The organism is Frankia sp. AgPm24 (assembly GCF_023243055.1).
GTDB classification, from domain to species: Bacteria; Actinomycetota; Actinomycetes; order Frankiales; family Frankiaceae; genus Frankia; species Frankia umida.
In genome coordinates this window covers 1-41,237 of the sequence record NZ_JALKFW010000193.1, presented here as the reverse complement: position 1 = coordinate 41,237, position 41,237 = coordinate 1, and the positions used below count along the sequence as shown (strand labels likewise).

Below are 41,237 nucleotides of genomic sequence, written 5' to 3'. Positions count from 1 at the left end.
GCTGGGTGGGGCCGGGGTCAGGGGTGCGGGGCGGGGCGGCAGTGGGGGCGGGGCGGGGCCGGGCGTTGCGGCGGGTGACCATCGCGTCCCGGGGGGACTGGGTGTCGGTCAGGCGCAGCCCGAGCAGGGAGATCGGGCGGGCGTCGCCGCCCTGGCCGCCGGAGCCGGCGGCGGGGCGCCTGGTGGTCGGCTCGGCCTGCGCGTCGTCGTCATTCTGGTCGCCGCCATGACCCGCCATCCGTGCCACCTCGCCCTCACCACCGGATCGACCCAGCCGGACGATGCCGAAGCGCGCGCAGGGCGCCGCGACGTGCCATCACCGTCTCGCGGTCGGATCGTCCCGACAGGGATTCCGCAATGAGCGGAACCGTCGAGAACCAGACCACGAGGGGTGAACCCACCGTCAGCACACCTGATCCACTCGGAATCGCCACGTGATGGCAACACCATACCGAGGCCATGTCACCAGGACGGATCGGGCTCACACCGTCCGTGTGAATGCGCCCTGCATCCGCGTTCAGCGTGGCGTCAGCGTGGCGCCGACATCGCAGCCGGCAGGGAAGCTCAGCTGGCGGGAGTGAGGTCGCGCAGGAGGGCGGCGGTCTCGAGGGCGGCCAGGGCCGCCTCACGGCCCTTGTCCTCGCTGGAGCCGGCCAGGCCCGCACGGTCACGGGCCTGTTCGACGGTGTCGCAGGTCAGGACGCCGAAACCGACAGGTACCCGCGCGTCCACGGTGATCCGGGCGAGCGCGGCGGTGACGAACTGACAGACATAGTCGAAGTGCGGTGTCCCGCCGCGGATGACGACCCCGAGGGCGACCACCGCGTCATGGCTCTGCGCCAGGGCGGCGACGACCACGGGCAGTTCGATGGCACCCGCGACCCGCACGACGGTCGGTTCGCCGGCGACCCCGGCGTCCTTGGCGGCCCGCAGCGCGCCGGCGAGCAGGGCGTCGGTGATCTCGGCGTGCCAGCGGGTGGCGACGATCGCGAGGCTCAGGCCGTCCGCCGCGGGGAGCACCTCCGCCGGTGCGCCGTGGCCGCTCACAGCCCCTCCCCCTCGACGGACAGCTCACCGGCGGGGACGGCGGCCGACACCAGGGCGGGTCCACCGCTGCCGGGACCACGCCGGGCGACCGCGGTCGGCGCGTCATCCCCGACGGCCAGTGGCAGGTCGGCCAGCGGCCGCGCGGGCAGGTCGGGCAGGACCGGCAGGCCGGGGAGCAGGTGGCCCATCCGGTCGCGCTTGGTGGTCAGGTAGCGCAGGTTCTCCGGGGTGTGGTTGACCGGCATCGCGATCAGCTCGACGATGCGCAGCCCGTAGCCCTCGAGGCCCGCGCGCTTGGTCGGGTTGTTCGACAGCAGCCGGATGCCCCGCACGCCGAGGTCGACGAGGATCTGCGCGCCGGTGCCGTAGTCGCGGGCGTCGGCGGGCAGGCCGAGGGCCAGGTTGGCGTCGACGGTGTCGTGGCCGGCGTCCTGGAGCTGGTAGGCACGCAGCTTGTGCATGAGGCCGATGCCTCGACCCTCGTGTCCGCGCATGTAGAGGACCACGCCACGGCCTTCGGTGGCGACCAGCCGCAGGGCGGCGTCCAGCTGGGTGCCGCAGTCGCAGCGCCGCGAGCCGAACACGTCACCGGTGAGGCACTCGCTGTGCACGCGGGTCAGGACGTTCTCACCGTCGCCGAGATCACCGCGGATCAGCGCGATGTGCTCGACGCCGTCGAGGATGCTGCGGAAACCCACCGCGCGGAACGGGCCATAGCGGGTGGGGATGGACGCCTCGGCGACCCGGACGATCTGCTTCTCGGTGCGGCGCCGGTAGGCGATCAGGTCGGCGATGGTGATCAGCAGCAGGCCGTGTTCGCGGGCGAACGCGACGAGTTCGGGCAGGCGGGCCATCGTCCCGTCGTCGTTGACGATCTCGCAGATGGCGCCGGCCGGGTGCAGGCCGGACAGCCGGGCGAGGTCGACGGCGGCCTCGGTGTGGCCGGGGCGGCGCAGCACCCCGCCGTCCTTGGCGCGCAGCGGGAAGATGTGGCCGGGGCGGCTGAGGTCACCGGGGGTGGTGTCGGCGTCGGCGAGCAGGCGGATGGTGCGGGCCCGGTCGGCCGCGGAGATGCCGGTGGTCACGCCTTCGCGGGCGTCGACGCTGATGGTGAACGCGGTGCCCATGCGCTCGGTGTTGTGCGGCACCATCTGGTCGAGTTCGAGTCGGTCGGTGTCCGCCGGGTCCATCGGCACGCAGATGACCCCGGAGGTGTAGCGGGTCATGAAGGCGACCAGCTCGGGGGTGGCGGCCTCGGCGGCGAAGATCAGGTCGCCCTCGTTCTCCCGGTCGGCGTCGTCGACGACGACCAGGGGCCGTCCGGCGGCGAACTCGGCGAGCGCGGACTCGATGTCGGCGAAGACCACGTCCTCGCCCTGGCTGCCTGTGGTCATCGCGGAAGTCCGTTCGGTTCGGGGGTGCCGGCCACGCCGGCGTGCAGTTTCTCCACGTACTTCGCCAGGACGTCGACCTCGAGGTTGACCCGCGAACCGGGCACTCGGTGGCCGAGGGTGGTGTCCTCGAGCGTGGTGGGGATGAGGCTCACGGTGAACGACGCCGGGGCGTCGCCGACGGCCGGGACGACCTCGACGACGGTGAGGCTCACACCGTCGACCGTCACCGACCCCTTCTCGACCAGGTAACGGTCCAGCCCGGACGGCAGGGCGAAGCGGACCAGCTCCCAGTGCTCGGCGATCTGACGGTCGAGCACCTCGGCGACGCCGTCGACATGGCCCTGGACCAGATGCCCGCCGAGCCGGTCGGTCAGGCGCACCGGACGTTCCAGGTTGACCCGGTCACCGACGGTGAGGACGCCCAGGGCGGAGCGCACGAGCGTTTCGCGCATCACGTCCGCGGTGAACGCCGTGGCGCCCGTGGATATGCCGGTGGGGCCGGCCCGGCTCGCGGTCTCGTCGAGGGCCACGCCGTCCCGCAGCAGGCTGGTGACGGTCAGACAGACGCCGTTGACGGCGATGGACGCGCCGTGGGAGGCGTCCGCCAGGACGGTGTGGCAGGAAATGGTGAGCGAGGCCGCCTCCGACCGCGCTTCTACCGCGGTGACGACGCCGAGCTCCTCGACGATGCCGGTGAACATCCGACCCGTGCCCTTCGGTCCCGGGCACCGCTCCCCGGACACGGGCGAACCACGCGGGACCTGCCGGCGGGCTCAGGCCGGCGCGCGCCCGCGGCACGGCGGCAGGAAACACCGCGCATGCGGGCACAAGGGGCCCGCGCGCGTCCTCCCATCCGGACTTTGACCGTCGGTTCCGGAATTTCACCGGATCAGCCACACCCCGAACTGTGCGGGTGTGGGTCGCGGACTATCACCGCCGGCTCGGAATTTCACCGACCCCGGAGCGCGCGTGCAACTGTTTGTGCTGCCCCATTTTGGCATACGAAGCCGGACCGCGCCCGCCCCGAACATGTGACCGGAGTCATCCAGATCAGGGGTGGCCACCTGTCCCGCAGCATGAATTGCCTGGTGGACGACCTAGTTTGGCTCGTTGGACGGTGGGGTGAGGCGGGGGGCGACTCGCAGCGCCTGCGCGCGCAGCTTCTCGACGGCCTCGCCAGGGTCACTGGCACCGAAGACGGCCGTGCCGGCGACAAAGACGTCCACACCGGCGGCGGCGGCGGCCTCGATGGTGCGCTCGTTGACCCCGCCGTCGATCTGCAACCACAGGTCGAGGCCACGGTCGTCGAGCAGGCGGCGGGCCGCGGCGATCTTGGGCAGGACCTCGGTCATGAACGTCTGGCCGCCGAAACCCGGCTCGATCGTCATGAGCAGCAACAGGTCGAACCGGTGCAGATCGTCGAGGTAGCGCTCCACCGGGGTGTTCGGCTTCACCGCGAGCCCGGTGCGCGCCCCGGCCGCGCGGATGGACGCGGTGGTCCGGGGCAGGTCGTCGACGGCTTCCGCGTGGATGGTGACGTTCGCCGCGCCCCGCTCGGCGTAGCCGGCCGCCCAACGGTCCGGATCGGCGATCATGAGGTGGCAGTCGAGCGGGGTCGGGGTGGTCGCCCGCAGCGCGGTCACCGTGTCCGGGGAGAACGCCAGGTTCGGGACGAAGTGGTAGTCCATCACGTCGACGTGCAACCAGTCCGCCCGTCCCTCGACGGCGTGCGCCGCCTCGGCGATCCGACCGAAATCAGCGGCGAGCATGCTGGGATATATCTGTGCGGTGGCCACCGGCCGAGACTATCGGGGGCCCACCCGCAGCAGCGCGACGAACATCGCGTCCGTGCCGTGCCGGTGCGGCCACAGCTGCCCGAACGGGCCGTCACCAAGCCCAAGCCCGGTCCCGACCCCAACCCCGGTCTCGGCCCCGGTCTCGGCCCTGGAGTCGGTGCCGTTGCCGGCCCCGGTGACGCCGCTGCCAGGCGCGTCACCGCCCGAAACGTCGCTGCCCGAAACGTCGGTGAGGACGCGGGTCGCGTCCAGCAGGGACAGTTCCGGGCGTTGCCCGGCGACCTGACGGACCACCTCACTGGTCTCGGCCGGATGCGGCGAACAGGTGGCGTAGGCGACCACCCCGCCGGGGCGCACCAGGTCGGCGGCGGCGACGAGCAGCGCGCGTTGCAGCGGCACGAGGGCGGCGACATCCTCGGGGGTGCGTCGCCAGCGGGCCTCGGGCCGGCGACGCAGCGCCCCGAGCCCGGTGCAGGGCACGTCCACCAGTACCCGGTCGACGCTCGCGGGTGCCAGCGGCGCGGCCCGGCCGTCGGCGCGGGCGACCCACGCGCCCGCCATACCTTCCAGGGAGCGGGCGACCAGCGCCGCCCGGGTCATCCGCGGTTCGAGGGCGAGCAGTCCGGCGCCGTCCGGCCCACCGGCGAGCAGGCCCGCGAGCAGCGCCGCCTTCCCGCCGGGTCCCGCGCACAGGTCGACGGTCAGCCCCCGGTCGGGCCCGACGGTCGGGGTGGCGGCCAGGGCCAGCGCGACCAGCTGGCTGCCTTCGTCCTGCACCGCGGCCGCCCCGCTGGCGACCGACGGCAGCCGACCCGGATCGCCGCCGTCGAGCCGGACGGCGTAGGGCGACCACGGCCCGGGGTGCGCGTCGAGGCCCGCCTCGACGCATTCGGCGAGCAGGTCGTCCCGGGTGATCCGGCCGGGCCGGGCGACCAGATGCGTGCTGGGCCGGATGTCGTTGGCGACCAGGGCCGCCCGGGTCTCGTCCAGGTCTCCGTCCAACGCCTCGGCGACCGCTTCGACGATCCAGCGCGGATGGGTGCACACCGCCGTGAGATGGCCGATCGGGTCGGTGGCGAACGGTGGCGCGTCCAGCAGTTGGGCGAGGTCACCGCCGGTCTCGCTGACCCGGGCGGCGACGCGGCGCAGCACGGCGTTGGCGAACCGGACGGGACGTTCCCCGCTGGTCGCGCGCACCAGGTCCACCGTGGTGGCCACGGCGGCCCGCGCCGGCACCCGTGTCCGAAGCAGCTGGTAGGCGCCGAGACGCAGGGCGTCCCGCAGCGGCGGGTCGATACCCGCCACGGGACGGCTGGTGGCGGTGTCGAGCATCCCGTCCAGGGTGCCCTGGGCGCGCAGCGCACCGTAGGCGAGTTCGGTGACGAACCCGCGGTCACGCGTGGACAGTCCGCTGCCGGCCAGCATCGAGGGCAGCAGCAGGTTCGCGTACGCCCCGCGTTCGTCGACGGCGCGCAGCACCTCCCAGGCCATTCGGCGCGGCCGGTCAGGCGACCTGCTCGGCGGCGAACTCGAGGGACGGGCCGGGGGGCGACTCGGTGGACGGTTCACGCGCCCCGCCCGCCGTCCACCGCGGCTACCGGCCCCGCGGCCGCGGCCGCGGGTGGCGCGGGTTCCGCCTCCGGGGGCGGGGTGATCAGCTGGTCGTCGGCGTTCGGCCGGGAGCCACGGGCCCAGTCGGCGGCGGCCATCGGCGCCCGTCCTTCGGGACGGACCTCGCCGAGCAGCACCGGGTCGGTGCCCGTGCCCACGGCGACGGACCCGTCGACGAGCACCGCCAGCTGGCCTGGGCGCAGCCCACGGGTCGCGGCGTCGGCGGGCAGCGGGCCCATCCGGACCGGTCCGAGTTTGAGCCGCCGACCCCGAAACGTCGTCCAGGCACCGGGAGCCGGGGTGGCCGCGCGGATCAGCCGGTCGACGGCGAGAGCTGGGCGCGCCCAGTCGACTCCGACCTGCGCGACGGTGAGTTTCGGTGCGAACGACACGCCTTCGGCGGGCTGCGGGACCGCCTGCACGCTGCCGTCGGCCAGACCGTCCAGCACTGTGACGAGCAGGCGCGCACCCGAATCGGCGAGCCGCCCCAGCAGGTCACCGGACGTGTCGGACGGGCGGACGAGTTCGGTGACGACACCGAAGACGGGGCCGGAGTCCATCGCCGCCTCGATCTGGAAGACGGTGGCGCCGGTCAGGTCGTCGCCGGCGAGCAGGGTGCGCTGCACCGGGGCCGCCCCCCGAAACGCCGGTAGCAGCGAGAAGTGCAGGTTGACCCAGCCCAGGCGCGGGACCTCCAGTGCCGCCGGCGGCAGCAGCGCGCCGTAGGCGACGACCGGGCAGCAGTCGGGTGCGAGCTCGGTGAGGGCGGCGAGGAACTCGGGGTCGCCCGGACGACGTGGGCTGAGCACCGGGATGCCGGCCTCGTCGGCCAGCAGATGCACCGGCGGCGGGGTCACCTTGCGACCCCGGCCGGCCGGCCGGTCCGGCCGGGTGACCACCGCGACCACGTCATGCTGCGGGCTGTCGATCAGCGCGCGCAGACTGGGCAGAGCAACCGCCGGCGTGCCGGCGAAGACAAGACGCATACCCGAACACCGTTCAGCGTAATGATCCAGAAAGGCCGGCCGGGTCGCACGACCGCGAACCACGGCCGACGAACCCACGGCCGGGAACCGACCGACCCTATCGCGATCGCGCTGCGCCAGCGTGCACGGCCGGGCGCGCAGTGCCCACCCGCCGCCCGCGCTGCTCACCCGATCACCAGCGGATCGAGCTGGATACGCAGGCCGCTGGTGCTGCGACGGGCCCCGAGCACACCGCGGGCCGCGTGCAGGGCGGCGGCCAGCTCACCACCTCGCTCCCGGGGGACGCGGATGAGCAGCCGGTGCGGCTCCGGTTCGTCGCCGGCCCGGGCGGCCGTCCGCGGCGCGGGCGACGGCACCGGGCCGAGGACGTCGGCGGGTTCGGGCAACCGCAGGACGTCGAGCAGTTCGGCGACGGCCGCGGCGGTGCCGTCCACCGCGGCGATCCGACTCGCCGGCGGGAAGCCGAGCGCGGCGCGTTCGTCGGCTTCCCGGGCGGTGAAGGTCACCGGGTCCCAGCGGATCAGCGCCTGTACGGCGGGCAGCCCCGCGTCGGCGCCGACGATCACCCGCCCGCCCGCGGCCCCCGGACGCGCCAGCGCCGCCGCCGCCGCCCAGCGCCGCAGCGCTGTCTCGGCCGCGCGCAGATCCGGACGCCCGAGCAGCGCCCAGCCGTCGAGCAGCACCACCGCGCCGTACCCGTCGCCTTCGGCCACCGGCTCCGCACCCGGTGTGGACACGACCAGCGCCGGCTCCGCGGGGACGGTGGCCAGCACACCGTCGCGCCCCGATGTGCGCAGCGGTACGCCGGGAAACGCCCGGCCAAGCTCCTCGGCCGTGCGCCGATCACCCGTCACCGACGCGCGCAGCCGCGGATCACCGCAGGACGGGCACTGCCATGCCGCCACGGGACGCCCACACCACCCACACGCCGGCGGCCCCGACCCACCCGGTCGCCCCAGCGGCCCCTGGCAGTGCCCGCACCGGGCCGGACGCCGACAGCCCGTGCAGGCCAGCGACGGCTGATAGCCACGCCGGGGGACCTGCACCAGCACCGGGGCGCCCGCCGCCAACACCTCCCGCGCCGTGCGCACCACCAGTGACGGCAGCCGGGCCGCGCGGGCCGCCGGATCGCGGGAGACCTCGTGATCGGAACCCGTCGCCTCCACCCAGGGCGCGAGCTCCCGCAGCTGGGCCCGCGCGGCCACCAGCGCACGGGCCCAGCCCGCCCGCACCAGCGCCTCGGCCTCCACCGTCGGGCAGAACCCGCCGACGAGCAACGCCGCGTGTTCCTGCCCGGCGCGCAGCACCGCGACATCGCGGGTGTGCGGATACGGGGCCAGCGGCTCGGCATGCAGATCGTCCCCGTCATCCCAGGTGACGATCAACCCGAGCGCCTCGACCGGTGCGAACACGGCCGACCGGGTACCCACCACCACCCGGGCCTGGCCTCGCCGCACGGCCAGAAACGCCCGGTACCGCGCCGCCGGCCCAAGATCGGCACGCAACGCGACCGTCGTCTCCCGCCCCACCGCCTCGACCAGCGCCGCCTCGACCCGATCCACATCCCGATGATCGGGAACGACCACGATCGCCCCTCGCCCGGAGCGCACCACCGCCGCGACCGCCACCGCGATCATCCGCGGCCAGGCCGGCCCCGGCGGCGCCCACCAGACCGCCCGCGGCCACCGCCCATCACCCAGCGCCGCCAACATCGACGGCCCCGCCGGATACCGCACCCACTCCCCCGGAGCCACCACCCCGCCAACCTCACCAACCCCGCCGGCCTCCACAGCCCCGTCCGCCACGGCAGCCCCATCGGCTCCGTCGGTCTCGGCGGCCGAAGCCTTCACCTCAGCCGGGGACCGTTTTTCCACCGAGGTCGCTGCCTCGACCCGGGCATGCCGAGGTGGGACGGCCAGGCGCAGCACATCCGCGAGCGTCCCGCCGTAACGGTCTGCGACCGCACGGGCCAGCCGGACAACGGCCGGGGAGAGCACCTGTTCCGCCGAAACCGACCGCTCCAGTCGGGCCAGCGGCCCGTCATGCTCGGAGCTGGCCACCCGCTCCAGCACGAACCCGTCAACCAGCCGGCCGGCGAAGCGAACCCGAACCCGCGAGCCAGGCACCGCCGCATCAGCCAACTCCGCGGGCACCAGATAATCGAACAGACGATCAAGATGGGTCAGTGGGATGTCGAGTGCCACCCGGGCCACCGGCAGCACCTCGGCAGCCGGCGACGCAGCGCCCACCGCCCGACGACGCCCACCCTTGGACGCCCGCTCTCCCCCCGACGGTTCGGTCATGACGGCATTCCTACCAGCCACCCCCGACAGAACCCGCCCGGCGGACAGGGACCGAGCTCGCGGCACCCACCGATCCCGCCGACCTGCTCATGCGACGCGACGCGGCCCCGGAACGGCCGAGGCCGGGCCGATCGGCCGCGGTGGCGGATCGGCCCGGCCTCGGAACCGGGCGCTGGAAAGCCAGGCTCCCAGCGGACATGCGGACGTTCAGACGAACTGACGTGCGGACTAGCGGACGTACGAAGGCGGACCCGGAAAGGCGCGATCAGCCCTTGACGGCGCGCTGCAGCGCCTCGGCGCGCGAGGTCGACTCCCAGGTGAAGTCGAGCTCGGGACGTCCGAAGTGACCGTAGGCGGCGGTCTGGGCGTAGACCGGGCGCAGCAGGTCGAGGTCACGGATGATCGCGGCCGGGCGCAGATCGAAGACCTGGGTGACCGCGTCCTGGATCTGCTCGGTGGGGACGGTGCCGGTGCCGAAGGTCTCGACGAACAGACCGACGGGGTGGGCCTTGCCGATGGCGTAGGCGACCTGGACCTCGCAGGCGGTCGCGAGGCCGGCGGCGACGACGTTCTTGGCGACCCAGCGCATCGCGTAGGCGGCGGAGCGGTCGACCTTGGACGGGTCCTTGCCGGAGAAGGCGCCGCCACCGTGGCGGGCGTAGCCACCGTAGGTGTCCACGATGATCTTGCGGCCGGTGAGGCCCGCGTCGCCCATGGGGCCACCGATCTCGAACCGGCCGGTCGGGTTGACCAGCAGGCGGCGACCCTCGGTGGAGATGTCGAGCAGGGCGAGCTCGGGCTCGACCACGTACTCGGCGATGTCGGGGGCAAGCAGCGTGTCGAGGTCGATGTCGGCGGCGTGCTGGGTGGACACGACGACCGTGTCGAGACGGACGGGCCTGCCGTCGGCGTACTCGATGGTGACCTGGGTCTTGCCGTCGGGCCGCAGGTAGCCGACCTGACCGTCCTTGCGGACGGCGGACAGCCGGCGGGCCAGGCGGTGGGCCAGCGCGATCGGCAGCGGCATGAGCTCGGGGGTCTGGTCGCAGGCGAAGCCGAACATCAGGCCCTGGTCGCCGGCACCCTGACGGTCGAGTTCGTCCTCGAGGGAACCCTCGACGCGGGACTCGTGGGCGGTGTCGACACCCTGCGCGATGTCGGCGGACTGCGCGCCGATCGACACGCTCACGCCACAGGAGGCGCCGTCGAAGCCCTTCTTGGAGGAGTCGTAACCGATCTCCAGGATGCGCTCCCGCACCACGGCGGCGATGTCGACGTAGGTCTTGGTGGTGACCTCGCCGGCAACGTGCACCTGGCCGGTGGTGATGAGCGTCTCCACGGCGACCCGGCTCTTCGGGTCGTCCTTGATCATCGAGTCGAGAATCGAGTCGCTGATCTGGTCGGCAATCTTGTCCGGATGTCCCTCGGTGACGGACTCGGATGTGAACAGGCGCGTCGCCACTGGTCCTACCCCCTGGAAGGTTGATTCCGACGAAGCTTACCGAGGACCGCGCACCTGCACGGGCACCGGCTCAATCTCCGTGCTCGACGACCAGATCGAGGATCCGGTGCGCGACCAGGTCCTTGCTCATTCGATCGATCGTCGTCTCGCCGCCGCCCAGGCTGAGCACGACGGCGGCATTGTCCGCGACCTCGAAGCCACGGCCGTTGCCGACCTGGTTCACCACGAGCAGGTCCACCGGCTTGCGGGCGTGTTTCGCCCGGGCGAGCTCGAGCACGCCGCCGTCCGGCCCACCGGTCTCCGCGGCGAAACCGACCAGCAACTGACCTGGCCGGCGGTTCGCCAGCAACTCGGACAGCACGTCAGGGTTTCGGGTCAACGCCAGTGTGTCAGGGGCGGCGGAATCCTTCTTGATTTTGTGCGTCGCCGGGTCGGCGGGACGGAAGTCCGCGACGGCGGCGGCCATCACCACGATGTCGGCGGAAGGCGCCACCTCGTGCACCCGGGCGCGCAGTTCGGCGGCGGAGACCACACCGATGGTCCGGGCTCCGGCGACCTCCGGCAGGGCGACGTTGGCCGCCACCACCGTGACGGACGCGGCTCCCCTGGCCAGCGCCGCGCGGGCCAGGGCGTAACCCTGGCGCCCGCTGGAGGCGTTGCCGAGGAACCGGACCGGGTCGACGTACTCGCGGGTACCCCCGGCGGTGACGAGCACGTGTCGCCCGGCGAGGTCGGGCCGGACGGCCGCGGCGCCCCGGGCGAGCACCGACATGCCCAGGGCCGCGATCTCGGCGGGTTCGGGCAGCCGGCCGGGGCCGGAGTCGGCACCGGTGAGGCGGCCGACGGCCGGGTCGAGGACGATCGCGCCACGCGAACGCAGGGTGGCGACGTTGGCCTGGGTGGCCGGGTGCAGCCACATCTCGGTGTGCATCGCCGGGGCGAACACGACCGGGCAGGTGGCGGTGAGCAGGGTGCCGGTGAGCAGGTCGTCGGCCCGCCCGGCGACTGCCCGGGCGAGCAGGTCGGCGGTGGCCGGCGCGACGAGGACCAGGTCGGCGGTGCGGCCGATGCGCACGTGGGCGACCTCGTCGGCGTCCTCCCAGACACCGGTGGTCACCGGATTGCCCGACAACGCGGCCCAGGTCGTCTCGCCGACGAACCGCAGCGCGGCCGCGGTCGGCACGACCCGCACCTCGTGGCCGGACTCGGTGAACCGGCGTAGCACCTCGACCGCCTTGTAGGCGGCGATCCCACCCGCGACCCCGAGAACGACCCTGCTCACCGACGTGCGGCTCAGGCGATCGGGGGAAGGGTGTCAGCCACGGTCTCGTGGGTGAGCAGACCGGCGTTGATCTCGCGCAGCGCGATCGACAGCGGCTTCTCCTGGGCGTTGGTCGTCTCGACCAGCGGCCCGACGTACTCGAGCAGACCCTCGCCGAGCTGGGAGTAGTAGGCGTTGATCTGACGGGCGCGCTTGGCCGCGTAGATGACCAGGCTGTACTTCGAGTCGGTCGCCTCGAGCAGTTCGTCGATCGGGGGGTTGGTGATGCCTTCGGGGTGGGCGACGGTACCGGCCACGGTGTCCTTCCTGAGTGCCACGCAGCTCAACCAGACACGGCTGGGCTAGTCGATCATCAATGCTACCAAGCGGGCGGCCGCGGCCTGCACATCGTCGTTGACGATGACGTGGTCGAACTCGGTCTCGGCCGCGAGCTCGATCCGCGCCCGGTCCAGGCGACGCGCGATGATCTCGGGCGCTTCGGTGCCGCGGGTGGTCAGTCGCCGCACCAGTTCTTCGAACGTGGGCGGGGCCAGGAAGACGAAGCGGGCGTCGGGCATCGCCGAGCGGACCTGCCGGGCACCGAGTAGCTCGATCTCCAGCAGGCACGAGATGCCCGCCGCCAGCCGTTCGGCCAGTGGTCGCCGTGGCGTGCCATAGGCGTGCCCGGCGAACATGGCGTGTTCGACGAACTCGCCGGCCTTGACCATGCGCGCGAACTCCTCGGCGTCAACGAAGTGGTATTCGACACCGTCGGTCTCCCCCGGCCGGGGTGCCCGGGTGGTGGTACTGACCGACACCCAGACCTCAGGGTGATGCGCGCGCACGGCCGCCACGACCGTTCCCTTCCCGACTCCGGACGGCCCGGAGAGCACTGTGAGACCCACGGGTCACACCCTAGGCCGCCGTGGCCATGCGGCGCGCACGACGGGTCGTCCGCCCGCGGAGTACTCCACGGGACGGTCGGGGAGGGACAAGCTTCTACAGGACTTTCGGATCGGGGGGCGGCATAAATACCGTCCCCCGATCCGTGGGAAGGTTCCACGGCTTCACCGGAAGAACGGACGTGACACCGCTCACCCGATGATGCCGCGACCCACCCGGCCATCCTCCAACGCGCAGAGTGAATTTCCACTCCGCTTGGATCAGGCCGTTCCGAACTCCTCGAGGAGCGCGGCGCGCTGCTTCGCGCCGAGCCCTCTCAGCCGGCGGGTCGGGCTGATCCCCAGGCGTTCCCGGATCTTCTGGGCGCGTACACGCCCGACCCCGGGAAGCGACTCGAGAACAGCCGAAACCTTCATCTTGCCGACGACCTCATCAGCTTCCGCCTGTTCCAGGACGGCAGCCAGAGTCGTCTCCGCCTTCTTCAGCCTGTCCTTGAGTTCTGCGCGCTGCTTACGAGCCAACGCGGCTTTCTCAAGGGCGGCGGCCCGCTGCTCGGGCGTTAGGGGCGGCAGGGGCACGGGTACGCCTCCTCAATTCGGTGATCGCGCCGCGCAAACTAGCGAGGAAGTGGTTCCTCAGTCCAGCCTTGGCCACAACACTCTGATGCGGACATATTGTCCGCACAAGAGAAGGCTTTGACGGGACGAAAGGGGTGGCCCGCTCGTGCCGCGCCCTTTCGGTCTACGACGTCCCCACCGTACCGCTTCATACCGCACCAGGACGAACACACCCTGCCCTGACCTCGGCCATCACGCGCCGACAGGCGCCCGACCTGCGGAAATACTGTCGGCGATGGCCTGGGCGGCTTCGCCCAGATCGGTGGCTCGGGTGATCGGACGGCCCACCACGACCAGGTTGGCACCCGACGCGATCGCCTCCCGCGGTGTCGCGGTCCGGGCCTGATCGGCGGCCTGAGCACCTGGCGGACGCACTCCGGGGGTGATGAGAGTCACGGCATCACCGAGCTCCGAACGGACCATGCGGACCTCCTGCGGGCTGCACACCAGGGCCCGCGCCCCGGCCTCGACCGCGAGGACCGCCAGGCGCCGCACCACGTCCCGCGGCGGCCCGGTGAACCCGATGGCGGCCAGCGCCTCCACGTCCAGCGAGGTGAGCACGGTCACACCGGCCACCTCGATGTCGGGGGCCGCGTCGACCGCCGCGCGTACCATCGCCGATCCCCCCGCCGCGTGGACGGTGACGAAGCGAGGAGACAACGTGGCGACCGAGCGCATGCCACCGGCGACAGTTGCCGGAATGTCATGGAGTTTCAGATCGAGAAAAAGCTCCGGCGCGCTGGCACTTCCGGGCGCCGCGGCCAGCAGGCCCTGCTCACGCAGGGCGTCGACCACCGCGGGGCCCTCCCGGTAGAACAGCTCCAGGCCGATCTTGAGAACCGCCGCGGCGGGGGCGACCGCCGCGGCCCAGCGCAGCGCGGTCGCCCCGTCCGGCGCGTCCAGGGCGACCGCCAGCGGCGCCCGCCCGGTCGGCCCGATGCTCATCGGCTCGTCCGCGTGGTCCCCTGCTCCTGCACCGACGACTCCCGCACCGGCTGTTCCCGCACCGGCTGTTCCCGCCAGGGCGGGGGGGCGGGGGCGCGGCGGGGGGTGCGGGCGGGGGCAGCGGGCCCGGGCCGCGCGGCGGCGGGGGCGACCGGGGCGGACCCGTCAGCGGCGGCGGCCCGGGCGGCGGTGGCCCGGTTGGCCAGTGGCTCGTCACCCCAGGCCTCGCGCAGAACCGCGTGGTACTCCTGCAGCGGGCGGACGCCGAGCTCCCCCCGCACCAGCGATTCGATGCCCTGCACGCAGGCGGCGGCACCCTGGATGGTGGTGATACACGGGACGCCGGCGCTCACACAGGCGGTGCGGATCTCATAGCCGTCCAGTCGCGGGCCCACGCCCCACGGGGTGTTGATGACCAGGTCGATCTGACCAGAATTGATCATTTCGACGCAGTCGGCCAGGCCCTCACGCGGCGCCCGGTGCTTGCCCAGGACGACAGCCTTCACACCGTTGCGGCGCAGCACCTCCGCGGTGCCCTCGGTGGCGTAGACGACGAAGCCGAGATCGGCCAGCCGCTTGATCGGGAAGATCATCGCCCGTTTGTCCCGGTTGGCCACCGAGACGAACACCCGGCCGTAGGTGGGCAGCGAGGCGTAGGCGGCGGCCTGCGACTTGGCGTAGGCGGTGCCGAACGAGTCGTCGACGCCCATCACCTCGCCGGTGGACTTCATCTCCGGGCCGAGCACCGTGTCGACGCCGCGTCCGCTGGCGTCCCGGAACCGTCCGAAGGGCAGCACTGCCTCCTTGACGGCGATATGTGAGTCCAGCGGCAGGCTCGCGCCGTCGCCGGTGCTCGGCAGCAGACCCTCGGCGCGCAGCTCACCGATGGTCGCGCCGAGCATGACCCGGGCGGCGGCCTTGGCCAGCGGCACCGCCGTCGCCTTGGAGACGAACGGCACGGTCCGCGAGGCCCGCGGGTTCGCCTCGAGCACATACAGGACGTCCGACTGCAGGGCGTACTGGACGTTGAGCAGTCCCCGCACACCGGTGCCGCGGGCGATCGCCTCGGTGGACGTGCGAATCCGCTCGAGGTCGGCGCGGCCGAGGGTGATCGGTGGCAGCGCGCAGGCCGAGTCGCCGGAGTGCACCCCGGCCTCCTCGATGTGCTCCATCACGCCGGCGAGGTAGAGCGTCTCGCCGTCGAAGAGCGCGTCGACGTCGATCTCGACCGCGTCATCGAGGAACCGGTCGACGAGCACCGGATGCTCCGGCGAGATGGCCGTGGCCCGCTCGATGTAGTCGCGCAGCATCGCGTCGTCGTAGACGATCTCCATCCCGCGTCCACCCAGGACATAGGACGGACGGACCAGCACCGGATAGCCGACCCGTTCGGCGACCGCCCGGGCCTCCGGGAACGACGTCGCCACCCCGTGCGGCGGGGAGGGCAGGTTCGCGGCCGCGAGCACCCGGCCGAACAGGCCACGGTCCTCGGCGAGATGGATCGCCTTCGGCGGGGTGCCGACGATCGGCACCCCGGCCTCGGCCAGCGCCGCGGCGATCCCCAGCGGGGTCTGGCCACCGAGCTGCACGATCACACCGGCCAGCGGCCCGGCCTGCTGCTCGGCGTGCACGACCTCGAGGACGTCCTCGACGGTGAGCGGTTCGACGTAGAGCCGGTCGGCGGTGTCGTAGTCGGTGGACACCGTCTCCGGGTTGCAGTTGACCATGACGGTCTCGTAGCCGGCGTCCGAGAGCGCCATCACCGCGTGACAGCAGGCGTAGTCGAACTCGATGCCCTGGCCGATCCGGTTCGGCCCGCTGCCCAGCACGATCACCCGTGGCCGTCCGCTGGGGGCGACCTCGGTCTCCTCGTCGTAGGCGGAGTAGTGGTAGGGCGTCTCGGAGGCGAACTCGGCCGCGCAGGTGTCCACGGTCTTGAACACCGGACGGATCCCCGCGCGGTGCCGGAAGGCCCGCACGACGTCTTCCTTGGTGTCGAGCAGGGCCGCGAGCTGGACGTCGGAGAAGCCGGCCCGCTTGGCGCGGCGGATGCCGTCCGGGTCACGGGTGACCGACGCGGCGATCTCGTTGAGGAAGACGAGCTGGTCCAGGAACCAGGGGTCGATGGCGGTGGCGGCGAACGCCTCGTCGATCGTCGCACCGGCCAGCAGCGCCTGCTGGACGACGCGCAGCCGGCCGTCGTGCGGGGTGCTGGCGATCTCGAGCAGGGTGGCGGCGTCCTGCTCGGGCGGCGCGAAGGTGAAGGTGCTGCCGGCGGACTCCATCGAGCGCAGCGCCTTCTGCAGGGCCTCGGCGAAGCTGCGCCCCACCCCCATCGCCTCGCCGACGGACTTCATCGTCGTGGTGAGCATCGGGTCGGCGCCGGGGAACTTCTCGAACGCGAACCGCGGCACCTTGACCACCACGTAGTCCAGGGTCGGCTCGAAGGCGGCCGGGGTGGTGCGGGTGATGTCGTTGGGGATCTCGTCCAGGGTGTAGCCGAGCGCGAGCTTCGCCGAGATCTTGGCGATCGGGAAGCCGGTGGCCTTGGACGCCAGCGCCGACGAACGCGACACCCGCGGGTTCATCTCGATGACGATCTGGCGGCCGGTCGCCGGGTCCACGGCGAACTGGATGTTGCAGCCACCCGCGTCGACGCCGACGGCCCGCATCACCGCGATCGACATGTCCCGCATCCGCTGGTACTCGCGGTCGGTCAACGTCATCGCCGGGGCGACGGTGATCGAGTCACCGGTGTGCACGCCCATCGGGTCGACGTTCTCGATCGAGCAGACGACGACCACGTTGTCGGCGCGGTCCCGCATGAGCTCGAGCTCGTACTCCTTCCAGCCGAGCACCGACTCCTCGACGAGCACCTCGGTGGACGGGCTGGCCGCGAGACCGTCGGCGGACATCCGGGCGAGCTCGGCCGCGTCGTGGGCGAAGCCGCTGCCGGCGCCACCGAGGGTGAAGCTCGGCCGCACGACCACCGGGAAGCTGAACTCCTCCCCCGCGGCCAGGCACTCCTCGACGGTGTGGCAGACCGCGCTGCGGGCCGACTCGCCGCCGACCGCGGCGACGATGTCCTTGAACGCCTGACGGTCCTCACCGGAGCGGATCGCGTCGATGTTCGCGCCGATCAGGCGCACCCCGAACCGTTCGAGCACACCCGAGTCGTGCAGGGCGACCGCGGTGTTCAACGCGGTCTGACCACCCATGGTGGCCAGGATCGCGTCGGGCCGCTCCCGATCAATGATCTTGGTGACGATGTCCGGGGTGATCGGCTCGACGTAGGTGGCGTCGGCGAGCTCCGGATCGGTCATGATCGTCGCCGGGTTGCTGTTGACCAGGATGACCCGCAGCCCCTCGGCCCGCAGCACCCGACAGGCCTGGGTCCCGGAGTAGTCGAACTCGCAGGCCTGGCCGATGACGATCGGCCCCGAGCCGATCACCAGGACGCTGGCGAGATCCTCACGCCGTGGCATCAGAGGGCCCCGTCCGCACTCGGCTCGACCGGACCCGCACTGCCCGGACCCGCACTGCCCGGACCCGCACTGCCCACGCGCGCGGTGCGGGTGGTGGCCATCAGGTCGCGGAACTTCTCGAACAGGCCGGCCGCGTCATGCGGCCCGGGCGCTGCCTCCGGATGGAACTGCACGCTGAAGGCCGGCACGTCCAGGCACTCCAATCCCTCGACGACGTTGTCGTTGAGCCCGATGTGACTGGCCACCACCCGGCCGTACGGGGTGTCGGTCGTGCCGGTCAGCGGCGCGCGCACGGCGAACCCGTGGTTCTGGCTGGTCACCGCGATACGTCCGGTGGCCACGTCGCCGACCGGCTGGTTCACCCCGCGGTGACCGTAGGTCAGCTTGTAGGTCTCGAAGCCCAGTGCCCGGGCCAGCACCTGGTGGCCGAAGCAGATGCCGAACACCGGCACCCCGGCGGCCAGCACGGTGCGCAGCGCGTCGACGGCGTAGTCGGCCGTCTGCGGGTCCCCCGGACCGTTGGACAGGAACACCCCGTCCGGTGCGAGCGAGAGCAGCTGCTCCCCCGTGCTGCGCGCCGGCAGGACGTGCACGTCACAGCCCAGCGCCGCCAGCGCCAGTGGGGTGGCGCGCTTGATGCCCAGGTCCAGCGCGGCGACGGTGAAGCGCGCCGGTCCGTCGCCGGCCGCTGCCACCAGGTAGGGCTCCCGGGTCGACACCCGCGGGGCGAGGTCCGCGCCGACCATCTTCGGCGAGCGGCGTACCCGTCCCAGCAGGGCGGCCCGCGCGTCGCCGTCCGCCGCGCCCGCCACCGCCGACGTACCAGCGGACGACGTACCAGCCGGCGGGATGTCGGTGGTCGGGGTGTCGGTGGTCGGGGTGTCGAGGGCCAGGGTGTCGGCGGCCGGGATGTCGAGGGTGCTGGAGATGGCGCACCGCATCGCACCGCGTTCGCGCAGGTGGCGGGTGAGGGCCCGGGTGTCGATGCCGCTGATGCCGACCACTCCGGCCGCGCTGAGCTCGTCCTCGAGGCTGCCGCGTGAACGCCAGTTGGACGCGCGTCGGGCCGGGTCACGGACCACGAAGCCGGCGACCTGGATGCGGTCGGACTCGTAGTCGGTGTCGTTGACGCCGGTGTTGCCGATGTGCGGCGCGGTCATGATGACGATCTGCCCATGGAAGGACGGGTCGCTGAGGGTCTCCTGGTAGCCGGTCATCCCGGTGGAGAAGACGGCCTCACCGAACGCCTCGCCGATCGCGCCGTATGCCTCGCCGGTGAAGGACCGGCCGTCCTCCAACATGAGCACGGCCCGCGCCGGACGGTCCCGGGTCACCGGACGGGGGGTGACGCGCTGCGCACTCGGGATGGCCGTGTCGCCGGCGCCCGGGTCGGCCGCGCCGCCGGCGCTCGAGGTGAGGGTGCTCAACGATCCTCCTTCAGCCTGCGGACCTCACCCAGCGGCGAGGTCAACGGATCGACGATCGGGTACTGACCGGAATCGGTGGGCTCGGGTACGGGCAGGGATGCGGACCCGGCCGCGGTGCCGGTCGCCCGCCAGGTCCCCATGGTGCGCGGATCGACCTGCCATTCCCCGGTAGGTCGGGTGGGTGGTGGCGGGGCGCTGGCGCGAGCGGGGTCCGGATAGCCGGGTCGCGGCCGGCGCATCGGCTGGTAGTCCCGCTCCCGTTCGGAGCGCGCGGGGACGGCCCGGGGGTCGACCGGACGGGCGTCGCCGCGGACCGGAGCGCGGCGCCGACGCAGACCGGCGCGGATGGCGGGGATCTCCTCGGTGGGCTGACCCGAGCCGGGCCGCTGCGCACCGCCGTGACCGGGCACGATCGCGCGTGGGCGCAGCCGGGGGCGGACCCGCGGCAGGGCGTGCGGCGAGGTGACGTCGCCGGCGGCCAGATGCGCCGGCGGCGGACCGATGAGTTCGTGCACCGCCCGGACGGTCTTGGGCTGGCGGGCCCGGTCCTCACCGCGAAAGCCCGTCTCGAGCTCATGCCCGTCGAAGGACCAGGCCACCACGATGAGTCGGCCCGGTGCGGACACCTTGCCGGCGTGCGCGCGTTCCAGGCGTGCCCCGCGCACCGCCTCGCGCGGAATCCAGAACGCGGCGTCGCCGCGGTCCACCCGCACACCCGTCTCGTAGACGCTGAGATAGCCGCCGGTCCCGCCACCGAGGCCACGGGCGGAGATCCACTCCAGCCAGTGGCCGGCGTCGACGGTGCCGAGGTAGGTCCCGCGCAGCGGGGCGGCGAGCACCGTGCCGGGTTCGACCGGTGGTTCGGGCAGGTCGGGCAGGTTCTCCTCGTCCCGCTCGGCCCGGCTGCGCCAGATCCGGGCCAGGGCGCCGATCATGGCGACGAGCACCAGCAGCAGGCCGACGCCGAGCAGGACCCGCAGCCCCAGCCGGGCCTGGGCGGACCCGGCCGCCAGCACGACCGAACCAGCCGCCGGTAGTGCCCCGCTCATACGATCTTCCCGTCGAGCACGGTGGGTCGACCCCGCAGGAACGTCGCCCGCACGGAGCCCGGCAGGGACCGTCCCGCGTACGGGGTGTTGCGGCTGCGGCTGGCCAGCGCCTGCGGGTCGACGACCTGCCATGGCGACGGGTCCAGCAGCGTCAGGGTCGCGGGCGCGCCGACGGCGACCGAGCCGCTCGCGTCGGCGGCGGGGCTTTTCAGGCCGCCGATGCGGGCGGGGGCCAGCGCCATCCGGTCGGCCACACCGGCCCAGTCCAGCCGCCCGCCCACGACCATCGTCTCGATCACCACGGACAGCGCCGTCTCCAGGCCGAGCATGCCCGGGCGGGCCGCGGCCCACTCGGTCTCCTTGTCCTGCGCGGCGTGCGGGGCGTGGTCGGTGGCGACGCAGTCGATCGTGCCGTCGGCCAGGCCCGCGCGCAGCGCCGCCACGTCCGCCGCGGTGCGCAACGGCGGATTGACCTTGAAGACCGGGTCGTAGCTGCTGGCCAGGTCGTCGGTGAGCAGCAGGTGGTGCGGGGTGACCTCGGCGGTGACCCGCCAGCCCTTCGCCTTCGCCCAGCGGATGATGTCCACCGAGCCCGCGGTGGACACATGGCAGATGTGCAGCCGGGAGTCGACATGCCCGGCGAGCAGCGCGTCCCGGGCGATGATCGCCTCCTCGGCGACCGCCGGCCAGCCGGGCAGGCCCAGGCGCGCCGCGACCACACCCTCGTTCATCTGGGCGCCCTCGGTGAGCCGCGGCTCCTCGGCGTGCTGCGCGACGACACCGTCGAAGGCCTTGACGTACTCCAGCGCCCGGCGCATGAGCTGCGCGTCCGAGACGCAGTGGCCGTCGTCGGAGAACACCCGCACACCCGCGGCGGACCCGGCCATCGCCCCGAGTTCGGCCAGGCGCTGCCCGCCGAGCCCGACGGTGACCGCGCCGACCGGACGCACATCGCAGTGCCCGGCGTCGATCCCGAGCCGGTAGACCTGCTCGACCACGCCCGCGGTGTCGGCCACCGGATTGGTGTTGGCCATCGCGAACACCGAGGTGTAGCCGCCGAGTGCCGCCGCCCGGGTGCCGGACTCGACCGTCTCGGCGTCCTCACGGCCCGGTTCCCGCAGGTGGGTGTGCAGGTCGACGAGCCCGGGCAGCAGGATCAGCCCGTCGGTGTCCAGGATCGTCGTACCCGGCGGCAGTCCCTCGGAGTCGGGCCCGGTCGAGCCGGCTGGCCGCCAGCCCGCGATCACCCCGTCCGCCAGCAGCACGTCCACGGGCTCACCGCCCAGCGGCCGCACCCGACGCAGTACCCACGCCCGCCCCTGGTCCTGGCCCCGGTTCTGGACCTGCCCCGACGTGCTCATGCGACCTCCCCGGAACCACCCAGCAGCAGATACAACACGGCCATCCGCACGCTCACCCCGTTCGCGACCTGCTCCACCACGGTCGACCGGGCCGAATCCGCCACCTGGGAGGCGATCTCCATCCCGCGGACCATCGGCCCCGGGTGCATCACCAGGGCGTGCTCCGGCAGGTTCGCGGCCCGATCGACGTCCAGACCGTAGCGGCGGCTGTACTCCCGCTCGGTCGGGAAGAAGGCCGCGGACATCCGCTCCCGCTGGACCCGCAACATCATCACCACATCACTCTTGGGCAGGACGGCGTCAAGGTTGTACGACACCTCGACCGGCCACGAGGAGACACCAAGCGGCAACAGTGTCGGTGGCGCCACGACCGTCACACTGGCACCGAGTGTGGCCAACAACCAGACGTTCGAACGCGCCACCCGGGAATGCAGCACGTCACCGACGATCGTGACCCGCAGCCCCTCGATCCGGCCGAGCCGTCGGCGCATCGTGAACGCGTCGAGCAACGCCTGGGTCGGATGCTCGTGGGTGCCGTCCCCGGCGTTCACCACGCTGCCACGTACCCAGGACGCGAGTCGATGCGGCGCGCCACTGGCCGGATGTCGGCAGACGACCACGTCGGCACCCATCGCCTCCAGGGTCTGCGCCGTGTCCTTCAGGCTTTCCCCCTTCGACACGCTTGACCCGCGCGCCGAAAAATTGATCACATCGGCCGACAGCCTCTTGGCGGCGACCTCGAAGGACGTGCGGGTACGGGTGGAATCCTCGAAGAACAGGTTGACGACGGTCCGCCCACGCAGGGTGGGCAGCTTGCGCACGGACGCCTCGGCGACCCGGGCCATCCGCTCGGCGGTGTCCAGCACCAGCAGCGCGTCGTCCCGGCCGAGGTCCTCGGTGGACAGCAGATGTCGTTTCACGCTGCGCCCGCGACCATCGGCGCACCCGGGTTCTGTCGTGTCATTGCTGATCCCGTCCACTCGGCTCGTCGGTGCTGGTCGGGCCGGACGGGCCGGTCGGGCCGGTCGTGGGCGGCAGGATCAGCACGCCGTCGCCACCGTCGACCTCCCGCAGGCGCACGGCCACCAGCTCGCGACGCGAGGTCGGCATGTTCTTCCCGACGTAGTCGGCTCTGATCGGCAGTTCCCGATGCCCCCGGTCGACGAGGACGGCCAGCTGCACCGCACGCGGTCGCCCGTAGGCGGCCAGGGCGTCCAGCGCGGCGCGCACGGTGCGCCCGGAGAACAGGACGTCGTCGACGAGGATGACCACCTTGCCGTCGACGCCGCCGTCGGGGATCTCGGTCACCTCGAGTGGCCGAACTCCGCGCAAACGAAGATCATCGCGGTACATGGTGGGATCGAGCGAGCCGACGGGAAGATCCACGCCTTCCACTGCGTGTACACGGCGTACCAGTCGGTGCGCGAGGGGTACCCCACGAGTGGGTATACCGAGAAGCACCACACCGGCACCGCCGGTGGTCTTCTCGAGGATCTGATGTGCCATCCGACTGACGATCCGAGTGATGTCGTCGGCGGACAGTACTGTCCTGGCGGCGCCTGGACGGCGCGACACGGGGTCGCCCGGGGCGGCTGCGGCCACGCGGCATCCCTCCTTCCCCGCCTCACTGGACGGTCCTTAAAGGAGCGGTCCTAGCGACGTTACCAGGGCACTCCGGGCGCGGGAGGCTTCGTCCACAGACGAGACCGCGTACCCGCGGGGCGTCCGGTCAACCATCCGGCGATACCTCTCGCACATCGTTGCGACGCCAACTATCATCGCGAATCTGTGACTGCCAGTTACCGTGGCGTCTCGTGTACGCGCCGATACGGCGATCCGCGAAAGTTCCCGCCGGGCAGGTAGAGCGTGCAACCGGAGGGCTACAGAAAGTGGTACAAAGAAAGAAGCGACACGACCCCCCGGGTGTCGAGCCTCAACCTGCCGGGCACTACTATCGGTAACCGCCGGAGGCACGAGCCCCGGTACCAGTGATCAACCACGACAGGAGTGGGCACTCCGATGTCCGACTATGCGAAGGCGCTCGGTGCTCGGCTGCGCGCAATACGCACCCAGCAGGGGCTCTCGCTTCATGGCGTCGAGGAGAAGTCGCACGGTCGGTGGAAAGCCGTCGTCGTCGGTTCCTACGAACGTGGGGACCGCGCCGTCACCGTACAGCGTCTCTCGGAACTCGCGGAGTTCTACGGCGTTCCCGTCGGAGAGCTGCTGCCCGAGGGTTCCACCGTCGCCCCGCTGGAGCAGTCCCCGCGGATCGTGCTTGACCTCGAGCGTCTTTCCCAGGTCCCGAAGGAGCAGGGCGGCCCGCTCGCCCGCTACGCCGCGACCATCCAGAGCCAGCGCGGCGACTACAACGGCCGGGTGCTCTCCATCCGCTACGAGGACCTGCGCTCCCTCGCGGTGATCTACGACACCTCCCCGAGCAAGCTCACCGAGCAGCTCGTCTCCTGGGGCGTCCTGTCTCCCGAGCAGGGCGCGGACGCGACCGCCTCCGACGTCTGAGGCCCGCGCCGGGCGGCGCTGACCCGCCCCGTGTCCACAGGCACCACCCGCACCACCCGTAGTACTGGCGACCATCCGCACCATCGCACCGTTGGCACCTCGCAGCACCCGCGGCTTCGGTCGCGGTCCCGCCGGCACCGCGACCTGCGGTTTCGTCCGTGGCACGACTAGCATCGGCCGGCGGGAAAACGGTACGACCGGGGATCGATCGGCCATCCGATCGCGGCCGCACCAGGTACACAGGCGACGCCAGCCCTGCCGGGGAGATCCCGGTACGTCTCGGCCGGGGATACACCCCGGTACGCCGTCACACCGACGGCGTACCGGGCCGGTACCCCCCCGCCGCCCTGACCGCGGCGGCCTCCGCATCCACGACGGGCTCCCGTCGATCGTGGAGTCCTCAGGCCGCCCTGCGGCGACCACATCCGCTCCGGAGCACGGCAGCGGCGTGCCGTCACCGATCCCGGGCGGTCCTCCCGGTCCGGCACGATCCCGCTGGCCCACGCAGGCACGATGCGCGTGGCGTCGAGGCGAGGGGTGCGTGCTCACGGGTCCAGCCACCAGGCGCGCTGTCCACGCATGCTCAGGGACAGCGCCGTCGCCAGCCGGGCGAATGCCCGTCGATCGATCCAGAGGTCGGTCGACGGTCTCAGCGCTCGGGACGAATCCCGGCTGCCGAGTGGACGCCGACCCGACACGCGGATCGGGCGATCACAAAGCCGGGTCGGCCGCCGACGTGGGCACCGGCGCCGACGACGCCCCGGACCCGGCGACCGACGACGACGTGGCCGCCCCGGTTCCAGCCCCGGTCTCGACTTGCGTCCCGGTTTCGGACGACGTGGCGCCGTCCGGTCGAGCGGCGGTGCCGGTGGCGTCGAACAGGCCGCCGAGCAGGCCGTTGACGAAGCTCGGGGAGCGGTCGGTGGACAGGGACTTCGCGAGTTCGACGGCCTCGTCGATCACGACCCGCCCGGGGACGTCGGGGCGCCAGCCGAGCTCGAACACGGCGATACGCAGGATGTTGCGGTCGACGGGGGGCATCCTGTCCAGGGTCCAGCCCTGGGCGTGGTGGCCGATCCGGTCGTTGATCTCACGCCAGTTCTCGATGACGCCGACGACCAGACCCTCGGTGTACTCCGAGACGGGCGGGTCGGCACGCACCTTGCGGGCGGCGAGGATCTCGGAGACGTGCGCGCCGCGTACGTCCGCCTCGAAGAGGATGTCGAGCGCGCGGCGGCGAGCCTTCGAACGGGCGCTCAGCTCGTCACCCGGCCCAGATAACGGCCGTCGCGGGTGTCGACCTTGACCTTCTCCCCGGTGGTGATGAACAGCGGGACGTTGATCGTCGCACCGGTCTCGAGGGTGGCGGGCTTGGTCCCACCGGTGGAGCGGTCACCCTGCACACCGGGGTCGGTCTGCGCGATGGTGAGCTCGACGCTGGCCGGCAGCTCCACGTAGAGCGGGGCGCCGTCGTGCAGCGCGACCGTGCCGACCGTGTTCTCCAGCATGTAGTCGGACACCGAGCCGACGACAGCCGGCGGGATGGGGATCTGCTCGTAGGACTCGCTGTCCATGAAGACGTAGTCGGGACCGTCGCGGTAGAGGTAGGTCATCTCGCGACGGTCGACCGTGGCGATGTCGACCTTGAGGCCGGCGTTGAACGTACGGTCGACCACCTTGCCGGTGAGCACGTTCTTCAGGGTCGTGCGGACGAACGCACCGCCCTTACCCGGCTTGACGTGCTGGAAGCCCACGACGTTCCAGAGCACCCCGTCGAGGTCGAGCGTCATGCCGTTCTTCAGGTCGTTGGTCGTCGCCACTGCGTGCGTTCTCCGTTCGGTTGCCGTACTCCGACGGCGGATCGTCGTTGTCCGGATGCCTCGCCGCGGCGAGACTCCGTAAATCCCTGGGACCGGCCCGTCACGCCACCGGCCCGTCACCAGGCCGTCACGCCAGTGCGCCGTCACACCCGTAAGCCGTCACACCGCCGGACCGCTGGGCTGTCAACCGCCAGGCTGCCAGCCCGTCAGGCCGCCACACCACCGGGCCGCCAGGGCCCGGGCAGGCTGCTCCACACCAGCGGAGCCGGACACGCCACGATCTGCCAGTCCGCGGGCCAGTCTACCGAGCGACACTGCGATACGCCGCGGTGAGCAGGCTGCTCTCCGGATCGTCCACGATGGTCGTCTCGCCACGGGCGGTCAGACCGATGAAACGCAGACGCCGGCCGCGGGACTTCTTGTCGACGCGCATCGCGTCCAGCAGCGCCGGCCAGCGGTCCGCGTCGTAGCTGACGGGCAGCCCGATGCTGGTCAGCAGCCTGCGGTGGCGTCCGACGGTGGTCTCGTCCAGACCGACCGCGAGTCGGGACAGTTCCGCCGCGAACACCATGCCCACCGAGATCGCCTCACCGTGGCGCCAGCTGAAGTGCTCCACCTTCTCGATCGCGTGGCCGAGGGTGTGGCCGTAGTTGAGCACCTCGCGGCGCCCGGCCTCCCGCGGATCGCCGGAGACGACGTCCGCCTTCACCCGGATGGAGCGTTCGATCAGTTCGGGCAGATGGGTGAGGCCGGTGGGGTCGTCCTCGAGCAGGTCGAGGATGGCGCCGTCGGCGATGAAACCGGTCTTGACCACCTCGGCGAGTCCGGCGCGGACCTCGACGGCGGGCAGCGTGGCCAGCATCGCCAGGTCGCACAGCACCGTCAGCGGCTGGTGGAAGGCGCCCACCAGGTTCTTGCCGGCGTCGACGTCGATGCCGGTCTTGCCACCGACGGCCGCGTCGACCATGCCGAGCACCGTGGTCGGGACCTGCACGACATCCACCCCGCGCAGCCAGCTGGCCGCGACGAAACCGGCCAGGTCCGTCACGGTGCCACCGCCGAGCCCGATGATCACGTCATCGCGGGTCAGGCCGAGCCGACCCAGCACATCCCAGCATTCGCCCGCGACCGCCAGCCGCTTGGCCGGTTCGCCGTCGGGCACCTCGACGGCGTGCACCTCCAGGTCCGCCTGGGCGCGCAGATCCGCGACGATCCGGGCCGCGACCGCTCGCAGCGCCACCGGATGGATCAGGACCGCCCGGGTGCGACCGGTGACGATCTCGGCCAGACCGCCGAGCACCCCGTCCCCGAGGACGACGTCATAGGGACGTTCGCCCTGCGGCCGCACGGGAATCCGCACCACGTCAGCCACCTTCACCGACCCACTCACGACCGCACCCGCCCACTTCCCTGAGAACCAGAACCAGAACCAGCGCCGGAACCGACACCAGGGCCGGGGCCGGGGCCGGGGCCGGCGTTGTCGAGGGCGAGGGCGACCAGGTCGGCGACCTCGTCGGGCTCCCGGCCGGCGGTGTCGACGACGATCGCCGCGACCTCGAGGTAGAACGGCTCCCGCTCCCGCAACAGGGCGGCCAGGCGGGTGCGCGGCCCCTCGACCAGCAGCGGACGGTCGCGGGCCAACCCCACCCGCCGGACCGCGTCCGAGAGGCCGACCCGCAGGTAGGCGACCCGATGGCCGGCGAGCAGCGACCGGGTGGCCGGATCGAGCACCGAGCCGCCGCCGAGCGCGACGACCCCGGGATGTTCGGCGAGGGCCGCGGCCACCGCGCGGTGCTCGGCGGCGCGGAAGTACTCCTCACCGGAGTCGACGAAGATGTCCGAGATACCGCGGCCCTCGGCCGCCTCCACGTCCGCGTCGGTGTCGCGCAGGGTCACGCCCCAGCGTTGCGCGAGCCTGGTCCCCACGGTGGTCTTGCCCGCGCCGGGCGCGCCGACCAGGACGGCCAGCGGTCCCTTCGACGGCGGCGTCGTCGCCACCGCGTCCCCAACCATGATCGTGCGTCCTTGTCCCGCCGGGCTCGTCCGGCCATGTGAGGGTGACCGGACTCGTCCGGCCGCCGCGGAGGTACGGAGGTGTCGGGATGTCGAGGTGCTCTCGGCCCTGGTCAGTGGATGGGGAGCGCCTTGAGGTAGGACTCGCAGTTGCGCCGGCTCTCCTCGACCGAGTCACCGCCGAACTTCTCCAGTGCCGCGCCCGCGAGCACCAGCGCGACCATCGCCTCCGCGACGACTCCGGCGGCGGGCACCGCGCACACGTCCGACCGCTGGTTGATGGCGACGGCGGGCTCACCGGTGGTCACGTCGACGGTGGCCAGCGGACGGGTGAGCGAGGAGATCGGCTTCATCGCGATCCGGACCCGCAGCGGTTCGCCGGTGGTCATCCCACCCTCGATCCCGCCGGCCCGGTCGGTGATCCGGCGGACCTGCGGCACCGCGTGCCGACCGGTGCCGCTGATCGGTTCGATCTCGTCGTGGGCGACGGAGCCGCGCCGACGGGCGGTGGTGAAACCATCCCCGAACTCGACGCCCTTGATCGCCTGGATGCCCATCAGCTCGGCGGCGAGGCGGGCGTCGAGGCGGCGGTCGCCGTGCACGTAGCTGCCCAGGCCCGGGGGGCAGCCGTAGGCGAGCACCTCGACGATGCCGCCGAGGGTGTCGGAATCGGCGTGGGCGGCGTCGATCTCGGCGACCATCCGCGCGCTGGTCTCGCTGTCGGCGCAGCGGACGGGGTCGGCGTCCACCGTGTCGAGGGAGGTCGGCGCGGGGGTGCCCGCAGGCACCTCGACGGCGCCGATCGCCACCACGTGGGAGATCACCTCGATGCCGTACGCCTGGCGCAGCAGCGCCTTGGCCGCGGTGCCCAGCGCCACCCGGGCCGCGGTCTCCCGGGCGCTGGCCCGCTCCAGGACGGGACGGGCGTCGTCGAAGCCGTACTTCTGCATGCCGGCGAGGTCGGCATGGCCGGGCCGGGGCCGGGTCAGCGGCGCGTTGCGGCCGAGGCCGGCGAGCGTGGCCGGGTCGACCGGGTCGGGCGCCATCACCTGCTGCCACTTGGGCCACTCGGTGTTGCGCACCACGACGCTGATCGGACCGCCGAGCGAGACGCCGTGGCGCAGGCCGCCGAGCAGTTCGATCGCGTCCTGCTCAAAACTCATCCGGGCGCCACGGCCGTGGCCGAGCCGCCGACGGGCCAGCTCCGCCGCGATGTCCGCACTGGTCAGCCGGATCCCCGCCGGCAGCCCCTCGACTGTGGCCACCAGGGCCGGACCGTGGGACTCCCCCGCTGTCAACCAACGCACCATGCGAACCAGTCTTGCACGTCGCGGCACCCGGGCAGGCCCCACATGACCAAGCTCGCCCCGCCCCACCGGTGCCGTCGCGCGGTCAGCCGCCGGTGGCGAGGACGGCCAGCAGCGTGCCGGCGAGCAGAAACGGGCCGTAGGCCAGCCTGTCCCGCCGGTGCACCCGGCGGGCGGCGAGCAGCCCGAGCGCGACCACTCCGGCCAGGACGATCCCCGCGAACATGCCGACCAGGACGCTGCGCCAGCCCAGCCAGCCCAGGGCCATCCCGAGCAGCCCGACAAGTTTCACGTCGCCGCGGCCAAGACCGCCCCCGGCCAACCGGTACAACACGAGGAACACGGCGAAACACACCAGCCCCGCCACCGCGGCCCGCAGCAGCCGGCCGGGGGCGTCGTCGAGCAGCGCGGCGAGTCCGAGCAGCAGGCCGACCACCGGGTAGGACGGCAGGACCAGCGGATCCGGTAGCCGATGTTCCCGCAGGTCGATCGCGGCCAGCCAGACGCCGACGACCCCGAGCCACGCGTAGGCGGGCACCCAGCTCGGCTGCCGATGCAGCACCGTGACCACGCCACCCAGCACCGCCGCCGTCACCAGCGCGAGCGGCCAGGCACGCGGCGGGTCCCGCGGCGACTCGGACGCCCGCGGTGAGGTGAACAGGGCGACCACCCACGGCCCCCACCGGACGGCGACCCCCAGCGCGACCAGCCCGATCGCGGCGCCACCCCAGATCTCCCCCACGCCGGCCTCCCTTCCGCCGTCGCGCCCATCGCCCGTGACGCCCGTGACGCCCGTGACGCCCGGTTATACCGGTGATGCCGGTGCCACCCCGGTGGCGTCAGGGGTGGGCGGTGGCGTGGTCGTCGCCGGGCGGCGGCGGGCTGGCGCGCTGCTCGAGGGCCGCCTGGCCGGCGGTGAACAGCACACCCGCGGGAACATCGTGGCCGGTGAAGTGCGCGACCTGGCCGACGGCCTGCCCGGCGAGGATCTCCAGGCCGCCGGCGACGCGGGCGCCGGCGCGGTAGGCGGTGGCCGCGAGCGCGGTCGGCCAGGGATGGTAGAGCAGTTCGATCAGCGGGCTGGTGGCCGGCCAGCGGCGGCGGGCCAGCGGATCGGTCGCACCGGCGGGGGTGGTGGCCACGACCAGGTCGGGTCCGGCGGGCAGGCCGGTGGCCAGCAGCTCCCAGGGCAGGCAGGTGACGGCGATACCGAGTCGCTCGCCGACCTCGGCGAGTTCGGCGGCGGCCTCGGGGCGGCGGGCCACGACCGCCGTCTGCGGGCAGCCGGCGACGGCGAGCGCGGCCACCGCGGCGCGGGCGGTGCCACCGGCACCGATGATCATTGGCTGACGTGGCGTCCGGTCGGTCACCCGGCGCAGTGCGAACGTGATGCCGGCGACGTCGGTGTTGTCCCCGCGCAGATGGCCGTCCGCGCCGACGACGACGGTGTTGACCGCGCCGATCGCCGCCGCCGTCGGATCGACCTCGTCCAGCAGGTCCAGAACGACGGTCTTCAGCGGCATGGTCAGCGACACACCGAGCCAGCCGGGTTCGGTGCGCAGCCGCGCCAGCATCGCCGGCAGCCCCACCGGCTCACAGTGGATGGCGGTGTAGCGCACCGCCAGACCGAGGCGGGCATAGGCGGCACCGTGCAGCACCGGGGACAGCGAATGGTCCACCGGGGCGCCCAGCACCGCGGCGCGGGCCGGCTCCCGCGCCGTCGCCGACGCGGCGACCCGCGCGGACCAGCCGCGTCGTCCGGCCACATCCCCGGCCCCGGCCTTGGCTTCGGCTTCGGCTTCGGCTTCGGCCCCGGCTTCGGCCCCGGCCATCGGGGCGGGGTCCACGTCCTGCGTCACTGCATCTCCCGTCCCGTACCAGCCCTGCGCACCAGGTCGCCGCGCGACATCCGTCCGTGCCGGTAACTACTCGCGGCCGCCCTCGGCGCGGTAGCGGGCCTGGAGGGCGGTCCATTGCGCGGAGGTCGTCGCGAACTCGGTGACGTTGCTGCGCGGCATGGACACGAAGTACAGCCAGGTGCCGTCCGCCGGCGCCAGGGCCGACTTCAACGCCCACAGGCCCGGGTTGGAGATCGCGCCCGGCGGCAGACCCGCGACCGAGCGGGTGTTGTACGGGTTCGCCCGGGTCAGCTGCTCCTGCGAGAGCGGGCCGGTGTACTCGTCCTCGGCGTAACGGGTGGTGGAGTCCATGTCGAGGCGACGGAACCCGCCGGTGGTGTCGGCCAGCCGGTTGTAGATCACCCGGGCGACCTTCGGGCCCTCGTCGGCGTTCGCGACCTCCTTCTCGATGATCGAGGCGATGGTCACGATCTCGGCGGGCTTCAGGTTGCGGGCGGCCGCCCCCTGCTCGAGGTTGATCGCCGCGGCCTCGGTCCTGAACCGGTCGACGAACGAGCTCAGCAGCTGCACCGGGCTCTGCCCGGGCGTGATGTCGTAGGTCGACGGGAACAGGTAGCCCTCCAGCGTCGGCGCGTAGGCCGGCACGCCGAGCTGGGCCGGGTTACGCACGATCGCCTCGAGGTCCGCCATCGGTGTGCCGAGGCGGTCGTGGATGCCGGCGAGCACCGCCTGGACGGTCATACCCTCCTTGATCACGAACCGGAACGGCGCACCCGAGGCGGGATCGAGCAGCGCGGTGAGCGCGGCCTGGGCGCTCATCCGGCTGCGCAGCCGGTAGGTGCCCGGCTGGATGCCCAGCGACTTCGGGTTGGCCGCGGCGGCCTTGACGAACGCACCGACCGACGCTGTCACGTTCGCGTCGTGCAGTGCCCGGGCGATCTGGCTGGCGGTGGCGCCGTCGGGGACGCGCACGACGGCGATGCCGTCGCCGGAGCCGGCGAAGTCCGCGGCGGACGAACCGCCCGAGACGTGGCCGACCAGCTTGCCGACGCCCACGATGCCAAGCCCCAGCAGCGCGGCGACGACGACGAGGATCGCGATCAGTTTCGGCAACGCCCGCCCGCCGCGGCGCCGCGGCGGCGGCGGCGAGTCGTCGTCCCAGGAGCCGCCCCAGCCGCCGTCGGAGGCCGCCCGGCCACGTCCCCCCGACCCCCCGTCCGGGTCGTAGTCGTCGTCGGGGTCGTAGGGCTCCCCGGGGCCGTAGGACGGATCGTCGTCGTAGCGGCCAGCGCCCGGGCCAAGGGCGCCCTGACGCTGGTACCTCTCGTCCGCCTCCTCGGGGTAGGCCACCCCGTCGGCGTGGACACCCTCGTCGCCGTAGCCGCGCTCGTCGCCGTAGCCGTTCTTGTCGCCGTAGCCGCGTTCGTCGCCATAGCCATGCTCGTCGCCGTAGCCGGCTTCGTCCGGGTAGGCGGCTTCGTCCGGGTAGGCGGCCCCGTGCCCGTAGGCGGCCTCCTCCGGGTAGGGACGACGCCCGGCGGCCCGCCGATCACCGACACGTCGATCGCCGTCGGCGCGGCCACCACGATCACCTGGGCGGCCGTCCCCCACGCGGCGCTCGCCGACCCGGCGCTCGCCAGCACGTGGCTCGCCAGCACGTGGCTCGCCAGCACGTGGCTCGCCGGATCGGCGGCCCCCGAAGGCAGGGTCGTCGTAGCTGTCGGGGGGCGGATAGGCATCAGGACGGCCGGGCCCGCGGCGCCCGGGGGCGTCGGGACGATTCGCCCCGCGACGGCCAGCGGGGCGCGGGGGCTGACCGCCGTAGGGGTCCTCGTCGAGGATCTCCTCGAGATCGCGGCGGGTCACCTGGCGTCCTGCGAACCGGCCATCCCGCCTTCCGGCGTCCAGCCGGGTGAGCCACCGGACCCGCGACGGCTGTCCAGGTCGTGCTGGAGGATCTGCACGGCTGCCTCCTGATCGACAAGGCTGCGACGGGCGCGGGAACGGACGCCTCGTTCGGCCATTCTGCGATGCGCAGCCACCGTGGTCAGCCGCTCATCGACGAACCGCACCGGAATGGGGGCGATTCGCCCGGCGAGCACCTCGGCGTACTTCCGGACCAGGTCCACGGCGCGGCCCTCCTGCCCCGACAGCTGCCGGGGCAGGCCCACCACGACCTCTACAGCGTGCCGCTGCGCGACGATCTCCGCAAGAGCGTCGATGTCTGTTCTGCCACGCTTGTCTCTGGCGAGCGTGGTGACCGGGACCGCCAGCAGTCCATCGGGGTCGCTCGCGGCCACCCCGACCCGCACCGATCCCACATCCACTCCCACCCGGACACCAGGCCGGGCCCCCCGTGGAACGGTCACCTAACGGCCGACGAGCTCGGTCACCAGGCCGCGCAGCCTGACGAACGCGGCCGGCACGAGCTCCGCGGTGCCGCCGCCGCCCTGGGCGATGTCGGGCTTGCCGCCACCCTTGCCACCGAGCGCCGCCCAGCTGCCGCGGACCAGGTCGCCCGCCCGCAGTCCCCGGGCGCGCGCCCCGTCATCGGTGACGACCACGATCGAGGCGCCGTCGGCGCGTCCGATCGCGACCACCGCGGGCCGTCCGGCGAGCCGACCGCGGATGTCCATGGCGAGCAGACGCAGGTCGTCGGGGGCGGTACCGGCGGGCACCTCGGCGGTGACGACGGCGACGCCGCCGATCTCCTCGGCGCCTTCGGCGAGCGTCCCGGCGCCGGCGAGCACGGCGGCGGCGCGCAGCTTGTCGAGCTCCCGCTCGGCGTCGCGAAGCCGGCTGACGATGTCGTTGACCCGGTCGGCCAGTTCGTCGGGGCGGGCCTTGAGCGCGGTGGACAGCTGCGAGACGAGCAGATGCTCGCGGGCCAGGTAACGGAACGCGTCCAGACCGACAAGCCCCTCGACGCGGCGCGTCCCGGCCGAGATGGACGCCTCCGAGAGCAGCTTCACCGCGCCCAGCTGCGCCGAACTCGCCACATGTGTGCCGCCGCAGAGCTCACGGGCGTAGTCACCGACATCGACGACCCGCACCGCGTCGCCGTACTTCTCGCCGAACAGCGCCATCGCGCCGAGCCGGCGAGCCTCCTCCTGGGTGGTGACGAACGCGCGTACCGGCAGGTCGCGCAGCGCCACCTCGTTGATCTCGTCCTCGACGTCGGCGAGCACGGACGCGGGCACCGCGCCGAGGGCGTGGAAGTCGAACCGCAGCCGCCCCGGCGAGTTCAGCGACCCGGCCTGGGTCGCCCCCTCCCCCAGCGCCCGGCGAAACGCCGCGTGGACGAGGTGGGTGGCGGTGTGCGACCGCGACACCGCGCGCCGCCGGTTCTCCTCCACCAGGGCCTGCACCCGGTCGCCGACCTTCAGCTCACCGGAACGCACCCGCACCCGGTGCAGGACGAGTTCGGGTACCGGCCGCTGGACGTCGAGGACCTCCACCTCGCCGCCGTCGAACCGCAGAATCCCGAGGTCGGCCTCCTGGCCACCGCTCTCGGCGTAGAAGGGGGTGACGTCGAGCACGACGCCGACCTCCTCGCCGGCCCCCGCGGCCGGGCGGCCCAGCCCGTCGGCGATACCGACCAGCCCCACCACCGAGGACTCGCGGGTCAGCTCCTCGTAGCCGGTGAACGTCGTCGGGCCGGCCGCGGCCAGGATCGGGCGAAACGCGGACAGGTCGAGGTTGCCGATGCGCCGGGCGGCCCGGTCGGCCTTGGCGGTCTGGCGCTGACGTTCCATCAGCCGGCGGAAACCCGCCTCGTCGACCGAGAGCCCCGCCTCGGCGGCCATCTCCAGCGTCAGGTCGATCGGGAAGCCGTAGGTGTCGTGCAGCTTGAACGCCTCGTCACCGGCCAGCGTCGTCGCCCCGGTGGCCCGGACCTGCCGGACCGCGGTGTCGAAGATCGTCGTGCCGGTGCGCAGGGTCTCGGCGAACGCCATCTCCTCGGCGACCGCCACCCGGGTGATCGTCTCGGCGTCGTTGACGAGTTCGGGGTAGATCGGGCCCATCGCGGTGCCGATGACCTCGAACAACCGCTCCATCACCGGCTCGCGCGCGCCGAGCAGTCGGGCGTCGCGCACCGCCCGGCGCAGCAGCCGGCGCAGCACGTAGCCACGGCCCTCGTTGGACGGCGTGATGCCGTCGGAGATCAGCATCGCGGCGGTGCGGGAGTGGTCGGCGATCACCCGCAGCCGTACGTCGGAGTCCGGGTCGGCGCCGTAGCGGCGGCCGGTGAGTCGGCTCGCGACATCCAGCACCGGACGGGAGATGTCGATCTCGTAGACGTTCTCGACGCCCTGGAGGATGACGGCCATCCGCTCGAGGCCCATGCCGGTGTCGATGTTGCGGCTCGGCAGCTCGCGCAGGATCGGATAGTCGTAGCCGGCACCCTCACCGCGTTCGAACTGCATGAACACGAGGTTCCAGACCTCGAGGTAACGGTTCTCGTCGGCCACCGGGCCGCCGTCGCGGCCGTGGTCGGGCCCCCGGTCGAAGTAGATCTCGCTGCACGGACCGCACGGGCCCGGCACGCCCATCGACCAGTAGTTGTCCTCCTTGTCGCGGCGCTGGATGCGCTCCGCGGGCAGCAGTTCGCGCCAGATCCCCTCGGCCTCGTCATCGTCGAGGTAGACGGTGGCCCACAGGTCGTCCGGCTTGAAGCCGAAGCCGTCGACGAGCAGCTCGAAGGCGAACGGGATCGCCTCGGCCTTGAAGTAGTCGCCGAAGGAGAAGTTGCCGCACATCTGGAAGAACGAGGCGTGCCGGGTGGTCCGCCCGACGTTCTCGATGTCGACGGTCCGCACGACCTTCTGCACACTGGCCGCCCGCGGCCACGGCGGCGCCAGATCACCGAGGAAGTACGGCTTGAACGGCACCATGCCGGCGTTGACCAGCAGCAACGTCGGGTCCGGCGCGATCAGGGAGGCGCTGGGGACCACGGTGTGCTCACGCGCGGCGAAGTGGTTCAGAAAGCGGCTGCGGATCTCGGCCGTGTCCATCGTTTCGTCCAGACTGGTGGGAGGAGCATCGTCATCCGGCGCGGAGCGGCGGTGCCGCCCCTGCGGCTGCCGGCGGCCGGTCAGGACGGGCGGGCGCCGGGGACCAGCCGCATCGTCCGCTCGAGGTCGTCAACCGGAGCGGCGAGGTCGTCATCCGGGTCGCGGTCCAGCCCAAGCGCACCACGGATCTCCTCCTCCCGCTCCGCCGCGGCCTCACGGACATCCGCGAGGAACTCCTGCAGTGACTGTACGAGAGATCCGGCGAGGCTGGTCGGCGTGAGCGCCGCGGCGGCCTTCGCGGCCTGTCGCACGACGACCACACCCGCCGCCGCGCCGAAAGCCAGATAGAAGACACGCGACATCTAGTGGCCTCCCCGCGACCCACCAGCGGTGCCGGTGGCCTGCGCCAGCGGCGAACCGTCGCCACCCGGCGCCGCACCGCCGCCGCGCCGCGTCGCCTTCTCGGTCCTGAGCTGCGTCCTGACCCGCGACTCGACCTCGGATCGGGTCCGCTTGGCCGCGGCCTTGCGCACGCCGTAGCTGAACGCGGCCACCCGCACCATCGGACCGCCGAGGGTCGCGGCGAACAGCGACGTCAGCGACGAGACGTTCGTGGTGATCGACTGGACGTTCGCCGTGATCGCGTCGACCCGGTCAAGCTCCTTGTTCACGTGGGCAAGTGCCACATTGACCTCGTCCACCGTTGCCCCGGCCTGGCGGACCCGGGCGGTCCCCTCGTCGATGACAAGGCCGGTCTGACGCACGCGCGCTGCCGCCTCGTCAAAGATGCGGCCGAGTTTGAGCAGGACGAAACAGCCGAAGAGCGCGAGCACCGCGAACGCGCCGGACGCGATCAGGCCCGCGACCGCTCCACCGGACATATGTGCTCCCTGCCTCCGTCGTCATGCGGGATCATCCGTCGTAAGGGGATCATCACCGTAAAGGGATCATCGTCGTTATGGGTCGGTGGTTGACCTTACCGAGGCAGCCGCCTCGACCATGGGTAGCCCCCACCACCACTCGCGGGTCCCCGCCGCCGATGTCCTGGCGGTGTCCGTCCATCGCCGGCCGTCAGGCCCGCGCGTCGGTGGCCGTCAGGTCCGCGCCTCGTCGGGGTCGGGGCCGCTGGCCGTGTCGGTGGTCGGATCGGTGGCCGTGCCGCGGACGACGGCGCGCAGGTCGCGCAGCCGCTCGGACGCACGCCGTTCGAAACCGTTGCCGCCCGGGGTGTAGTAGTCGGTACCGACCAGGCCGTCCGGCGGATACTGCTGGCGCACCACGCCAGCGGGCTCGTCGTGCGGATACCGGTAGCCGTCCCCGCTGCCGGCGCGAGCGGCACCCGCGTAGTGGGCGTCCCGCAACGGCGGTGGGACGGAGCCGGCCAGCCCGGCCCGGACGTCCGCCGTGGCCGCGTCCATCGCCCGGATCACCGCGTTCGACTTCGGCGCGAGCGCCAGGTGGATGACCGCCTGGGCCAGCGCGAGGCGGGCCTCGGGCAGTCCGACCAGGTCCAGGGCCTGCGCCGCCGCGACCGCGACCCCGAGCGCCCCCGGGTCGGCCATCCCCACGTCCTCACTGGCCAGGATGATCATGCGCCGGGCGACGAACCGCGGGTCCTCACCGGCGGCCAGCATCCGGGCCAGGTAGTGCAGGGCGGCATCCGGATCCCCGCCACGCATCGACTTGATGAACGCGCTGACCACGTCGTAGTGCTGGTCCCCGGACCGGTCGTAACGCACCGCCGCCCGGTTGACCGCCTGCTCCAGCACCCGCACATCCAGCTGGACGGCCACCGCCGCCGGACCCTCGCCCGCCGCCTCGCCCGTGTCCGAGGCGGCGCTCTCGCCCGCCGCCTCGGCGAGCACGGCCTCCGCACCGGCTTCCAGGATGGTCAGGGCCCGGCGAGCGTCCCCTCCGGCGAGCCGGACGACGTGCTCGCGCGCCGGGGTGGTCAGCTCGATCCGGCCGCCATAACCCCTCGGGTCGCGCAGGGCACGGTCGAGCACGCCACGGATGTCGTCCTCGGTCAGTGGCTCGAGGGTGAGCAGCAGCGAGCGGGACAGCAACGGACTCACCACCGAGAAGAACGGGTTCTCGGTGGTCGCGGCCACGAGTGTCACCCAGCCGTGTTCCACCGACGGCAACAGGGCGTCCTGCTGGGTGCGGGTGAAGCGGTGCACCTCGTCGATGAACAGCACCGTGCGGGTGCCCGAACCGCCCCGCGCGGCCCTGGCCTCGTCGATGATCGCCCGGACGTCACGCACCCCTGCCGTGACGGCCGACAGTTCCCGAAAACGCCGCCCGGTCGCCTTCGACACGATGTGGGCCAGCGTCGTCTTGCCCGTGCCGGGTGGCCCCCAGAGGATCACCGAGGTCGTGCCACCGCCCTCGACCAGGCGCCGCAGCGGACTGCCCGCTCCCAGCAGATGACGCTGGCCGACGATCTCGTCCAGCGTCGCCGGTCGCAGCCGGGAGGCGAGCGGCTCCGCGGCCAGGGTCCCAGCGGCCAGGGTCCCAGCGGACGAGGTCCCAGCGGAGGTGGACGCGGCGGCGTCCGAGGTGGCGGGCGTGGACCTGCCCGGCCGGGCGGGTCGGGACGCCGCCGCCACGTCGAACAGGTCGGCCGGGTCGAACAGGCTCACCGACTCACGGTACGTCGGGCCGGGCCGATGACCGCGACCGTGCGATCAGTGCGAGCTCGGCGGCTCGGAGAAGCTGCCCCGCCACACCGGCACCGGCGCGGGCGGCAGGTACTCGTCGCTGTAGGTGGGCACCGGGATGACCGGGGCGACCGGTCGTACCTGCCCGGTCCGGGCCATCGACAGCGCACCGGACTCGGTCACACCGCCCATCGCGGTGAAGATGACCACGGCCAGCACCGAGAAGGCGATCACGCAGACGATCGGGGCGAGGGCGATCGGGTCCGCACCGTCAATGCGCAGGTCATCGCCCGCGAGCAGGGCCGGGTCGGCCGAGACGCGGGTGGCGGCCATCGCCGTGTAATGCATGCCGCAGACCGCCGCCGCCATGACCATCGAGGCGAAGACGACATGGCGGCCGGTCCGCACACGGAATGCGATCCACAACGCGGCGGTGGCGGCCGCGACCGCGATGGCCACCGAGAGCGCGACCACCGACACCCGGTAGGTCACCTCGCCGCCGGTGTGCATGGCCGCCATCCCGGTGTAGTGCATGGCCGCGACGCCAAGCCCGGCGACCAGCCCACTGGCACCCAGCCAGCCCAGGCTGTGCGGATGCCGGGCGACCAGGGTGAGCCCCAACGCGGACGCGCCGACCGCGATGAGAAGCGAGAGCCCGGTATAGGGCAGACCGTAACGCAGATCCAGCCCTGATACCTGGTAGCCGATCATTCCGATGAAATGCATCGACCAGATCGCCCCGCCCCCCAGCGAGACGGCGGCGGCCCCTGTCCACCGGACACGCTCCCGCCCGGCGGACAGGGGGATGCGGATCGCGCTGACCAGGGCCGCAAACGAACCGATCAGGGCGAGGCCGATCGACACGGCGACGAACAGCAGGTCCTGGCTTGCGTGCTGGTGAACAGCAGCCGCAACGATCATTGACTCCCCCTTGACGCGCAACCGAGCACCACATTTAGCACGCCTTGGGATTGAAAACCAAATGATAAGGAAAGGTGATATTCACGACACCAGAAGACCCTCATAGCGGTCATAAGGGACAAGCCGTACTCGCGATGTCGCGACTGCCGCACCTCTCGGTCGCGCACCGTCCACCAGAACCGGCCAGCGCCGCCCGTCCAGTACCCGCACGCCGCGCGCCAACCGTTTCGACACGGCCGCGAAGACCAGCTTGCGGAGGTCCGAGACGACGTTTTCTACCTGCATCGACCCCGGAGAGTAACCAGTCGTGGCGATCGACATCGGCGACGATCCACGCCGCCTCCCGAACGATTCGACGTCACCCTGGATGCCTGCGGACCCACACCGGTAGCGCGCGACCAGCGGTTCCACCAGCAGCCCGACCGACCCGGCACCCGAACTGGGCGCTCCGACCCTCGCACCAGTGCGACAGACCTTCACCTTCAGGTGGCTACCAAGAAGAAAAGACGCGCCCGCCTCGCCCCGCACGGGATTCCGTCGCCGACCATGAGGGCGAAACCAGGCGCGTGACCGTCACCCCGTCCTCTCAGCACCGATCATCGGACCACTCAGGGAACACGGAGAATTCGCCGGCATACTTGACATCGGGCGATGTAGGCGATTTTCACGACCCAGCGCACTCCGTTACCCAAAAGACCACTTATTCTTTATCGAGCGGCCTATTTGAGCAATGCGACGCGGTATGGTTCGGCTGGTCGGTTTGCCTGCGCGGATGGCCCACCGCACCGGATGTGGAGATATGCACCCACCGGCGACGTCGACCGTCTCTGCGCGGATCAGATCCCACTGGACGCAGAACCAGATTCAGCCCGAGCCCGGATTCAGCCCGGAAAGGTGCAACCCATGAGCGCGTTCCCGCCCACCCGCACCCGCACCGCGAGAACCGTCACCCCCCGGCCCCCCGCGGCGCGCGCGGCCCACCCTGGCGGCGCCCGTTCGACCTCGCCGGCGGCGGCGACGACGTCCGCGCCACCCGCACCGGCTACGGCGCGCGGCCTGGCACCGGGTGTACTGGCCGCGAGCCTGCGAGCCGCGGGGGTGCCCGCGCAGGCGACCGGATCCGCGAACCGGGTCGGTCGGCACGTCCGGGTACCCAAGACCGCCGAACTCGTCGCCGCCCACCTACGCCGCCAGATCGTGCGCGGTGAACTCCACGAAGGCGACGCCCTACCCCCCGAAGCCGTCCTCATGGAACAGTTCGGCGTCTCCCGACCCACCCTGCGCGAAGCCTTCCGCGTCCTGGAATCCGAAGCCCTCATCAGCGTCCGCCGCGGCGCCCACGGCGGCGCCCGCGTCCACACCCCCGGGGGGGGGGGGGGCGGCCCCCCCCCCCCCCCCCCCCGCGCCCCCCCCCCCCCCCCCCCCCCCCCCCCCCCCCCCCCCCCCCCCCCCCCCCCCCCCCCCCCCCCCCCCCCCCC

The 41,237-nt window shown here is 72.5% G+C and carries 35 protein-coding genes, 1 pseudogene and 1 riboswitch; of the genes and pseudogenes, 2 read left to right on the top strand and 34 right to left on the bottom strand.

All coding sequences use genetic code 11. The annotated features are described in order from the left end of the window. The 20 genes and pseudogenes from MXD61_RS15675 to pyrR form a co-directional block, all read right to left on the bottom strand. Window positions 1-238 (bottom strand): annotated as a pseudogene (locus MXD61_RS15675) (hypothetical protein); the annotation flags it as partial. A 326-nt stretch (window positions 239-564) separates the two neighbouring features. Then, complete coding sequence (gene ribH / locus MXD61_RS15670; protein ID WP_248813968.1) at window positions 565-1,047, bottom strand: 6,7-dimethyl-8-ribityllumazine synthase; 483 nt, start codon at window positions 1,045-1,047, stop codon at window positions 565-567. Next, the gene (locus MXD61_RS15665) at window positions 1,044-2,441 is read right to left on the bottom strand and encodes a bifunctional 3,4-dihydroxy-2-butanone-4-phosphate synthase/GTP cyclohydrolase II (protein ID WP_248813967.1); all 1,398 of its coding nucleotides are present in this window, start codon (window positions 2,439-2,441) and stop codon (window positions 1,044-1,046) included. The genes ribH and MXD61_RS15665 overlap by 4 nt, the downstream gene beginning before the upstream one ends. Continuing rightward, complete coding sequence (locus tag MXD61_RS15660; protein ID WP_248813966.1) at window positions 2,438-3,142, bottom strand: riboflavin synthase; 705 nt, start codon at window positions 3,140-3,142, stop codon at window positions 2,438-2,440. Before MXD61_RS15660 ends, MXD61_RS15665 begins: the two co-directional genes overlap by 4 nt. A gap of 136 nt (window positions 3,143-3,278) precedes the next feature. Continuing rightward, a riboswitch (FMN riboswitch) is annotated at window positions 3,279-3,412 on the bottom strand. A 126-nt stretch (window positions 3,413-3,538) separates the two neighbouring features. Then, window positions 3,539-4,237 (bottom strand): ribulose-phosphate 3-epimerase, encoded by a 699-nt coding sequence (gene rpe / locus MXD61_RS15655; protein WP_163550088.1) that lies wholly within the window; start codon window positions 4,235-4,237, stop codon window positions 3,539-3,541. Window positions 4,238-4,246: 9 nt separating this feature from the next. Further along, the gene (locus MXD61_RS15650; RefSeq protein ID WP_248813965.1) at window positions 4,247-5,728 is read right to left on the bottom strand and encodes an RsmB/NOP family class I SAM-dependent RNA methyltransferase; all 1,482 of its coding nucleotides are present in this window, start codon (window positions 5,726-5,728) and stop codon (window positions 4,247-4,249) included. Between the two features lie 74 nt (window positions 5,729-5,802). Continuing rightward, window positions 5,803-6,834 carry a methionyl-tRNA formyltransferase gene (gene fmt, locus MXD61_RS15645; protein ID WP_248813964.1) on the bottom strand — a complete coding sequence of 344 codons (1,032 nt, stop codon included), beginning with the start codon at window positions 6,832-6,834 and terminating at the stop codon, window positions 5,803-5,805. A gap of 164 nt (window positions 6,835-6,998) precedes the next feature. Then, window positions 6,999-9,137 carry a primosomal protein N' gene (locus MXD61_RS15640; protein ID WP_248813962.1) on the bottom strand — a complete coding sequence of 713 codons (2,139 nt, stop codon included), beginning with the start codon at window positions 9,135-9,137 and terminating at the stop codon, window positions 6,999-7,001. Window positions 9,138-9,402: 265 nt separating this feature from the next. Further along, window positions 9,403-10,599 carry a methionine adenosyltransferase gene (gene metK / locus MXD61_RS15635; RefSeq protein WP_248813960.1) on the bottom strand — a complete coding sequence of 399 codons (1,197 nt, stop codon included), beginning with the start codon at window positions 10,597-10,599 and terminating at the stop codon, window positions 9,403-9,405. 70 nt (window positions 10,600-10,669) lie between these two features. Continuing rightward, window positions 10,670-11,881 (bottom strand): bifunctional phosphopantothenoylcysteine decarboxylase/phosphopantothenate--cysteine ligase CoaBC, encoded by a 1,212-nt coding sequence (gene coaBC / locus MXD61_RS15630; RefSeq protein ID WP_225438112.1) that lies wholly within the window; start codon window positions 11,879-11,881, stop codon window positions 10,670-10,672. Window positions 11,882-11,892: 11 nt separating this feature from the next. Next, window positions 11,893-12,177 carry a DNA-directed RNA polymerase subunit omega gene (rpoZ, locus tag MXD61_RS15625; protein WP_163547909.1) on the bottom strand — a complete coding sequence of 95 codons (285 nt, stop codon included), beginning with the start codon at window positions 12,175-12,177 and terminating at the stop codon, window positions 11,893-11,895. 45 nt (window positions 12,178-12,222) lie between these two features. Then, complete coding sequence (gene gmk, locus MXD61_RS15620; RefSeq protein ID WP_163547902.1) at window positions 12,223-12,765, bottom strand: guanylate kinase; 543 nt, start codon at window positions 12,763-12,765, stop codon at window positions 12,223-12,225. Window positions 12,766-13,023: 258 nt separating this feature from the next. After that, the gene (mihF, locus tag MXD61_RS15615) at window positions 13,024-13,341 is read right to left on the bottom strand and encodes an integration host factor, actinobacterial type (RefSeq protein WP_163547901.1); all 318 of its coding nucleotides are present in this window, start codon (window positions 13,339-13,341) and stop codon (window positions 13,024-13,026) included. A gap of 231 nt (window positions 13,342-13,572) precedes the next feature. Further along, complete coding sequence (gene pyrF / locus MXD61_RS15610) at window positions 13,573-14,325, bottom strand: orotidine-5'-phosphate decarboxylase (protein WP_248813958.1); 753 nt, start codon at window positions 14,323-14,325, stop codon at window positions 13,573-13,575. Beyond that, window positions 14,322-17,810: a carbamoyl-phosphate synthase large subunit gene (gene carB, locus MXD61_RS15605; protein WP_248813956.1), complete on the bottom strand. Its 3,489-nt coding sequence runs from the start codon at window positions 17,808-17,810 to the stop codon at window positions 14,322-14,324. The genes pyrF and carB overlap by 4 nt, the downstream gene beginning before the upstream one ends. After that, a complete protein-coding gene (gene carA / locus MXD61_RS15600) occupies window positions 17,810-19,237 on the bottom strand; it encodes a glutamine-hydrolyzing carbamoyl-phosphate synthase small subunit (protein ID WP_374629010.1) in 1,428 nt (475 codons plus the stop codon). The genes carB and carA overlap by 1 nt, the downstream gene beginning before the upstream one ends. Beyond that, window positions 19,234-20,286 carry a hypothetical protein gene (locus MXD61_RS15595; protein WP_248813954.1) on the bottom strand — a complete coding sequence of 351 codons (1,053 nt, stop codon included), beginning with the start codon at window positions 20,284-20,286 and terminating at the stop codon, window positions 19,234-19,236. The genes carA and MXD61_RS15595 overlap by 4 nt, the downstream gene beginning before the upstream one ends. Next, window positions 20,283-21,647 (bottom strand): dihydroorotase, encoded by a 1,365-nt coding sequence (locus MXD61_RS15590; protein ID WP_248813952.1) that lies wholly within the window; start codon window positions 21,645-21,647, stop codon window positions 20,283-20,285. Before MXD61_RS15590 ends, MXD61_RS15595 begins: the two co-directional genes overlap by 4 nt. Further along, window positions 21,644-22,567, bottom strand: a complete 924-nt coding sequence (locus MXD61_RS15585; RefSeq protein WP_248813950.1) for an aspartate carbamoyltransferase catalytic subunit — start codon at window positions 22,565-22,567, stop codon at window positions 21,644-21,646. The genes MXD61_RS15590 and MXD61_RS15585 overlap by 4 nt, the downstream gene beginning before the upstream one ends. 40 nt (window positions 22,568-22,607) lie before the next feature. Beyond that, window positions 22,608-23,249, bottom strand: a complete 642-nt coding sequence (pyrR, locus tag MXD61_RS15580; RefSeq protein WP_308222762.1) for a bifunctional pyr operon transcriptional regulator/uracil phosphoribosyltransferase PyrR — start codon at window positions 23,247-23,249, stop codon at window positions 22,608-22,610. Window positions 23,250-23,666: 417 nt separating this feature from the next. Here pyrR and MXD61_RS15575 point away from each other — a divergent pair, with 417 nt between their 5' ends. After that, window positions 23,667-24,164 carry a transcriptional regulator gene (locus tag MXD61_RS15575; RefSeq protein ID WP_009742788.1) on the top strand — a complete coding sequence of 166 codons (498 nt, stop codon included), beginning with the start codon at window positions 23,667-23,669 and terminating at the stop codon, window positions 24,162-24,164. 711 nt (window positions 24,165-24,875) lie between these two features. On the opposite strand, the gene nusB is transcribed toward MXD61_RS15575, so the two are convergent. The 14 genes from nusB to MXD61_RS15505 form a co-directional block, all read right to left on the bottom strand. After that, on the bottom strand, window positions 24,876-25,385 hold the full coding sequence (nusB, locus tag MXD61_RS15570; protein ID WP_248813974.1) for a transcription antitermination factor NusB: 510 nt from the start codon (window positions 25,383-25,385) through the stop codon (window positions 24,876-24,878). A 35-nt stretch (window positions 25,386-25,420) separates the two neighbouring features. Next, window positions 25,421-25,984, bottom strand: a complete 564-nt coding sequence (gene efp, locus MXD61_RS15565; protein ID WP_248813946.1) for an elongation factor P — start codon at window positions 25,982-25,984, stop codon at window positions 25,421-25,423. Between the two features lie 301 nt (window positions 25,985-26,285). Further along, window positions 26,286-27,374 (bottom strand): 3-dehydroquinate synthase, encoded by a 1,089-nt coding sequence (gene aroB / locus MXD61_RS15560; protein WP_248813943.1) that lies wholly within the window; start codon window positions 27,372-27,374, stop codon window positions 26,286-26,288. Next, window positions 27,371-27,997 (bottom strand): shikimate kinase, encoded by a 627-nt coding sequence (locus MXD61_RS15555; protein ID WP_248813942.1) that lies wholly within the window; start codon window positions 27,995-27,997, stop codon window positions 27,371-27,373. Before MXD61_RS15555 ends, aroB begins: the two co-directional genes overlap by 4 nt. A 113-nt stretch (window positions 27,998-28,110) precedes the next feature. After that, on the bottom strand, window positions 28,111-29,307 hold the full coding sequence (gene aroC, locus MXD61_RS15550) for a chorismate synthase (protein ID WP_248813941.1): 1,197 nt from the start codon (window positions 29,305-29,307) through the stop codon (window positions 28,111-28,113). 82 nt (window positions 29,308-29,389) lie between these two features. Further along, window positions 29,390-30,046 (bottom strand): A24 family peptidase, encoded by a 657-nt coding sequence (locus tag MXD61_RS15545; RefSeq protein WP_248813940.1) that lies wholly within the window; start codon window positions 30,044-30,046, stop codon window positions 29,390-29,392. 97 nt (window positions 30,047-30,143) lie between these two features. Beyond that, on the bottom strand, window positions 30,144-31,163 hold the full coding sequence (locus MXD61_RS15540; RefSeq protein ID WP_308222761.1) for a shikimate dehydrogenase: 1,020 nt from the start codon (window positions 31,161-31,163) through the stop codon (window positions 30,144-30,146). Between the two features lie 66 nt (window positions 31,164-31,229). Continuing rightward, complete coding sequence (mltG, locus tag MXD61_RS28510) at window positions 31,230-33,029, bottom strand: endolytic transglycosylase MltG (protein ID WP_248813939.1); 1,800 nt, start codon at window positions 33,027-33,029, stop codon at window positions 31,230-31,232. Then, entirely contained in the window at window positions 33,026-33,532 is a 507-nt protein-coding gene (ruvX, locus tag MXD61_RS15530) for a Holliday junction resolvase RuvX (protein ID WP_374629009.1), read from the bottom strand. Before ruvX ends, mltG begins: the two co-directional genes overlap by 4 nt. Next, complete coding sequence (alaS, locus tag MXD61_RS15525; RefSeq protein ID WP_248813937.1) at window positions 33,533-36,178, bottom strand: alanine--tRNA ligase; 2,646 nt, start codon at window positions 36,176-36,178, stop codon at window positions 33,533-33,535. An 80-nt stretch (window positions 36,179-36,258) separates the two neighbouring features. Continuing rightward, complete coding sequence (locus MXD61_RS15520; RefSeq protein ID WP_163547890.1) at window positions 36,259-36,540, bottom strand: hypothetical protein; 282 nt, start codon at window positions 36,538-36,540, stop codon at window positions 36,259-36,261. Beyond that, window positions 36,541-37,059 (bottom strand): DUF948 domain-containing protein, encoded by a 519-nt coding sequence (locus tag MXD61_RS15515; protein WP_248813934.1) that lies wholly within the window; start codon window positions 37,057-37,059, stop codon window positions 36,541-36,543. Window positions 37,060-37,272: 213 nt separating this feature from the next. Then, a complete protein-coding gene (locus MXD61_RS15510) occupies window positions 37,273-38,820 on the bottom strand; it encodes a replication-associated recombination protein A (protein ID WP_374629008.1) in 1,548 nt (515 codons plus the stop codon). Window positions 38,821-38,865: 45 nt separating this feature from the next. Next, the gene (locus MXD61_RS15505) at window positions 38,866-39,759 is read right to left on the bottom strand and encodes an MHYT domain-containing protein (protein ID WP_248813932.1); all 894 of its coding nucleotides are present in this window, start codon (window positions 39,757-39,759) and stop codon (window positions 38,866-38,868) included. Window positions 39,760-40,662: 903 nt separating this feature from the next. On the opposite strand from MXD61_RS15505, the gene MXD61_RS15500 reads away from it, so the two are divergent. Further along, a partial coding sequence (locus tag MXD61_RS15500; protein WP_248813930.1) for a FadR/GntR family transcriptional regulator occupies window positions 40,663-41,237 on the top strand: 575 nt, incomplete at its 3' end.

Coding starts and splice junctions, on each gene's coding strand:
- MXD61_RS15665 (WP_248813967.1), bottom strand. CDS start 2,441: ATGACCACAGGCAGCCAGGGCGAGGACGTGGTCTTCGCCGACATCGAG.
- MXD61_RS15660 (WP_248813966.1), bottom strand. CDS start 3,142: ATGTTCACCGGCATCGTCGAGGAGCTCGGCGTCGTCACCGCGGTAGAA.
- MXD61_RS15650 (WP_248813965.1), bottom strand. CDS start 5,728: ATGGCCTGGGAGGTGCTGCGCGCCGTCGACGAACGCGGGGCGTACGCG.
- fmt (WP_248813964.1), bottom strand. CDS start 6,834: ATGCGTCTTGTCTTCGCCGGCACGCCGGCGGTTGCTCTGCCCAGTCTG.
- MXD61_RS15640 (WP_248813962.1), bottom strand. CDS start 9,137: ATGACCGAACCGTCGGGGGGAGAGCGGGCGTCCAAGGGTGGGCGTCGT.
- pyrF (WP_248813958.1), bottom strand. CDS start 14,325: ATGAGCATCGGGCCGACCGGGCGGGCGCCGCTGGCGGTCGCCCTGGAC.
- carB (WP_248813956.1), bottom strand. CDS start 17,810: ATGCCACGGCGTGAGGATCTCGCCAGCGTCCTGGTGATCGGCTCGGGG.
- MXD61_RS15595 (WP_248813954.1), bottom strand. CDS start 20,286: ATGAGCGGGGCACTACCGGCGGCTGGTTCGGTCGTGCTGGCGGCCGGG.
- MXD61_RS15590 (WP_248813952.1), bottom strand. CDS start 21,647: ATGAGCACGTCGGGGCAGGTCCAGAACCGGGGCCAGGACCAGGGGCGG.
- MXD61_RS15575 (WP_009742788.1), top strand. CDS start 23,667: ATGTCCGACTATGCGAAGGCGCTCGGTGCTCGGCTGCGCGCAATACGC.
- MXD61_RS15555 (WP_248813942.1), bottom strand. CDS start 27,997: ATGGTTGGGGACGCGGTGGCGACGACGCCGCCGTCGAAGGGACCGCTG.
- aroC (WP_248813941.1), bottom strand. CDS start 29,307: ATGGTGCGTTGGTTGACAGCGGGGGAGTCCCACGGTCCGGCCCTGGTG.
- alaS (WP_248813937.1), bottom strand. CDS start 36,178: ATGGACACGGCCGAGATCCGCAGCCGCTTTCTGAACCACTTCGCCGCG.
- MXD61_RS15520 (WP_163547890.1), bottom strand. CDS start 36,540: ATGTCGCGTGTCTTCTATCTGGCTTTCGGCGCGGCGGCGGGTGTGGTC.
- MXD61_RS15515 (WP_248813934.1), bottom strand. CDS start 37,059: ATGTCCGGTGGAGCGGTCGCGGGCCTGATCGCGTCCGGCGCGTTCGCG.
- MXD61_RS15505 (WP_248813932.1), bottom strand. CDS start 39,759: ATGATCGTTGCGGCTGCTGTTCACCAGCACGCAAGCCAGGACCTGCTG.